The sequence below is a fragment of the Actinoplanes couchii genome, from assembly GCF_016862075.1.
Classification (GTDB): Bacteria; Actinomycetota; Actinomycetes; order Mycobacteriales; family Micromonosporaceae; genus Actinoplanes; species Actinoplanes couchii.
The window spans coordinates 115343-172217 of sequence record NZ_BOMG01000024.1; the positions used below are offsets into that span (position 1 = coordinate 115343).

The 56875-nt window shown below is 70.7% G+C and carries 52 protein-coding genes (2 of these 52 cut by a window edge); 24 read left to right on the top strand and 28 right to left on the bottom strand.

From position 1 onward, the window contains the following. The 3 genes from Aco03nite_RS06365 to Aco03nite_RS06370 all read right to left on the bottom strand — a co-directional run. Positions 1–799: the start of a DNA polymerase Y family protein gene (locus Aco03nite_RS06365; protein WP_373872581.1), read on the bottom strand. It extends 914 nt beyond the left edge of the window; the window shows 799 of its 1713 coding nt (coding positions 1–799); its start codon is at positions 797–799; its stop codon lies beyond the left edge, outside the window. Then, positions 796–1698: a DnaE2-dependent mutagenesis accessory factor ImuA' gene (gene imuA' / locus Aco03nite_RS52715; protein WP_444978833.1), complete on the bottom strand. Its 903-nt coding sequence runs from the start codon at positions 1696–1698 to the stop codon at positions 796–798. Before imuA' ends, Aco03nite_RS06365 begins: the two co-directional genes overlap by 4 nt. A gap of 1014 nt (positions 1699–2712) precedes the next feature. Then, positions 2713–3114, bottom strand: a complete 402-nt coding sequence (locus tag Aco03nite_RS06370; RefSeq protein ID WP_203793818.1) for an SAV_6107 family HEPN domain-containing protein — start codon at positions 3112–3114, stop codon at positions 2713–2715. Between the two features lie 1152 nt (positions 3115–4266). On the opposite strand from Aco03nite_RS06370, the gene Aco03nite_RS06375 reads away from it, so the two are divergent. Genes Aco03nite_RS06375 through Aco03nite_RS06405 form a run of 7 tightly spaced genes read left to right on the top strand, consistent with a single transcriptional unit; the run spans position 4267 to position 9944 of the window. After that, on the top strand, positions 4267–5052 hold the full coding sequence (locus Aco03nite_RS06375) for an SDR family NAD(P)-dependent oxidoreductase (protein ID WP_203793819.1): 786 nt from the start codon (positions 4267–4269) through the stop codon (positions 5050–5052). A 2-nt stretch (positions 5053–5054) separates the two neighbouring features. Further along, entirely contained in the window at positions 5055–5513 is a 459-nt protein-coding gene (locus Aco03nite_RS06380) for a YbaK/EbsC family protein (protein ID WP_203793820.1), read from the top strand. A 4-nt stretch (positions 5514–5517) separates the two neighbouring features. After that, on the top strand, positions 5518–6189 hold the full coding sequence (locus tag Aco03nite_RS06385; protein ID WP_203793821.1) for a monooxygenase: 672 nt from the start codon (positions 5518–5520) through the stop codon (positions 6187–6189). After that, the gene (locus Aco03nite_RS06390) at positions 6186–6737 is read left to right on the top strand and encodes a GNAT family N-acetyltransferase (RefSeq protein WP_203793822.1); all 552 of its coding nucleotides are present in this window, start codon (positions 6186–6188) and stop codon (positions 6735–6737) included. Before Aco03nite_RS06385 ends, Aco03nite_RS06390 begins: the two co-directional genes overlap by 4 nt. Further along, a complete protein-coding gene (locus tag Aco03nite_RS06395; protein ID WP_203793882.1) occupies positions 6737–7474 on the top strand; it encodes a carotenoid biosynthesis protein in 738 nt (245 codons plus the stop codon). The genes Aco03nite_RS06390 and Aco03nite_RS06395 overlap by 1 nt, the downstream gene beginning before the upstream one ends. Continuing rightward, positions 7471–8514 (top strand): glycosyltransferase family 2 protein, encoded by a 1044-nt coding sequence (locus tag Aco03nite_RS06400; protein WP_203793823.1) that lies wholly within the window; start codon positions 7471–7473, stop codon positions 8512–8514. Before Aco03nite_RS06395 ends, Aco03nite_RS06400 begins: the two co-directional genes overlap by 4 nt. Continuing rightward, the gene (locus tag Aco03nite_RS06405; protein WP_203793824.1) at positions 8511–9944 is read left to right on the top strand and encodes a phytoene desaturase family protein; all 1434 of its coding nucleotides are present in this window, start codon (positions 8511–8513) and stop codon (positions 9942–9944) included. The genes Aco03nite_RS06400 and Aco03nite_RS06405 overlap by 4 nt, the downstream gene beginning before the upstream one ends. 6 nt (positions 9945–9950) lie before the next feature. Here the strand turns inward: Aco03nite_RS06405 and Aco03nite_RS06410 are convergent, their stop codons facing one another. From Aco03nite_RS06410 to Aco03nite_RS06420, 3 genes are all read right to left on the bottom strand, one after another. Then, positions 9951–11654: a substrate-binding domain-containing protein gene (locus tag Aco03nite_RS06410; protein WP_203793825.1), complete on the bottom strand. Its 1704-nt coding sequence runs from the start codon at positions 11652–11654 to the stop codon at positions 9951–9953. Between the two features lie 117 nt (positions 11655–11771). After that, positions 11772–12524 (bottom strand): class I SAM-dependent methyltransferase, encoded by a 753-nt coding sequence (locus Aco03nite_RS06415; protein WP_203793826.1) that lies wholly within the window; start codon positions 12522–12524, stop codon positions 11772–11774. A 51-nt stretch (positions 12525–12575) separates the two neighbouring features. Continuing rightward, the gene (locus tag Aco03nite_RS06420) at positions 12576–13499 is read right to left on the bottom strand and encodes a LysR family transcriptional regulator (protein WP_203793883.1); all 924 of its coding nucleotides are present in this window, start codon (positions 13497–13499) and stop codon (positions 12576–12578) included. A gap of 71 nt (positions 13500–13570) precedes the next feature. On the opposite strand from Aco03nite_RS06420, the gene Aco03nite_RS06425 reads away from it, so the two are divergent. Genes Aco03nite_RS06425 through Aco03nite_RS06435 form a run of 3 tightly spaced genes read left to right on the top strand, consistent with a single transcriptional unit; the run spans position 13571 to position 17003 of the window. Further along, complete coding sequence (locus Aco03nite_RS06425; protein ID WP_275415829.1) at positions 13571–14311, top strand: succinate dehydrogenase cytochrome b subunit; 741 nt, start codon at positions 13571–13573, stop codon at positions 14309–14311. Positions 14312–14313: 2 nt separating this feature from the next. Next, entirely contained in the window at positions 14314–16260 is a 1947-nt protein-coding gene (locus tag Aco03nite_RS06430; protein WP_203793827.1) for a fumarate reductase/succinate dehydrogenase flavoprotein subunit, read from the top strand. After that, complete coding sequence (locus tag Aco03nite_RS06435) at positions 16260–17003, top strand: succinate dehydrogenase/fumarate reductase iron-sulfur subunit (protein WP_203793828.1); 744 nt, start codon at positions 16260–16262, stop codon at positions 17001–17003. Before Aco03nite_RS06430 ends, Aco03nite_RS06435 begins: the two co-directional genes overlap by 1 nt. 207 nt (positions 17004–17210) lie before the next feature. Here Aco03nite_RS06435 and Aco03nite_RS06440 read toward each other — a convergent pair whose 3' ends face one another. Next, positions 17211–17792: a TetR/AcrR family transcriptional regulator gene (locus Aco03nite_RS06440; protein WP_239144954.1), complete on the bottom strand. Its 582-nt coding sequence runs from the start codon at positions 17790–17792 to the stop codon at positions 17211–17213. Between the two features lie 41 nt (positions 17793–17833). Here Aco03nite_RS06440 and Aco03nite_RS06445 point away from each other — a divergent pair, with 41 nt between their 5' ends. Continuing rightward, positions 17834–19201: an FAD-dependent monooxygenase gene (locus Aco03nite_RS06445; RefSeq protein WP_203793830.1), complete on the top strand. Its 1368-nt coding sequence runs from the start codon at positions 17834–17836 to the stop codon at positions 19199–19201. A 76-nt stretch (positions 19202–19277) separates the two neighbouring features. On the opposite strand, the gene Aco03nite_RS52720 is transcribed toward Aco03nite_RS06445, so the two are convergent. The 3 genes from Aco03nite_RS52720 to Aco03nite_RS06460 form a co-directional block, all read right to left on the bottom strand. Continuing rightward, positions 19278–20822 (bottom strand): MFS transporter, encoded by a 1545-nt coding sequence (locus Aco03nite_RS52720; RefSeq protein WP_239144955.1) that lies wholly within the window; start codon positions 20820–20822, stop codon positions 19278–19280. A 260-nt stretch (positions 20823–21082) separates the two neighbouring features. Next, positions 21083–21568, bottom strand: coding sequence for a hypothetical protein (locus Aco03nite_RS06455; protein ID WP_203793831.1), 486 nt, complete (start codon positions 21566–21568; stop codon positions 21083–21085). 404 nt (positions 21569–21972) lie between these two features. Continuing rightward, positions 21973–22413, bottom strand: coding sequence for an HNH endonuclease (locus tag Aco03nite_RS06460; RefSeq protein ID WP_203793832.1), 441 nt, complete (start codon positions 22411–22413; stop codon positions 21973–21975). 268 nt (positions 22414–22681) lie between these two features. Between Aco03nite_RS06460 and Aco03nite_RS06465 the strand changes: the two genes are divergently transcribed. Continuing rightward, entirely contained in the window at positions 22682–23344 is a 663-nt protein-coding gene (locus Aco03nite_RS06465) for a hypothetical protein (RefSeq protein ID WP_203793833.1), read from the top strand. An 86-nt stretch (positions 23345–23430) separates the two neighbouring features. Here the strand turns inward: Aco03nite_RS06465 and Aco03nite_RS06470 are convergent, their stop codons facing one another. Further along, positions 23431–24099 (bottom strand): CDP-alcohol phosphatidyltransferase family protein, encoded by a 669-nt coding sequence (locus Aco03nite_RS06470; protein WP_203793834.1) that lies wholly within the window; start codon positions 24097–24099, stop codon positions 23431–23433. A 10-nt stretch (positions 24100–24109) separates the two neighbouring features. Next, entirely contained in the window at positions 24110–25051 is a 942-nt protein-coding gene (gene metF / locus Aco03nite_RS06475; RefSeq protein ID WP_203793835.1) for a methylenetetrahydrofolate reductase [NAD(P)H], read from the bottom strand. Between the two features lie 67 nt (positions 25052–25118). On the opposite strand from metF, the gene Aco03nite_RS06480 reads away from it, so the two are divergent. Further along, positions 25119–26195, top strand: a complete 1077-nt coding sequence (locus tag Aco03nite_RS06480; protein WP_203793836.1) for a polyprenyl synthetase family protein — start codon at positions 25119–25121, stop codon at positions 26193–26195. Between the two features lie 20 nt (positions 26196–26215). Here the strand turns inward: Aco03nite_RS06480 and Aco03nite_RS06485 are convergent, their stop codons facing one another. Continuing rightward, positions 26216–26566 (bottom strand): Rv2175c family DNA-binding protein, encoded by a 351-nt coding sequence (locus Aco03nite_RS06485; RefSeq protein WP_203793837.1) that lies wholly within the window; start codon positions 26564–26566, stop codon positions 26216–26218. Positions 26567–26602: 36 nt separating this feature from the next. On the opposite strand from Aco03nite_RS06485, the gene Aco03nite_RS06490 reads away from it, so the two are divergent. From Aco03nite_RS06490 to Aco03nite_RS06500, 3 genes are all read left to right on the top strand, one after another. Beyond that, complete coding sequence (locus Aco03nite_RS06490; RefSeq protein WP_203793838.1) at positions 26603–27292, top strand: hypothetical protein; 690 nt, start codon at positions 26603–26605, stop codon at positions 27290–27292. Between the two features lie 109 nt (positions 27293–27401). Next, complete coding sequence (gene pknB / locus Aco03nite_RS06495) at positions 27402–29402, top strand: Stk1 family PASTA domain-containing Ser/Thr kinase (RefSeq protein ID WP_203793839.1); 2001 nt, start codon at positions 27402–27404, stop codon at positions 29400–29402. Further along, positions 29399–30262 (top strand): deoxyribonuclease IV, encoded by an 864-nt coding sequence (locus Aco03nite_RS06500; RefSeq protein WP_239144956.1) that lies wholly within the window; start codon positions 29399–29401, stop codon positions 30260–30262. The genes pknB and Aco03nite_RS06500 overlap by 4 nt, the downstream gene beginning before the upstream one ends. Here the strand turns inward: Aco03nite_RS06500 and Aco03nite_RS06505 are convergent. Continuing rightward, positions 30237–31106: a LysR family transcriptional regulator gene (locus Aco03nite_RS06505; RefSeq protein WP_203793840.1), complete on the bottom strand. Its 870-nt coding sequence runs from the start codon at positions 31104–31106 to the stop codon at positions 30237–30239. The two genes, Aco03nite_RS06500 and Aco03nite_RS06505, sit on opposite strands and share 26 nt — an antisense overlap. Before the next feature lie 71 nt (positions 31107–31177). Between Aco03nite_RS06505 and Aco03nite_RS06510 the strand changes: the two genes are divergently transcribed. Then, complete coding sequence (locus tag Aco03nite_RS06510) at positions 31178–31936, top strand: CTP synthase C-terminal region-related (seleno)protein (RefSeq protein WP_203793841.1); 759 nt, start codon at positions 31178–31180, stop codon at positions 31934–31936. Positions 31937–33117: 1181 nt separating this feature from the next. Here the strand turns inward: Aco03nite_RS06510 and Aco03nite_RS06520 are convergent. From Aco03nite_RS06520 to Aco03nite_RS06530, 3 genes are all read right to left on the bottom strand, one after another. Further along, on the bottom strand, positions 33118–34140 hold the full coding sequence (locus tag Aco03nite_RS06520; RefSeq protein ID WP_203793843.1) for a threonine aldolase family protein: 1023 nt from the start codon (positions 34138–34140) through the stop codon (positions 33118–33120). Continuing rightward, positions 34133–35539 (bottom strand): class II 3-deoxy-7-phosphoheptulonate synthase, encoded by a 1407-nt coding sequence (locus Aco03nite_RS06525; RefSeq protein WP_203793844.1) that lies wholly within the window; start codon positions 35537–35539, stop codon positions 34133–34135. The genes Aco03nite_RS06520 and Aco03nite_RS06525 overlap by 8 nt, the downstream gene beginning before the upstream one ends. A 64-nt stretch (positions 35540–35603) precedes the next feature. Then, positions 35604–37046 (bottom strand): glycosyl hydrolase family 18 protein, encoded by a 1443-nt coding sequence (locus Aco03nite_RS06530; RefSeq protein WP_203793845.1) that lies wholly within the window; start codon positions 37044–37046, stop codon positions 35604–35606. Positions 37047–37221: 175 nt separating this feature from the next. Here Aco03nite_RS06530 and Aco03nite_RS06535 point away from each other — a divergent pair, with 175 nt between their 5' ends. Together Aco03nite_RS06535 and Aco03nite_RS06540 are read left to right on the top strand one after the other, a co-directional pair. Then, on the top strand, positions 37222–37695 hold the full coding sequence (locus tag Aco03nite_RS06535; RefSeq protein ID WP_203793846.1) for a glutathione peroxidase: 474 nt from the start codon (positions 37222–37224) through the stop codon (positions 37693–37695). A 73-nt stretch (positions 37696–37768) separates the two neighbouring features. Beyond that, positions 37769–38446, top strand: a complete 678-nt coding sequence (locus Aco03nite_RS06540) for a DUF429 domain-containing protein (RefSeq protein WP_203793847.1) — start codon at positions 37769–37771, stop codon at positions 38444–38446. Between the two features lie 152 nt (positions 38447–38598). On the opposite strand, the gene proC is transcribed toward Aco03nite_RS06540, so the two are convergent. The 4 genes from proC to Aco03nite_RS06560 all read right to left on the bottom strand — a co-directional run bounded on the left by proC (position 38599) and on the right by Aco03nite_RS06560 (position 44057). Continuing rightward, entirely contained in the window at positions 38599–39411 is an 813-nt protein-coding gene (gene proC / locus Aco03nite_RS06545; RefSeq protein WP_203793848.1) for a pyrroline-5-carboxylate reductase, read from the bottom strand. A 236-nt stretch (positions 39412–39647) separates the two neighbouring features. Then, entirely contained in the window at positions 39648–40676 is a 1029-nt protein-coding gene (locus Aco03nite_RS06550) for a 6-phosphofructokinase (RefSeq protein WP_203793849.1), read from the bottom strand. Between the two features lie 308 nt (positions 40677–40984). Then, positions 40985–41608, bottom strand: coding sequence for a pyridoxamine 5'-phosphate oxidase family protein (locus Aco03nite_RS06555; RefSeq protein ID WP_239144957.1), 624 nt, complete (start codon positions 41606–41608; stop codon positions 40985–40987). 10 nt (positions 41609–41618) lie between these two features. Beyond that, positions 41619–44057, bottom strand: a complete 2439-nt coding sequence (locus Aco03nite_RS06560; protein WP_203793850.1) for an ROK family transcriptional regulator — start codon at positions 44055–44057, stop codon at positions 41619–41621. 235 nt (positions 44058–44292) lie between these two features. Between Aco03nite_RS06560 and Aco03nite_RS06565 the strand changes: the two genes are divergently transcribed. After that, a complete protein-coding gene (locus Aco03nite_RS06565) occupies positions 44293–45561 on the top strand; it encodes an MFS transporter (RefSeq protein WP_203793851.1) in 1269 nt (422 codons plus the stop codon). 71 nt (positions 45562–45632) lie between these two features. Next, entirely contained in the window at positions 45633–47390 is a 1758-nt protein-coding gene (locus Aco03nite_RS06570) for a glycoside hydrolase family 3 protein (RefSeq protein WP_239144958.1), read from the top strand. 351 nt (positions 47391–47741) lie between these two features. Here Aco03nite_RS06570 and Aco03nite_RS06575 read toward each other — a convergent pair whose 3' ends face one another. The 3 genes from Aco03nite_RS06575 to Aco03nite_RS06585 all read right to left on the bottom strand — a co-directional run bounded on the left by Aco03nite_RS06575 (position 47742) and on the right by Aco03nite_RS06585 (position 50714). Continuing rightward, complete coding sequence (locus Aco03nite_RS06575; RefSeq protein ID WP_203793852.1) at positions 47742–49220, bottom strand: DHA2 family efflux MFS transporter permease subunit; 1479 nt, start codon at positions 49218–49220, stop codon at positions 47742–47744. Between the two features lie 76 nt (positions 49221–49296). Further along, on the bottom strand, positions 49297–49791 hold the full coding sequence (locus Aco03nite_RS06580; protein ID WP_203793853.1) for a polyadenylate-specific 3'-exoribonuclease AS: 495 nt from the start codon (positions 49789–49791) through the stop codon (positions 49297–49299). 71 nt (positions 49792–49862) lie between these two features. Continuing rightward, positions 49863–50714: a phosphotransferase enzyme family protein gene (locus tag Aco03nite_RS06585; RefSeq protein WP_203793854.1), complete on the bottom strand. Its 852-nt coding sequence runs from the start codon at positions 50712–50714 to the stop codon at positions 49863–49865. Between the two features lie 251 nt (positions 50715–50965). Here Aco03nite_RS06585 and Aco03nite_RS06590 point away from each other — a divergent pair, with 251 nt between their 5' ends. Then, the gene (locus Aco03nite_RS06590) at positions 50966–51643 is read left to right on the top strand and encodes a Crp/Fnr family transcriptional regulator (protein ID WP_373872582.1); all 678 of its coding nucleotides are present in this window, start codon (positions 50966–50968) and stop codon (positions 51641–51643) included. A gap of 11 nt (positions 51644–51654) precedes the next feature. Here the strand turns inward: Aco03nite_RS06590 and Aco03nite_RS06595 are convergent, their stop codons facing one another. Then, positions 51655–52320: a lysophospholipid acyltransferase family protein gene (locus Aco03nite_RS06595; protein ID WP_203793856.1), complete on the bottom strand. Its 666-nt coding sequence runs from the start codon at positions 52318–52320 to the stop codon at positions 51655–51657. A 143-nt stretch (positions 52321–52463) separates the two neighbouring features. Between Aco03nite_RS06595 and Aco03nite_RS06600 the strand changes: the two genes are divergently transcribed. After that, positions 52464–53255, top strand: a complete 792-nt coding sequence (locus tag Aco03nite_RS06600; protein ID WP_203793857.1) for a DUF308 domain-containing protein — start codon at positions 52464–52466, stop codon at positions 53253–53255. A gap of 34 nt (positions 53256–53289) precedes the next feature. Beyond that, the gene (locus Aco03nite_RS06605; RefSeq protein ID WP_203793858.1) at positions 53290–54699 is read left to right on the top strand and encodes an alpha,alpha-trehalose-phosphate synthase (UDP-forming); all 1410 of its coding nucleotides are present in this window, start codon (positions 53290–53292) and stop codon (positions 54697–54699) included. Between the two features lie 10 nt (positions 54700–54709). Here Aco03nite_RS06605 and Aco03nite_RS06610 read toward each other — a convergent pair whose 3' ends face one another. The 3 genes in view from Aco03nite_RS06610 to Aco03nite_RS06620 are tightly spaced (at most 25 nt apart) and all read right to left on the bottom strand, a layout consistent with a single transcriptional unit that may run on beyond the window. After that, on the bottom strand, positions 54710–55486 hold the full coding sequence (locus tag Aco03nite_RS06610; RefSeq protein ID WP_203793859.1) for an alpha/beta hydrolase: 777 nt from the start codon (positions 55484–55486) through the stop codon (positions 54710–54712). After that, positions 55483–56802 (bottom strand): flavin-containing monooxygenase, encoded by a 1320-nt coding sequence (locus Aco03nite_RS06615; protein WP_203793860.1) that lies wholly within the window; start codon positions 56800–56802, stop codon positions 55483–55485. Before Aco03nite_RS06615 ends, Aco03nite_RS06610 begins: the two co-directional genes overlap by 4 nt. A gap of 25 nt (positions 56803–56827) precedes the next feature. After that, a protein-coding gene (locus tag Aco03nite_RS06620) for an endonuclease/exonuclease/phosphatase family protein (RefSeq protein WP_203793861.1) crosses the window boundary here: on the bottom strand, positions 56828–56875 show its 3' end. The gene runs 624 nt beyond the window's last position; 48 of the gene's 672 nt are visible here — the last part of the coding sequence; the start codon falls outside the window, past its right edge; the stop codon is at positions 56828–56830.

Genomic DNA, 56875 nt, shown 5'->3' on the forward strand with positions numbered 1-56875 from the left:
GCCGCTCGTGCAACCGCTCGGCCAGCACCTTTCCCGCGAACGCCGCCACGTCGACCCGGTCCAGGGTCTCGTCGTAGGTCTCCTCCACCGCCAGATCCGGAGGCGGCCGGCGCACCGCCAGCGGCCGATGGTCGGCCCCCGACGCGAGCCGGTGCGCCAGCGCCCCCTCGAACCCGAACCGGGTCAGCACATCCCCCGGCGGCAGAGCCGCGAAATCCCCGAGGGTCTTGATCCCGAGACGCTTCAGGAGGTCGGTGAGTTGCGGTTCCTCGAGGCTTTCGACGGGTACGCCAGACAGGAAGTCCCGGCTGGCGCCCGCCTCCACGACACGCCCCGTCCGGGCGGCGATCCCGGCGGCGAACACCCCGTCCGCGATCCCGATCTGGCACTCCACCGAGGTGGCCAGCGCGACCTGCTCGACGATCCGCTCGGCGGCCGCCTCTTCCCCACCGAAGTACCGGCCCGGCCCACGGGCGGCGACCGCACACACTCCCGGCCGTAGCACCTCCACCCCCGCGGCGACCTCCTCGACGGCAGCCACCACCGGTTCGAAGGCCCGGGCATCCCGCCCCGGATCATGCTCGACGACCACGAGCTGCGGACACCGCCCCTGAGCCTCCCGCCGCCGAAGCCCCCGCCGCACCCCTTCCCGCCGGGCCCCTTCCGAACAGGCCAGAACCCGATTCCCGAACATGACGGCCAGAGCCCCCGACTCCACCACCCCACCGGCAACCGAAGCAGCCACCACAGGCCAATCAGGACACCAGACCAGCAGAGTACGAACCCCCGCCTCCACTATCCCACCTCCGTCACGGTTCTATCCCTGCCTCTGGTTCCGTCCCCGGCTCTGGCCTTTTCTCCGGCCCCACCAGCCACAACCCGCGCCCCGATCTCGGCTCCCACCTGACCTGAGGGGACGACGGCGAGCCCGGCCGCCGGGGTTTCCGCCGCGACCGGCCGCTCCTCGGCGGCAGGTGATCGGCGCCGGGGCGCGGGATCCTCGGGCCGCGGCGGCACCGGTTCCTGCCGAATCGCGACTCCCGGCATCCACGTGGTGATCTCCCGAGGCCGGGCGGCCGCACCCCGCCCACGAGCCAGAACGGTGACCTCCCGCCGCCGCAACCGACCCCGCCCGGCCCCGAGCCCCTCCCAACGTCCACCATCGACAGCAAGGGTGACGTCAGCCCCGGCCCAGTCCCCGAACGGCACCAGCACACTCCCCCGCTGCCGGGCCCGAGCAGCGAGCCGACTGACGATCCCCGTCGGAACCGGCCCGGGAACAGCCACCACCACCAGATCAACCCCATCGATGAGAGAGGCGACAACGGTGGCCCAGTCCGGCCCCGGTTCCGGTACCAGAGCGAGCCGTTCGAGCACGACCCCGCTCTCCGCAGCAGCCAGCACCCCCAACTGCGGAACCCCCACCACCGCACACCAGGCCCCACCACGAGAAGCCGCAGCAATGAGCCCCAACATCAGCGAGGTCCCCCCACCAGCAGAAAGCCCCCGCCCAGCGGCTTTCCCCCCAGCCCCATCCCACCCGGATGCCCGCCTCTCGGTCAGGCTTCCCCGCCCAGCGGCCAGCCCTCCACCAAGAACCTCCCACCCAGCCGGAGCCTTACGCCCACCCGAAACACCCCGCCCACCCGAAGCCCGATCACCCGAGATCCGATCACCCGAGATCCGATCGCCCGAGATCCGATCGCCCGGCTCCGTCCGCCCAGCCGCCGAGAATCGGCCACCCGAGACATCTCGCCCAGGAGGGGCCTGGCGGGCAGGAAAAACCTCGCGCCCAGGCGAAGCACCCTGTCCCGGCGAAACGCCCCGCCCCGGCGAGGTTCCCGGCGAAATGCCCTGCCCCGGCGAGGTTCGATCGGCCGAAGGCATCCGCTGGGAGGAGGTTCCCTGACCGGCCGGGACGACGCCGGTCAAGAGATCACGTCCGGGGGCAACGGAAACGGTGCTGCCCCGGCGTAGTCCACGCCACGGCAGCAGTCCGGCCAGTTCATCCGCGACCGGCAGCATCCGGTCCAGGTCCGGCTCGCCACCTCCGGTGGCCGTCCAGACTTTCCCCGCAAGCGCGGCCGTCCCACTGATCATGCGCCCCGCCACCGTCACGCCCCGCTCTGTTGCTTCCCCGTGAAGCGCCCCCGCACAAAACCACCAGGTAAGCCCAGGCTCAGGCCCATCCGCTCGACCTCGAGCCCATCCCCTCGACCTCGAGCCCATCCGCTCGACCCGATCCGGCCCGACGCAGACCCGAGGCAGCCCGAACACTGACCGACCAGGGCGGCACCGTCATCCAGCTGGCCGGACCGTTCCCCTCTGCCCCAGGACCGCAGCCACCGGCACCATCTGGCCACGAAAAGCCGGTCCGCCAAGACCCGTCTCCGCAGGAACCGCCACCGAGGAACCGGCTTTCCAGAAGAGCAGCGTCAAAGAACCAGCGCTTCACCAAGCAGGACGGGGATCGGAACCGCCCGATCGGAACCACCGAACCCGCCGGCACCACCGGAACCCCCGAAGCCGGGACCAGAAGGACCGCCAGGGCCGATGGAGCCGGGACCAGAAGGACCGCCGAAACCGTTGGAGCCGGGGCTAGGACCGCCGGGGCTAGGACCGCCGGGGCTAGGACCGCCGGGGCCTGGACGGGCGAAGGCTATGAGCGGGGCACGTGAAACGGAGCGGCGCATCGAGGGAACGAATCGGGGCTCAAGCGGCCAGTCGTGGCTGGTAGGACAAGCCCAAGGAGGACTCGGCGACCGCTACGAACTGTTCGGCCGCGCGCAGCAGGTCGTCTGCCTCGCGAGGGCTCACCACGTGGGGGATTCCGGCTTCGGCGGCGGCTCGTTTGCCCGCGCCCAGTGCGAAATAGCCGGCCCATTCGCTGAACTCGGGCGCGACCATGACCAACAGTGACCACACACTTGTCACCTTGGTCCGCCGGTCGCGAGGAGCCGGGCGTGCACGGGCGGCAAGCAGGGCAGCCGCCGCACGCAGCGCAGCCATGTGCGCCGCCGCATAACGGAGACCGTCGGGAGTGGTGTGTGCCGCCTCGTCCAACCCCTCCCGCGCCATGACCAGCAACTGTGCGGGGGTGCGATGAGGCAGCATGTGCGCCGGAACCGTAGGCGCCTCCGCCCGACCAGCAACCCCAGCCGGCACCGGACCGGCCTGCGGAGCAGAAAAAGCGCCGGCCGGCACCGGGCCGGGCTGAGGCTCACCGGCCTGCGCCGAAAGAGGCCGCGGGGTATCCGGCCGCGGATCACCGGCCTGCACCGAAACGGGATACCGGGCACCGTTCCGCGAGATGGTGGGCCGCACCGGAACGGGCTGTCCGGTGCGGGACTCGGCAGGCTGCGGGACGGGGACCTCAACGGAATCGGGCGGCGTCGCACCTGGTCGAACGGCGGGAGTTACGCCTAGTGGTGCGGCGGGCGGTGCGCCAGGGCTCAAGGCGGGAGTTACACCACGTCGTGGAGTGGGAGCGGTGGGGTGGGGCGGGGCGGCGAGGTGGGGCGGGGCGGCCGCTGGAGTCGGTGGGGGCGGGCTGGGCCGTGCTGTCAGGCCCGAAGCCGGGTTGCTCGCCATCGTCGTTTCTCCTCGCCTGTTCCGCATCCGACTTGGTGGGTCGAACCGATTCGCTGCGGAGGAAGACGCAGCCTGCCTGTCCGGCATGAGCCGAAACGGGTCCGGCACAAACCGGAACCAGAGCCAGCACAAACCGAACCCGGGACCGGCCCAAGCCGGAACCAGGGCCGGCGTCAGCCGAAACCCGGGCCGCCCTAAGGCCGAAACCCGGGCCGGCCCGAGCCGGAACCAAGGACCGGCGTGAACCAGAACCGGGGCTCCGGCGGGCGGCCGTAACCCCGGCAAAGGCGACCGTGACCGGCCGCCCGAGCGGTTCGCCGGCCGGGCGTGAAGCTTCCCCACACCACACCCGGCCGGCACCGCCGGCGGGTCCGTCGCCCGCCACCGGGGGTCGGGGGCAGCGAGCGACGGCCTGCCTTCACCGCGGCCCGGACCCGCGAATGCCCGGACCACCGGTGCAGCGCCCGCGAAGCGCCACACCCCGGGAGGCGAGCCGCGAAACACGCTCCCGGAGCAGAACGAACACTCTTTCGAACATCCGTTCTAACTCCCCAGAGACTAACACCCCCCTAGGACCCGAACGCAAGCTTCCACACGCCACTTCGCCAGCTTTTTCGAACAGATGATCGACGACCCGCCGCGGGGCCTGGAGGAGAGGACCGTACTCTTCGGTGAATGGCGACGATCGTGGTGACGGGTGGCAGTTCCGGGGTGGGCCGGGCGGCGGCGAAGCAGTTCACGGCCCGCGGCGACGAGGTGATCCTGGTGGGCCGTGATCCGGAGCGTCTGAAGGCGGCAGTGGCCGAGACCGGGGCGCAGTCCCATTTCCGCGCGGACTTCGAGAATCTGTCCGAGGTCCGGGCCCTGGCCGAGTTCCTGGCGGAGCGCCGGATCGACGTGCTGGCGAACAACGCCGGCGGCATGGTCGAGGGCTACCGCCGGACGCCCGACGGCTTCGAGGCGACGATCCAGGGCAACCACCTGGCCCCGTTCCTGTTGACGAACCTGCTGCGGGAGCAGTTGAGGGACGCCCGGGTGGTGAACACCGCGTCCCAGGCGCACCGGCGCGGCACCCCGGATCCGGCGGATCTGACCGGCGATCCGGGACGCTACAACTCCTGGAGCGCGTACAGCGCGGCGAAGGCGGCCAACGTCCTGTTCGCCGCCGAGGCGGCCCGCCGCTGGCCGGACATCACGAGCGTGTCGTTCCACCCGGGTGTGGTGCGCACCAACTTCGGCGCCGGCGCGGTGACCCGGTTCTTCTGGCGGCACGCCCCGTTCCTGGTGACTCCGGAGAAGGCCGGTGAGCTGCTGGTGTGGCTGGCGACCGCCCCGGAGACGGATCTGGTGAACGGTGGGTACTACGTGGGCCGCAAGCAGACGACCCCGGCGGCCCCCACCAGGAGCACCGACCTGGCGGAGCGGCTGTGGGAGGCCAGCACCGCGGCGGTGAAGGAGTGAGGATGCACGATCACCCGAATGTGACAGCGGTCCGCGAGGCCCTGGGCGGTGCCGAGATCGTCATCCTGGACGAGGCGGTGCACACCGCCGCGCTGGCGGCCGCCGCCCTGGGCGTGACGGTCGGCCAGATCGCCAATTCGCTGGTCTTCGACGCGGACGGGGAGCCGCTGCTGGTGATGACGTCGGGCGCGCACCGGGTCGACACGGGGAAGGTCGAGGCCCTGTTGGGCGTCGGCAGGCTGCGCCGGGCCACGCCGGAGTTCGTCCGGGAGCACACCGGCCAGGCGATCGGCGGTGTCGCCCCGCTGGGTCATCCGAAACCACTGCGCACCCTGGTGGACATCGATCTGGAGCAGTACCCGGTGATCTGGGCGGCTGCCGGCGTACCGCAATCGGTCTTTCCGATCTCCTTCGCCGAGTTGGTCCGCGTCACGTCGGGCACTCCGGCGGAGGTAGCGTGACGCGGTGACCGACGACCAGGTCAGCCTGCACGTCTGGCGGGTTCCGCGGCGTGCCGTCGGCTCCGCGATGCTGCGGATGGCCCTGGCCGGAAAAGATCTGAGAGAAGTCAAATTCGGCAAATTTCTGGGTACGGGAACCGGCACCACCTTCGGAGTGCGTGACACCGATCTGACCCGCTGGGCCGCGGTGACCGTCAGCGACGCCCCGGTCCGGTTCCCCCGGTGGGACGCGATCGCCGAACGGCAGGCCCGGGTGGATCTGGAGCCGCTGGTGAGCCGGGGTGAGTGGTCCGGCCGGAGCCCGTTCCAGGCCCGGAACCGGAGGACCGACGGCATGGTGCTGGCTCTGACCAGGGCCCGGTTGCGGCCGTCACGGGCGCTGCGGTTCTGGCGCGCGGTCCCGGACGTGGCGCGGGAGCTGGCGGCGGCGCCGGGTCTGCTGGCCGGGTTCGGGGTGGGTGAGGCGCCGATCGGCTGGCAGGGGACGGTCAGCGTGTGGCGCAACACGACGGATCTGACCGCTTTCGCGTACCGTCAGCCGCGGCACCGTTCGGCGATCGCGCGCACCCCCACCGATCGCTGGTACGCCGAGGAGCTTTTCGCCCGTTTCGCCGTGCGCGAGATCAGTGGCGACCGCACCGTACTCGGGTGGAGAGAAGGGCAGGTAGACCGATGAGGCTCGTTGCTTGGCAGCCGGATGACCTGCTGCGCCGGCTCGATGACGTGGTGGCCGTCTACGGCGAGGCGATGGGGTACCGCAAGGAGCTGTTGCAGACCCGGCGGGGTTACATCGGTTCGCACGTGCGCCGGCCGGGGTTCCGGGCGGTGGCGACGCTGACCGCGGAGGGCAATCTGGCCGGTTTCGGCTACGGCTACACGTCGGCTCCCGGCCAGTGGTGGCACGACCAGGTGCGCTCCGCGGTGGACGAGACGGCCCGGCGCTTCTGGCTGGCGGACTGTTTCGAGGTGGTCGAGTTGCACGTGCGCCCGGCCGCGCAGGGGCACGGCATCGGGGCCAAGCAGTTGCGGGCCCTGCTGGCGATGGCGGACGGCAAGACGGTGCTGCTGTCCACGCCGGAGGCCGACGAGCAGGCGTCCCGGGCCTGGCGGCTGTATAGGCGGTTCGGTTTCAGCGACGTGCTGCGCAGTTTCCTGTTCCCGGGTGACGAGCGCGCGTTCGCGATCCTGGGGCGGGAGATCCCGCTTCCGGCCGAGGGCGGCTGATCCCGGCGTTGCGTACGATCCCCTGGGTTCTGCTGGGTTCCCTGATCCTGGCGCAGATCTGCTATCCGCTGCTGACCGACCGGGCCGCGATCACCATGGCGACGGTGGTGATCGGGGTGCTGCTGTCGGTGTCGCACGCCCTGATCACTCGCGGCCGGTGGGCGGTGGTCGCGCTGGTCGGCACGGCGGGTGTGGGTGGTTTCCTGGTCGAGGCGGTCGGGGTGGCGACCGGTTTCCCGTTCGGCACCTACGACTATTCCGGCGAGCTGGGCCCGAAGGTGCTGGGTGTTCCGCTGATCATTCCGCTGGCCTGGACGTGGATGGCCTGGCCGGCGTGGCTGGCGGCGGTGCGGGTCACCGGGAGCCGGCTGAAACGGATCGCGCTGGCCGCGTTCGGGCTGGCCTGCTGGGATCTGTTCCTCGATCCACAGATGGTCGCCGAGGGCTATTGGAGCTGGCACGACCCGGTGCCGGCGCTGCCCGGGCTGGACGGTATCCCGATCAGCAACTACCTGGGCTGGCTGGGGTTCGCCGTACTGATAATGACCGTCTTGTCTCTTAAAAAAGATCAAGAACCACGAACCGACGATCAGCCGATGTACGCGTTGTGGATCTGGACGTACGCATCGTCGGTCCTCGCGCACCTGGTCTTCCTGGACCTGCCCGCCTCGGCGGCGTGGGGCGGCATCACGATGAGCGCGGCAGTGCTCCCCCTAGTGCTCAAGCTCCGCAAATGATCATCGCCCTGTTGCTGTTGACCGCCCATACCGTGGTGAACGCGCTGCTGCTGAGACGCCCGAAACGGAACGCCACGACGCAGGAACGCGTGGCCGTCCTGCTCCCGCTACGCAACGAGGCCACCCGGGTGACCCCCTGCCTGCAGTCGCTGCTGGCGCAGCGGGGAACCCCGAACCTGACGATCCACGTCCTGGACGACAACTCCACCGACGGAACGGCCCGGGTGGTCGAGGAGATCGCCGGGGACCGGGTGACCCTGCTCCGGGGCGCCCCGCCCCTCGACGGCTGGCTGGGCAAACCGAACGCCTGCCGCCAGCTGGCCGACGACGCGACCGGCGCGGACGTGCTGGTCTTCGTCGACGCCGACGTGGTTCTGGAACCGGACGCGATCGCGGGCGCGGTCGACCTCCTCCGGGCGCAACGGTTCACTCTGCTGTCCCCGTACCCGAAGATCGTCGGTTCCGGCCGTCTGGTCCAGCCGCTCCTGCAGTGGTCCTGGCTGACGTTTCTGCCGTTGCGCGGCATGGAGCGTTCCCCGCGCCCGTCCCTGGCCGCGGCCGGTGGCCAGTGGCTGGTGCTGGACCGGGCCGGTTATCAGCGGGCGGGTGGGCACGCCGCGGTCCGCGACGACGTCCTGGAGGACATCGGCCTGGCCCGCGCGGTGAAGCGGTCGGGTGGCCGGATCGCGCTGGCCGACGGTTCCCACCTGGCGACCTGCCGGATGTACGACTCGTGGCGCGATCTGGCCGACGGCTACGGAAAATCGCTGTGGGCGTCCTTCGGGTCGGCGTTCGGCGCGGCGTCCGTCGTGGGTCTTCTCCTGCTGTTGTACGTCGCCCCACTGCTGTTCCCCACCATCGCCCTCTCGGCCTATCTGCTGGGTGTGGCCGGCCGGGCGGTCAGCGCGGCGGCCACCGGCGGGCGCATCCTGGACTCACTGGCCCATCCCCTGTCGGTGGTGCTGTTCGCCTGGCTGGTGGCCCGGTCGTTCCATCGCCGCCGCCGCAACCTGCTGACCTGGAGAGGACGCCCGGTATGAGCGACGTGGTGGTGATCGGCGCCGGTGTCGGCGGCTTGGCGGCGGCTCTGCGGCTGGCCCGGGCCGGGCATCGGGTGACGGTGCACGAGCGGTCGGCGGAGGTCGGCGGCAAGCTGGCGGTCCACGAGCGGGACGGCTTCCGGTTCGACACCGGCCCGAGCCTGCTGACGTTGCCGGGGGTCTTCGAGGAGCTGGGCCTGGATCTGCGGCCGACCCCGCTGGACCCGGTGGTGCGGCACGTCTTCCCGGACGGCACGGTGCTCGACTCGTCGTCGGATCACGCGGTGTTCCTGGACCGGATCACCGCCGCGCTGGGCCCGGAGGCGGCCGCCGACTGGGACCGGTTCTGGCGGCGGGCGGCCCGGATCTGGCGGGCGTCCTGGGAGTCGGTGCTGCAACGGCCGGTGTCGGCGGCGTCGCTGGCCCGGCTGTCGTGGCGGATCCCCGACCTGATGGCGATCGCGCCGGGCCGGTCGCTGCGGTCGCTGGGCCGCCGGTACCTGCGCGATCCCCGGCTGCGGATGCTGCTGGACCGCTACGCGACGTACACCGGGACGGATCCGCGGCGGGCGCCGGCCGCGCTGGCCGCGATCCCCTACGCGGAGCTGGCTCACGGCGGCTGGTACCTGCCGGGTGGGCTGGGCACCCTGTCCGGCGCGCTGCGCGCGAAGTGCGACGAGGCGGGCGTACGTGTGGAGCTGGGCTCCGAGGTGACCGCGATCGAGGCCGACCACCGGGTCCGCGGGGTGCGCCTGTCCGGTGGCGCGTTCGTGCCCGCCGACATAGTGGTCTCCAACGTGGACGCTCTCACCCTCTACCGGGATCTGCTGCCCAGCCCGCGGCGGCTGACCGGGCTGGCCGACCGGAGCCTGGCCGGGTTCGTGCTGCTCCTGGGCGTGCGCGGGCACACCCCCGAGCTGGCCCATCACACGGTGTTCTTCCCGCGCGACTACGACGCCGAGTTCGACGCGATCTTCCCCGGCCCGGGGCGGCGGGCCCGGCCGGTGAGCGATCCGGCGGTGTTCGTGACCCGGGCCGACGATCCGGCGGTCCACCCGGGCGGCAGCGAGGCGTGGTTCGTGCTGGTCAACACGCCACGGCACGGGACCGGCTGGTCCGCTGTGGACTGGCGGCGGGAGGGCCTTGCCCCGGCGTACACCAATCGGATCTTGAAGGTTCTGCGGGATCGTGGTCTGGATCTGCGGGATCGGCTGGAGTTCGTCGAGACGCGGACCCCGGCCGACCTGGCCGACACGACCGCGGCTCCGGGCGGGGCGATCTACGGCACCGCCGGTGGCCTGCTGCGGCCCGCCAACCGGGGCCCGATCGCCGGACTGCACCTGGTCGGCGGTTCGGTGCACCCGGGCGGCGGGCTACCGATGGTGGCCCTGTCCGCCCGGATCGTCGCCGACAGCGTCGGCCCCGCTTAGCGCGCCTCAGGGAGTGGCCCGCGCGGCCAGGAAAGCCTTGGCCATGGCGGACGCCAGGTCGGCCGGGTTGCGGGCGGCGATGGCCTGCCCGCCGGTCGCCTTGGCCATGCTCTGCAGCGCGGCCATGTTGGCGCCCGGCCCGTAACCGACCGCGATCACCGGGATCGGCCGTTTCGGATCCCGGCCGTCCGCGATCTTCTTCAGGAACTCCTGATTGGACATGGTGAACCTGGTCCCGCCGTCGGCGCCGTCGGTGAGCACCACGACCACCGACGGCAACGTCGGCGACGCGTCCTTGCGCATGGTCTCGATGCCGTCCAGCACGCTCTGGAAGAGCGGGGTGCCGGCGCTGGTGACCGGCCGGTACGAGCCGATCTTCTCGGCCAGCAGGTCACGCCGTGGTTTGCCGTCAACGGACGAGGTGATCGGGCCGAACGAGACCTCCTCGGTGTGCGCCGGCGCGTTCGCCGAGGCGGCGCCGAAGTACCACATGCCGATGGTGGTGTCCTGATTGAACAGGTCGGCGGCGGTGGCCCCGGACTCGCGCAGCAGGGACGCCTTGGTGGCCGTGCCGCCGCCGATCCGCTCGTTCATCGAACCGGACGCGTCGATCAGCAGCAGCACCTGGAAGGCCAGTTTCTGGTACTGCGCCCACTGCTTGGCCGGGGTGAGCAGCCCGGCCGCGGTGTCCGGCAGCCGGGCGCTGCCGGCCGTCGGCTCGGTACGGAACCCGGCCTGTTCCAGGGCCTCCCGGCTGATCGCCGACCGCAGCTGCTCGACCAGTTCGGTCTTCACACCCTTGCGCACGGCGTACGGATAATCGGCCTGGACCAGGCCGTCGACCGGCGGCGCACCGCTTAGCGCGACCTCGTGCCCCTGCTTCTGATAGGCGAGGAGCTGCTGCTCGACCATCGGGTAGACGCCGACCGCGTAGCTCGCGTCGGTGGGGCTGGTCTGGGCGCCGAGCTTCTTGAGCGTCGAGACCGGGTCGGCGTCGGCGTCCTCCAGGCGGCTGCGCAGGGTGAGCGCCCGCAGCTGGGCGATCCCCGGGTCCTTCGTGGTCAGTGCGGCGGCCGCGTGCACCCCGTGCACGCTGAGCAGCCCGGTGGTGGTCAGCAGCGGGTCGGGCATGGTGACGACCGGGATGCGGCCCTCGGTGACGGCCCGCAGCAGGGCGGTCCACGCGGGTTTGCCGTCCGGGGAGTAGAGGCCGACCAACGACTCGGGCGCGGTCAGCACGATCGGCGACCAGGCCAGCGTCGCCCCGGACGGCTTGAAGTTGATCTTCTGTTGGGCGGCGATGGTCAGCCAGGACGTGGACGAGGGGATCCAGACGTCCGGCCGCTGCTTCGACGCCAGCGTGACACCCGGCTCCTCGGCCCGCACGGTGATCGGCGCGCAGCGCTGGTTGGCCGGTTTCAGACCGTCGGCGGCGGCCCGGATCACCGGCTCGATCTCCGGCGCCACGGCGACCGTCAGCTCCGGGTCCGGACAGGGCGCGACGGTGGGCCGGCCGGCGGACTGCGACGGCGCCACGGTGGACTGCGCGATCGGCTGGGCCGACCCGTTCCGCATCAGCTGCCAGGTGACTCCACCGGCCACCAGCAGGACCACGACCACCAGCGCCGCGGACAGCAGCACACGGCTGCGCGTCCGCGGTGGATCGCTCCACTCGCCGGAGCCCGGAGGGGGCCACTCGTTGTCGGACATACCACCTAGCCCGTCGTCATGGGTCGGTACCGATGCCTGCCGGATGCTAGTCCGGGATTCATGGCCTGCAATGGTTCAGTAAGAAAGCGGCAGATCCTGGCACGTTCGGCGAGATTCTCACCGGACCATACGAGGCTCCGCCACAGCGATCACGATCAATTCCCCGTCGTGGCCGAGCCCGGGTGGTTCCCGGCCCCATCCGCCGTACACCTGATCCACCCGGAAACCGGCCGCCCGCAACGCGTCGCGCAGCTCGTCCTCGTCCCGGAACCGCAGCGCGGCGGTGCTGGTCAGCTCCACCCCGTCCTCGAAGAGGTAGTGGTGGACGACCGGGACGACGTCACCCTCCGGCTTCGCCCGCTCGGTCCAGGCGAGCACCAGCGAGCCGTCGTCGAGGACGATGCCCCGCTCGGTGGCCTCCCGGCCCCAGCCCTCCCACGGACGGTGCGCCGGATCCTGCCCGTCGAAGATCAGCCGGCCGTCGGTGACCAGAGCCTCCCGCAGCGCGTGCAGGGCGCCGGTCCACTCCTGGTCACTGAGGTGCTGGACCACGTGGCCGGTCAGGAACGCGGCGTCGAACGCCTGCGACGGCAGCGTCTCGAACGAGCCCTGGATCCAGCGGACCCGGGCGGCGCCGGGCTTGCGGCGGGCGGCGTCCAGGGCGGGACCGGCCGGATCGACAGCCGTCACGTCGTGCCCGTCGCCGGCCATCCGGATCGCCAGTTGACCGGTGCCGCAGCCCAGGTCCAGCACGCGGGGCGCCATGCGGTCGGCGAGGACCCGCATGAAGAAGTCGTGCTCCCAGCCCCAGACGCGTTCGGCGTCGTAGACCTCGACCAGCCGGGGATCCCGGTACTCGCCATGCCACACATCGACGAGACTAGACGTACAGTTGCGGTCTGACCACCCTAAGTGGACGCTTCACAACGCTCTGACCCCGGCGGGCAACTCGCCGGCCGCTATGTGCTCGATGATCACCTCGCGCAGCGCGGCGGCGGCGTGCGGCAGGACCGACCCCTTGCGCTGAGCCAGGGCTATGGTGCGGCGCATCCCGGGCGGGGCGAGCGGGGTGGCCCGCAGCAGCGGCCGGTTGGCCAGCACCATGCTCGGCACCAGCGCGACCCCCAGCCCGGCCTCGACGAAGGCCAGCACCGCGTCCATCTCGCCACCCTCGACCGCGAACTTCGGACTGAACCCGGCCCGCTCGCAGGCCTGGATGGTGACGTCGCGGATGTCGTAGCCGGTCCGGAACATCACCATCGGGGTGTGCCGCAGCTCGATCAGGTCGAGCTGGCGGGCCACCGTCGGCGGCGGCCCGTCCAGGACCGAGGCCACCACCAGGCTCTCCCGCAGCAGCTCGATCGCGTCCAGCCCCGGGTCGACGCCGTGCTCCGGCTGGACGATCAGGGCCAGGTCGAGGCCGTGCGCGAGCAGACTGTCGATCAGGTCCTGCGAGCTGCCCTCGCTGACGTGCAGCTGGATGCCGGGGTGGTCCGAGGTGTAGGTGCGCAGCACCGCCGGGACCAGCGAGGAGCAGAGGCTGGGGGTGGCGCCGAGCCGCACCTCGCCCTTGCGCACCCCGACGATGTCGGCGACCGCGTCCCGGGCCGCGTCGGCGTCCGCGATCATCCGCTGCGCCAGCGGGAGCAGGGTCTGACCGGCGACGGTCAGGGTCACGTCACCACGGATGCGCTCGAAGAGCGGCGCGCCGAGAGATGCTTCCAGAGTGTGAATCTGCTTACTCAACGTAGGTTGCGAGACGCCCATTTCGTCCGCCGCTTGGGTGAAATGTCGCAGCTCAGCCACCATGACGAAGTACCGGAGTTGTTGCAGCTGCATCCTAATAGCCTATCGCTATGAACATCTTACCTTTCATGCATTAGACGAATCGCCAGAGCCTTTCTACCTTTCAGGTTGTGGCGGTAGACACGACTTCATCCAAGGCTTCGAAGCCGGCGGGCGCGGCAACGCCCGTCCCGGCTCGTAAGAAGCAGCGACCCTCGTCGGTCGTCCTCAAATTGATCATGGCGGCCAGCGGCACGCTGCTGGTTCTCTTCCTCTTCGCACACGCGGCCGGCAACCTCAAGATCTTCGTGGGGCTGCCGGACTTCGACCACTACGCCGAGTGGCTCCGCGAGCTGGGCACGCCCCTGCTCCCGCACGCCTGGTTCCTGTGGATCCAGCGCTTCGGCCTGCTGGCCGCGATCGGCCTGCACATCTGGGCGGCCACCGTGCTGACCATCCGGGCCAAGAAGGCCCGCCCGGTCAAGTACGCCCACCGCCCCAAGGTCCAGGGCAGCTACGCCGCGCGCACCATGCGCTGGGGTGGCGTGATCATCGTGCTCTTCGTGATCTGGCACATCCTCGACCTGACCCTCGGTGTGGTGAACCCGGCCACCGGAGACTCGGACGCCTCCCAGCGGGTGGTCCAGGGCTTCGACCCCGAGCGGTGGTACGTGACGCTCTTCTACGTGCTCGCCGTGGTGGCCGTCGGCTTCCACCTGCGGCACGGCATCTGGAGCGCGGTCCGCACGATGGGCCAGCAGACGACGAAGGGCGAGCGCCGGGCCAAGGCGATCGCGCTGGTGCTCTCGGTGGTCCTGGTCGCGATGTACCTCTCGGTGCCGATCGCGGTCACGTTCGGATTGGTGAAGTGATCATGGCTGCTACGGAATTCTGGTCCGAGGGCGAACCCGTCGTCGACAAGGCCGCCCCCGACGGCCCGGTGGAGACCCGCTGGGACCGCCGCAAGTTCAGTGCCAAGCTGGTCAACCCGGCGAACCGCCGGAAGCTGACGGTCATCATCGTGGGCACCGGCCTGGCCGGCGGCTCGGCGGCGGCGACCCTGGCCGAGGCCGGGTACCACGTCAAGTCGTACTGCTATCAGGACAGCCCGCGCCGCGCACACTCGATCGCCGCGCAGGGTGGCATCAACGCCGCGAAGAACTACCGCAACGACGGCGACTCCGTCTACCGGCTGTTCTACGACACGGTCAAGGGCGGCGACTTCCGCGCCCGTGAGTCGAACGTGTACCGCCTGGCCCAGGTGTCGGTGAACATCATCGACCAGTGTGTGGCCCAGGGTGTCCCGTTCGCCCGTGAGTACGGCGGCCTGCTCGACAACCGCTCGTTCGGCGGCACCCAGGTGTCCCGCACGTTCTACGCCCGGGGCCAGACGGGGCAGCAGCTGCTGCTCGGCGCGTACCAGGCCCTGGAGCGGCAGATCGGCCTCGGCAACGTCGAGATGAACGCCCGGCACGAGATGCTCGAGCTGATCATCGTGGACGGCAAGGCCCGCGGCATCGTGGTCCGCGACATGGTGACCGGCGAGATCAGCACCGAGTTCGCCGACGCGGTCGTGCTGGCCTCCGGCGGCTACGGCAACGTCTTCTTCCTGTCGACGAACGCCAAGGGCTGCAACGTCACCGCGTCGTGGCGGGCGCACCGCAAGGGCGCGCTGTTCGCGAACCCCTGCTACACGCAGATCCACCCGACCTGCATCCCGGAGTCCGGCTCGCACCAGTCGAAGCTGACCCTGATGTCCGAGTCGCTGCGCAACGACGGCCGGGTGTGGGTGCCGAAGGCGCAGAAGGACACCCGCAAGGCGTCCGACATCCCCGAGGACGAGCGCGACTACTACCTGGAGCGCATCTACCCGTCGTTCGGCAACCTGGTGCCCCGGGACATCGCGTCGCGGGCCGCCAAGAACGTCTGCGACGAGGGCCGCGGTGTCGGCCCCGGTGGTCTCGGCGTCTACCTGGACTTCGCCGACGCGATCAGCCGGCTGGGCCGCAAGGCCGTCGAGGCGAAGTACGGCAACCTCTTCGAGATGTACGAGCGCATCACCGGCGAGGACCCGTACGAGCAGCCGATGCGCATCTACCCCGCCGTGCACTACACGATGGGCGGCCTCTGGGTCGACTACGACCTGCAGTCGACGGTCCCCGGCCTGTTCGTGGTCGGCGAGGCCAACTTCTCCGACCACGGCGCCAACCGGCTCGGCGCGTCCGCGCTGATGCAGGGCCTGGCCGACGGCTACTTCGTGCTGCCGAACACGATCAGCAACTACCTCGCCTCCGGGCCGTTCCCCAAGGTCACTGAGACGGACGCGCCGGTCGTCGAGGCCCGCAAGCAGGTCGAGGACCGGATCGAGAAGTTCCTGTCCATCGACGGCGACCGCACCGTCGACTCGTTCCACCGCGAACTCGGCCACATCATGTGGGAGTACTGCGGCATGGAGCGCACCGAGGAGGGCCTGACCAAGGCGATCGGCCTGATCCGGGCGCTGAAGGAGGAGTTCTGGACCCGGGTGAAGGTGCCCGGCAAGGGTGAGGAACTCAACCAGAACCTGGAGAAGGCCGGCCGGGTCGCCGACTTCATCGAGCTGGGCGAGCTGATGTGCATCGACGCGCTGCACCGCCGCGAGTCCTGCGGCGGCCACTTCCGGGGCGAGTCGCAGACCCCCGACGGTGAGGCGCTGCGCCACGACGACGAGTTCAGCTACGCCGCGGCGTGGGAGTACTTCGGCGCCGACGGCAAGCCCACGCTGCACAAGGAAGACCTCAACTTCGAGTACGTCCACCCGAGCACGCGGAGCTACAAGTAATGGACATCAAGGTCAGGGTGTGGCGTCAATCCGGCCCCTCGGCCGGCGGGAAGATGGTCGCCTACGACGTGAAGGGGATCTCCCCCGACGCGTCGTTCCTCGAGATGATCGACGTGCTCAACGAGACGCTGATCCTCGACGGCGACGACCCGATCGCGTTCGACCACGACTGCCGTGAGGGCATCTGTGGCGCGTGCAGCATGGTCATCAACGGTGTGGCGCACGGCCCGGAGAAGGCCACCACCACCTGCCAGCTGCACATGCGCAAATTCAAGGACGGCGACGTGATCGACGTCGAGCCGTGGCGCGCCGCCGCCTTCCCGGTCATCAAGGACCTGATCGTCGACAGGTCCGCGTTCGACCAGATCATCCAGGCCGGTGGCTACATCTCCGCGCCGACCGGCACCGCGCCGGACGCCCACGCCACGCCGGTGCCGAAGAAGGACGCCGACCTGGCGTTCGAGGCGGCCACCTGCATCGGCTGCGGCGCCTGCGTGGCGGCCTGCCCGAACGGCTCGTCGATGCTGTTCACCGCGGCCAAGATCTCGCACCTGGGTCTGATGCCGCAGGGCCAGCCGGAGCGCGACAGCCGGGTCATCGACATGCTGCAGGCGCAGGACGACGCCGGGTTCGGCGGTTGCACCAACGCCGGCGAGTGCACCATGGTCTGCCCGAAGGGCATTCCGCTGAGCCTGATCGGCCGCCTGAACAGCGACTACCGCAAGGCGATCACGAAGCGCTGATCCCTTCCAGACACCAGGCGCCCGGCACAACGACGTGCCGGGCGCCTGGTTTTTCTTTTCTAGTACGATTTATCCAAAGTCCCGTCAGGTCAGCGCGAGGTAGGCGGCCCCGCACGGCCGACATCGCGGCCGCCGGGCCGAATGCGACCGTTGCGGCATTTTCAGTCGCCCATACCCCGGCTTGCCAGTCACCCATACCCCGGCTTGTCAGCCGCCCATGCCCCGGTGCAGGAACGTCGTCAGCGCCTCGATCCGCGCGGTCTCGTCATCCCGGCCGGCTTCGCTCTCCTCGAACCAGCCGGCCACCGCGCCGGACAGCGTCGTGGTGAACAGTGACGCCGCGGTCATCGGATCCCCCGGCAGCTCCAGCCCCGCCAGATGCCCGGCGATGTGCTGCAGATCGGGTTCGAGCATCTCCCGGCTACGGCGGGCGAACTCCTCGTCGACGATCGCGGCCTGCTGCAGCGCGGACATCACCGCCCGGTTCTCCCGGTAGAAGCCCCAGTACAGCTCGACGTGCCAGCGCACCGCCGCCCGGTCCCGGAAGTCGGTCGGATGCTCCGGCAGCTCCGCGCGCGCGTCCCCCTCGGCCAGCATGTCGGCAAGCAGCGCCTCCAGCAGCTTCTCCTTGCCGGTGAAGTGCTTGTAGAACGACCCGGTCGCCCGGCCCGCCTCGGCGGTGATGTCGGTGATCTTCGTGTTCAGGTATCCCACCCGCGCGAACACCCGGACAGCGGCCGCCTTCAGCTCCGCCTCGGTCCGTTCCGCCTGCTGCTTTCGTGTGCCCACCACCACTTGACGGAGATTATCAGCAGCCCTATGGTGAATCCATGTTCACTGAATCAAGATTCACCATAATCGCCGGCGCCGGCGCGACCGGCCTGACCCTGGCCCGCCAGCTGTCCCGGCACGGCGTCCCGTTCCGTCTGGTCGAGAGGTCCACCGAGCCGTTCACCGGCTCCCGCGGCAAAGGCCTGCAGCCCCGCACCCTGGAGGTCCTCGACGACCTCGGCCTGCTGGCCGGCTTCCAGGCCGTCGGCGGCGACTACCCGCCGATGCTGGCCCACCTCCCCGACGGCGGCGTCCACGAGTTCCGCCTCGACGAGCCGAAGACCCCCACCACCGCGGTCCCGTGGCCGAACATGCTGATGCTTCCGCAATGGCGTACCGCCGAACTGCTCGCCGAAGGTCTCCCGATCGAATACGGCGTCTCGGTCACCGGCTTCACCCAGACCGCCGACGGCGTCCAGGTCACCCTGAGCACCGGCGAGATCGCGACCGCCCGCTATCTGGTCGCCGCCGACGGTGGCCGCAGCACGATCCGCAAGCTCCTGGACATCCCGTTCGACGGCAACACCCAGGAGGAGGAGCGCCTGACCATCGCCGACGTGCGCCTCACCGGCCTGTCCCGCGACCACTGGCACGTCTGGCCGTCGGCACACCTGACCCTGTGCCCCCTGCCCGGCACCGACGACTTCCAGCTCACCGCCCCGCCGTCGGCCCTGCCACTTCAGGAACTGGTGACGGCCGCCGACCCGTCGATCACGCTGACCGAGGTCCGCTGGCAGTCCGAGTACCGCGCCAACATGCGGATGGCCGCCCGCTTCCGCTCCCGCCACGTCTTCCTCACCGGCGACGCCGCCCACGTGCACTCCCCCGCCGGCGGCCAGGGCCTGAACACCGGCGTGCAGGACGCCTACAACCTGGGCTGGAAGATCGCCACCGGCGACCCCACGATCCTGGACACCTACGAGGAGGAGCGCCTGCCGGTGGCCGCCGGCGTCCTCGGCATCACCACCCACCTGCACCGGAAACATGTGGACGGCGACGAGGACGCGCTACGCCGCGACGACCCCGCACTGCGCCAGCTGACGTTGCACTACCGCACTTCGTCCCTGACCGCCGAACACCGCCCCGCCCCCGGCGCGATCCGGGCCGGCGACCGGGCCCCCGACGCCCGCACCGACTCGGGCCGCATCTTCGACCTGCTGCGCGGCCCGCACGCCACCCTGCTCGCCTTCCACTGGCCCACACCACTCCCCGACCTGGGGATCCCGGCCCACGACGCCACCGCGGCCGCGGAGAGCTACGACATCACCGCCCCCACCTTGCTCCTGATCCGCCCCGACAACTACATCGGCTGCGCCACCCACGAGCCCTCCGACATCACCGCCTACCTGAAGCGGATGCCCCTCTGACCCCCGCCCCCGACACGCCCCCTGGGGAACGACACCTCACGCGGTGTGCCCGGCGCACCCTCCGGGGAGCGACACCTCACACGGTGACCCGGGGCGCCATCGACCGTCGCACCAGCAGAACGGTGACCAGGATCAGGACCGCGCCCACTCCCAAGGTGACCTGGTCCCCGAGAGCGATCATGGCCGCCCCGAGCGGAATCGTCAGAGCCTGCGGCCCGAACATGGCCGTGTTCCCGGTGGCCGCGACCCGCCCGAGCAGATGCTCCGGGGTACCGGTCTGGATCGCGGTGACCGCCGCGATCAGCGCCCAGACCAGCCCGATCCCGGTGAGCACACTCCCCAGGATCATCGACGGCCACCAGGGCACGATCCGAGCCACACAGGCCACCGCGAAGATCACCGCCCCGACCGCAGCCACCCGCGCCGCCGACATCCGGCCCAGCAGCCGCCCCACCAGAAGCCCCGCCACGATCGACCCGCCCCCTTGGGCACTGGAGAGCACCCCGAGGTAGGTAGCGGGCAGGTGCAGCCCATCCACCAGCCGCGACAACACAGCCGCATTGGTGAGCCCGGCAACCGCAATAGCCACCGTCGCCACCAGAACCGGCGTCCGCAACGGCTCCCGCCCCAAGACCACCAGCCCTTCCCGGACACTCGCCCACCCCAACCCGACCCGCCGTTCCCGCCCCTCCTCACCGGCCTCAGCCCTCACCCCCACAACCGGCACGACCCCCGCCGGCCTCGCCATCCCTGTTGCCGCTACGCCCGGCCCGGCTCCCGCATCCCCCGCTGCCGCTACGGCCGGCTCGGCTTCCGCATTCCCCAAGCCCCTCCCATCACCCTCAACCCCCGACGTCCCCGCAGCCAGCACGGTCTCCGCACCCCACGCGGCCTTCCCATCACCCGCATCACCCGCGGCCCTCGCCGTCCCCGCAGCCGGCACGGCCTCCGCACTCCACACGGCCTTCCCATCACCCGCATCTCCCTCAACCTCCGTTGCCTTCGTGGCCGGCCCGACCGCCGCACTCCCGACGGACGGGGCGGTTGCGACGGTGGCGGGCTCCGAGGCGGGGATGTGACGGCGGAGAAGGGCGTAACAGAGGGCGCTGAGCAGTGGGAGCGCCGCGCAGAGCAGAACCACCGGGTGGGGGCCGGCCCAGGCGTAGAGGCCCGCCCCGGCGAGTGGGGCCAGCAACTTCATCCCCTCCTGACCGCTCGATCGCCAGCCGTTGACGTCACCGAGCATCCGGGCCGGCAACACCGACGGGAGCATGGCCGTCTCACCCGCATCGAGCAGGACGTAGCCGAAGCCCCGCGCCAGCATCACCAGGTAGATCAACCACACCTGTCCGGCCGAATCCACCGGAAGAAGGGCGAGCAGCAGAGCCGCGACCACGAACTCGACGGTGATCAGCAGACCCCGCCGGGGAAACCGGTCCACCAGAGCACCCAGCCAGGGCGCGGCCAGACTGGGCAGGTACACCCCGAGCGCGGCGAGAGCCGCCAGCCCCGGATTCCCGGTCAGATCGAAGATCCAGACACCCGCCGCCAGGACCAGAGCGGTCCCGCCGAACCCGGACAGGACCGAGATGAGTACCAACAGAGCAGCGTTCCGTCGCATGCCACACCCCTGATCGCCCACGCCGCAAACCCACGACCGGGCACAGTGAAGGAGCCCTCGGCCGACACATCCAGAGCCAAGGACTTGAGTCTTGAGGACTCACATCCTGGCCACCCCACCATCCCGAAGTCAACAGAGGACAACAACCCAGCCCGCCCTCCCAGCACGAGACAGCAGCCGGGAGACGGGCTTGGGGAGAGCGCCCGGTTCCGACCGGGCGAGAAGGACCGCGAGTGGTCAGGTGACCGAATACGGGGGCATCAGCCGACGACGGCGGCTGCGCGGAGGCGGGCGATCGCGGACCGCAGGGGGCCCGGGAAGACCGGGACGTCGGGTCCGGACAGGTCGGCCAAGGCCACGACCACCAGGTCGTACAAGGCGCCGGCGGGCGCGTCGGGGGTGGCGGCCAGGGTTTCGCGCACCAGGGCGGCGCGGGTGAAACGGCGGTCCCAACGGCGGTCGGCACCGATCCGGCGATGCAGCTCCACGGCGCGTTCTCGCAGGTTGGAGACGTTCGGACCGTAATCACGGTCGAGCTTTCGACGCTGCGGCCGGGAGGCCCGCTCGGCAGCCTCGGCCAGACGCTGCCGGCGCTGCTCTGCCGCCTGGCGACTGGCCAGGCCGAGAGCCGACGCGATCTGCGCCCAGGACGCACCGGAACGCCGCGCACGGTCGATCGACTCCAACTCCACAGCGTCGATCGCCGCCCGCCGGGCCGGAACCTCCCGCAGCTCCGACAACCCCACGGGCTCCACCAACCGCGTGGGCTCCGAAGACCCCGTAGGCTCCGACAACCGCGCGGACCCCGAAGACCCCGCGGGCTCCGCAAACCCCGCGGCCTCCGACGAAGCCACGGGCACCTCCGGGTCCAGTGACGGGTTCGCTGACTTCTCCGCCTTCACCATGGCCCAACCCTAAGTTGTCAACGAATCATTGACAACTTAGGTTCGAAGCTAACGAGGGGAACGACTGCAATCGCCGGATGACCGCGCCCCACACCGAAACGAGGGGCGGCGGCCGACGGATCCCCGTGTAAATCCGCCGGCCGCCCTGGGAATAAAGCCATGGAATCACAGCCCTGGGCGTGAAGCCTTGGGCCTGAAGCCCTGAGCGTGAAGGCCCGAGCGTGAAGGCCCGGGTGGGGGCTGCGTCAGGCGAAGGACGCAGACCAGATCGGGGCGAACGGGGTCGTCCGCAGTGGCATGCGTGCCTCGGCGGGAGTGCGGTCGCCCTTTCGGTTGTTGCAGCGCCCGCATGCGGCCACCGTGTTCAGCCATTCGTTGCGGCCGCCGCGGGAACGCGGCAGGACGTGGTCGATGGTGGACGCGGCGGCACCGCAGTAGGCGCATTTCCGCCCGTCCCGCACCAGCACACCGGCCCGCGACCAGCCCGGGCCCCGGCCACGCCGCCAGCGGGTGACCACGTAGGAGACCAGCCGCACGACAGTCGGCACCGGGTAGACCCCGATCCGGTCGTCCGGCTCGGCCTCGTGCACCACGGCCACCTGCCGGAAAAGCATCCGGATCGCGTGCCGGAGACTGACCCGGTGCAACGGCCCGCAGTCAGCATTGAGCACCAGCACCGCACTCATTTCGTCACCCCCCCCCGGAAAATCGTTTGCAAAAAGAGAATCCACAGCTCAGAGGCGTTCCACCCCGCCCGGATCCGCTGAAGAAAAAATAGACAGTCCATCGACCCCGAACAACCGATTTAATGCCGCCGCACCCCGGCCGGAGCCGCAAATACACCCCTCCCGAGAAGCCAGGCTGAGGGCGGGACAGGAGGCCGGCGCCAGCGGAGGACGCGGGCCAGGCGCGGAGAACCCGGGGACGGAGGTGGGTGGTCATACGATGCCGGGCGTGACCGTCTATGACATTGCCGCTCTGTTGCCCACTGTTGATGTTCTGCGGCAGCGGTGTAAAGCGCTCGCGGTGCTGGACCTGATCGTTGGCGGTGACTACTACACCTACGACACCGCCTGGGGTGATGATGAGGCCGGGGCGATGCGTAATGGCAGCGGTGAGGAGTTCGACGTCGTCTTCACTCCCGCCGGTGTCTTCATTCGGGGCGTTTATCACGAGTCGTCGATGTTCGAGCATTCCGGTGGGAAGTTGTGGCCGGGGCTTCTCGATGGTCTTCCGCCCGAATTTGGGGACCAGGTGACCGAACCCGCTTTCACCCGGGCCGACGGCATACTGGACGCCACCTTTGTTCTGTGGCGATCAGCCGGCGACGATGCATGGCGGGCCGGAAAGGACATCGACTTCTCGCCGGCCGATGAGGACGAAGTCAATCCGGACGGGTCCTGGCTGCTGGATGTTCTCGGGGACGACATCGCGGAGAAGTACCAGGAGTATGCCGAGGAGGTTCTCGAGGTCGAACTCCCTTTGGCCGCGATCCGGCACGTCACCACGTTCCAGCCGCTGACGGGCGCGGTGATCAGGGCTCTCGGCCCGGACTCCGATCCGGCCCGGGTCCGGGACCTAGCCGAGAAGCTCGGCTTCCCAGCCCCCGCGGAATAACGGCGGCTACCCCGGCCCCGGCGGAATGGGGGAACAGGTGGAATGGGGAACAGGTGGAACCGGTGGAACAGGGGAACAGGCGGCGGTCAGGGCCTTAGCGCGCTCCGGACCGCCACACCCAACTGCGCCAAGCCGACCGATTGCAGGGCCAGCCACACCCCGGCCCCGGCGGTCAGGACCAGGGGCGGCCATCCGGTGTCGACCAGGGCTGACAGTGCCGCCACCAGCAGCGCGGTGATGGCGACCGAGACCCGGGTGGGGCGTTCGCCGACGGTGACGGCGCCGATGTCGGGCATGCCGGCGGTGGTGGCGCGGGCCCGCACGTATTCGTGCAGCCACCCCGCGGCCCCGGCGGTCACCGCCAGCCATCCGGGGACGCCGGCCAGCCAGAAAGCGGTCAGCCAGGCCGCTTCTCCGAGACGGTCGGCTACCGAGTCGTACACAAAACCGGCCTTGGTGATCTTGCCGGTGATGACGGCGACGGCACCGTCCAGGCCGTCGGCGACCGCGGCGAGCAGGACCAGGACGGCGCCCAGGGCCAGGCCGGGCGGCCCGAGGAGCGCCGCGAGCGGGACGGCCAGGCAGAGCAGCAGCCCGGCGACCGTCACCGCGAACGGTGTGACCCGCCGACGACCCAGAAAACTGCCGATGATGTACGCCAACCGGATCCAGCCCCGGACCACCGCCGGCGCCTCGCGCGGGTCGAAGCCGCCGTGCAACCGGGACCAGGCGGTGGCGTACTCCTCCCAGGTCATGGTGGGAAAGCTAGACCGTGGCCGGGGCCAGCTGCTGCCAGACCTCGCGGGTGGCCGTGGACCGGTTGAGGGTGATGAAGTGGATGCCGGGCACCCCTTCGGCGAGCAACCGCGCACACATCTCGGCGCACAGCTCGATGCCGAGGGCCCGGACGGCATCCTCGGAGACGGAGGAGACGGAGGAGGAGGCGGAGCCGCCTGCCAGCGATGAGAAGCGACGCAGCAGCGCGGGTGGGAACGGGGCGCCGGACAACTGCACCGCCCGGTCGATGGTCGCCAGCCGGGTGACCGGCATGACCCCGGGCAGGATCGGCGTGTCGCAGCCGGCCGCGGCGACCCGGTCCCGCAGGCGCAGGTAGTCGTCGGCGTCGAAGAACATCTGGGTGATCGCGAAGTCGGCGCCGGCCCGGCATTTGCGGACGAAGTTACGGGTGTCGCTCTCCACGTCACAGGAGCGGGGATGTTTGTACGGGAACGCCGCCACGCCGACACTGAAGTCGCCGGATTCACGGATCAGCCGGACCAGGTCCTCGGCGTACAGCACCCCGTCGGGGTGCCGCACCCACTCGGCGCCCGGATCGCCGGGGGGATCCCCGCGTACCGCAAGAATGTTGGAGATGCCCGCGCCGGCCAGGCGCCCGATGACGTTGCGCAACTCGGCGACGGAGTGGTCGACCGCGGTGAGGTGCGCCATCGGGAGCAGGGTGGTCTCGGTGGCGACCCGCTCGGTGACCGCGACGGTGGTGTCCCGGGTGGTGCCGCCGGCCCCGTAGGTGATCGACACGAAATCGGGCCGCAGCGACTCCAGCTCTCGGATCGCCTGCCACAGCGCCTGCTCACCGGCGGGCGTCTTGGGTGGGAAGAACTCGAACGAGAACGTCGGGCCGGGCCTGCGGATCAGCTCGCCGATCGAGGGGGCGCCGGGGAGCCGGGAGGGGAGACCGAGGGACACGCTGCCACTGTACCGAGCGGGTGATCTGGCCGAACAGGCTCGTGAGTGACCAGATAGCGTGATCGGGGTGACGATTTCCCCGCTCGAGCGTGCCGGTCTGCGGCCGCGTGTCGACAAGGCCCTCTCCGGTTTCCTCGCCACTCAGCGGACGGTTCTGCTGGAGATCGATCCGGCGCTGGCCGAGGTGGCCGACGTGGTGTCGGCGTTCGTGCTGGGTGGCGGCAAGCGGCTGCGGCCGGCGTTCGCCTACTGGGGTTTCCGGGGTGCCGGCGGGCTCGACTCGGACGAGGTGGTGGCCGCGGTCTCGGCGCTGGAGCTGGTGCAGGCGAGCGCGCTGATCCACGACGACCTGATGGACCGGTCGGACACCCGGCGCGGGGAGCCGTCGGTGCACCGCCGGTTCGAGCTGCTGCACCGCACCGAGGGCTGGCGTGGGGGTGGCGGCGCGACCGGGTTCGGGGATTCGGCGGCGGTGCTGCTCGGTGACCTGTCGCTGGTCTGGTCGGACGAGATGCTGCACACGTCCGGGATGGGCCTGGCCGAGCTGGGGCGGGCGCGGGCGGTCTTCGACCGGATGCGGACCGAGGTGACCGTCGGGCAGTACCTGGACGTGCACACCCAGGCGACCGGCAACACGTCGCTGGAGCGGGCCGGGAAGGTGGCCCGGTTCAAGTCGGCGAAGTACACGATCGAGCGCCCGTTGCTGCTGGGCGCGGCTCTGGCCGGCGCCGGGCCGGAGATCTTCGCGTCGTACGCCGCGTTCGGTCTGCCGTTGGGTGAGGCGTTCCAGACCCGCGACGACGTGCTCGGCGTGTTCGGGGATCCGGAGCGGACCGGCAAGCCGGCCGGTGACGACCTGCGCGAGGGCAAGCGCACCTATCTGGTGGCGTCGGCGTTCGAGCGTCTGGACGAGGCGGGCCGGGCCGAGCTGGACGCGGCGCTGGGCTCGCCGGAGCTGGACGACGCCGGGGTGGAGCGGTTGCGGGCGGTGATCCGGGAGTCGGGCGCGCTGGACGCGACGGAGAGCCGGATCGAGACGCTGACCGGGGAGGCGCTGACCGCGCTGGCCGGGGCCGCGATCGAGGACGAGGCCCGGTCGGTGCTGCGGGAGCTGGCGGACGCGGCCACCCGTCGGTCGGTCTGACGGGTGACCGCGTTCTCCGGCTAGAAGCCGAGGGCCTGGGCCCGTCGTTTGACCTCGCGCGCCCGGTCGCCGCCGAGGGCGATCGCGGCGTTGCCGCCGAGGGTCTCGTCGGGTTCGTAGAGCCACCCGACGGCCTCTTCGTCGTTGTACCCGGCGTCATGGAGCACGGTGAGGACGCCGGGCAGGTGCTTGAGCACGATGGAGTTGGCCACTAGTTCGGCGGGCACCACACGGATGCCGTCTCGGCGGACCGCGAGCAGCGCGCGCTCGCGGATCAACTGGTGCACCTTGGTGATCGGCACACCGAGTTTTTCGGAGACGTCCGGCAGGGTGATCCAGCCTGCCGGGCCGGGGATTACGGGATCGGTCACCCGTACAGCCTGCCAGACCAGATCGGAGATCCGTTGATGAGCCTGTGGGACAGCGTCCGGGGCGAGGTGGCGGGGGCCTGGCGTTCGCTGCGCTACGACCTGGGGCGGCCGCCCGCCGGGCCGTCGGATCCGCGGCCGGACGTCACCTTCACGGGGATGAACACCTTTCCGGGTTCGCTGGTCTCCCTCCCGGTCGCCGAGCCGCACGACGACGACCCCGCACCACCGCGGCGATTCGTCGCGGTTGCCGCCTTCTGCGCACTCGGCCTGGGCGGGGCGGCCGGCTCCTATCTGGTCGCCACGACGACGTTCGCCGGGCGGATGACCGATCCGGTGCCGATCGCGGCGCCCGTTTCCGATCATCCGGTGGAGGTCGCCGAGGAGGACGCCGGGATGGGTTCGGCACCGCCCCGGCAGCGGCGGCACCGCACGGTCCGCCCGGCACCCGAGGTCCCCGTCACCACCCGGCCGACACCCACCCCCACCAGCGAAAAAACCACGATCAGCGATTTCCGTACGCCGGAGAAGGCGCGCCCCGCACCGGACGAATCGGACTGCGACTGTGAAACCCCGCCGGTGCCGACACCGACCGCTCCGTCGCCCTCGGACAGTGCCGGGCCGTCCCCGGAACCGGACGATCCGGAACCGAGCGCGAGCGAGCCGTCACCCTCCACGAACAGTGACCGCCGTCACCGCTGGGCAAAGCCGGAAATTTCCTTTATGTGAATAGCTTCCACGTCAATCAGTGCAGGTCACAAGCGTTTGGGTACCCGTTTGGACTCAGCTGTGACATCCTGGGTCACCCTCACTGGAAAGACACATACACTTCACGCCGATGGACACCACAGTCGCCGATACGTTGATCGGCACAACGATTGACGGGCGCTACCGGATCACCGGTCGCGTCGCCCGTGGTGGCATGGCGACCGTCTACCGGGCCACCGACGAGCGGCTTGAGCGCACCGTCGCGCTGAAGATAATCCACCCGGCGCAGGCAACGAACGTCCACTTCGTCGACCGTTTCACCGACGAGGCCAAGACGATCGCCCGCCTGGCTCACCCGAACGTCGTAGCCGTCTACGACCAGGGTCGCCATCAGGGGCTCCCCTATCTGGTGATGGAGTTCGTGCAGGGCAAGACCCTGCGTGAGCTGCTCAGCCAGCGCAACCGGCTGACCCCGGTGGAAGCCCTGGCGATCATGGAGCAGATGCTGGCCGCGATCGCCGCCGCACACCGGGCCGGCCTGGTGCACCGCGACGTCAAACCGGAGAACGTGCTGGTCGCCGAGGCGCCCAGCGGCGGCTCCGCGGACCTGGTCGACGCGGTGGTCAAGGTCGCCGACTTCGGTCTGGCCCGGGCCATCGAGGCGAGCACCGTCGACGACTCCGGTCAGCTCATGGCGACCGTGGCGTACGTGGCTCCGGAGCTGGTGCAGACCGGTCAGGCGGACGCCCGCACCGACGTCTACTCGGCCGGTGTCGTGCTCTTCGAGATGCTGACCGGCAAGGTGCCGTACGACGGGAACGAGCCGATCGAAGTGGCGTGGCAGCACGTCGACAACGACGTACCGCCGCCGTCCCGGTTCGTCCCCGGCACTCCGCAGGTGATGGACAACCTGGTCACGCGCGCCACCCGCCGCGACCCGTCGGCCCGGCCGACCGACGCCGGCGGCCTGCTGTCCGAGGTGCAGAGCGCCCGGGACGGCATCGGCGTCAGCCACGTGGAGACGGCCCTGCTCCGGCAGGTCCCGCCCGGCCCCCGCAGCGCCGACGCGACCCGGCTCGTCCCGGCCGTACCGGCGAACGACGCCACCGCCCTGGTGCCGCCGGTCCCGGCCGGCACCGCCTACCAGGCCTCCCACCGGCCCAACTGGGCCCGCCTCCCGGAGCAGGGCGGCCGTGCCCCGAGCCAGCCGCACCGCCGCTCCGCCGCACCGCCGCCCGGGGCCGCCGGCTTCTTCGGCGACCGCCGCCGGGTCATGCTGACCGCACTGGTCGCCGTGATGGCCCTGGTCATCCTGGGCAGCACCTGGTGGGTGACGCTCGGGCGGTACACCGAGGCGCCCCGGCTGCTCACCATGAGCCAGGACGCCGCGAAGACCGCGGCCGAGGCACAGGGCTTCACGTTGTACGTCGCCGACGGGGTCTACAGCGACCAGGTGGCGAAGGGTTCCGTGGTGACACAGAACCCCGGCCCGGCCGAGAAGATCATCAAGGGCGACCCGATCACGGTGAACCTGTCGCTCGGCCCCGAGGTGCACCCGGTGCCGCAGCTGGAGGGCCAGGAGCTGGCCTTCTCGAAAGCCACCCTGGAAGGCCTGAAACTCAAGGTCAAGCAGGGCAAGGCGGTCTACAGCGACACCGCGCCCGCGGGCGTCGTGGTCTCCACCGACCCGAAGGCCGGCACCGAGCTGAAACCCGGCGAGACCGTCACGCTGGTGCTGAGCAAGGGCAAGCCGCCGATCACCGTGCCCGACGTGGTCGGGAAGAACATCAACGAGGCCCGGCAGCTCCTCGGGCAGGCCGGCCTCAGCGCCGCCGAGGAGTACGAGGAGAGCACCAAGCCGGCCGACGAGGTTCTCAGCCAGACACCGAAGGCGGGCACCGGGGCGGAGAAGAGCACCCAGGTCACCCTCAAGGTCAGCAAGGGTCCGCAACAGATCACCCTGCCCGACGTGACGAACCAGCGGTGCCAGGACGCAGCCGCGCAACTCCAGCAACAGGGACTCCAGGTGCAGCTGAACGGTGATCAGAACCAGACCGCGCGGCAGATGAACCCGCCGCCGGGCTCGCAGGTCCCGCCGGGCAGCACCGTCCAGCTGGTCTGCTTCCTGTGACGGTGCACCGGATCGGCTCACACACCAAGACGTCGGGAGGGCTGGCCAAGGCGGCCCTCCCCTACGTCGACGCCGCGGGTTCGGAGACCCTTCAGGTGTACGTCTCCAACTCCCGTGGCTGGGCCCTGCCCGCCGGCGACCCGAAGCAGGACACCCTGTTCCGGGACGGCATCGGCGAACGGGATCTGCCCGCGTACATCCACGCCTCCCTGCTCGTGAACCTCGGCTCACCGACCGCGCTGACGGTCGAGCGCTCGCTCGCCACCCTGGAACACGCCCTGCTGCGCGGGAAGGCGATCGGCGCGACCGCGGTCGTCTACCACGCGGGCAGTTCGGTCGACGAGGAGCACGCCGAGAAGGCCATGCACCAGCTGCACGAACAGCTGCTGCCGCTGCTCGACCGGGCGGCCGCCGATGGGCTGCCGAAACTGCTGGTGGAGCCGAGCGCCGGTGGTGGGCGCAGCCTGGCATCCAAGGTGCAGGACCTGACCGCCTACCTGGCCGCCGTCGACCAGCACCCGTGGCTGGGCGTCTGCTTCGACACCTGTCACGCCTGGGCGGCCGGGCACGACCTGGCCACTCCCGGCGGGATGACGGCCACCCTGGACGAGCTGGTCGCCGCCACCGGGCCGGGGCGGCTCCAGCTGATCCACGCCAACGACTCGAAGGACGAGTGCGGATCCACCCGGGACCGGCACGAGACGATCGGCAAGGGGAAGATCGGTTCGGCGCCGTTCGCGGAACTGTTCCGCCATCCGGCGGCTGCCGGGGTGCCGATCATCGTGGAGACCCCGTCCGTGGAGCACGAGGGGCACGCGGCGGACATCGCCCTGCTCAAGGGGCTTCGAGAAGATCGCTGAGCCGGGCGGCCGGGCCTTCTGAGCCGGCTGCCCGCAGCAGTTCCACCCGGTGCACCAGTCTCGGGACCGGGATGCCGCGTACCGGCAGATCGGATTTTTGGGCTTTCGTGTTTTCCGGGATTCTGGTGGGCAGCAGCGCCAGGCCGTGACCGGAACCGATCAGGCCGGTCAGCACCGTCACGTCGGTGCCGTCGTAGCGCAGACCGGCCCGCGGGCCGTCGATCGGCAGCCGGGACAGCGGGGTCACCGCGGGGGCGTCGATCCAGTACGCGTCGGCCAGATCGGCCAGGTCCACACTCGGGCGCCCGGTGAGCGGATGCCCGGCCGGGACCGCCACCACCGCGCCGTCCTCGGCCACCCCGATCGCGCCCGCCTCCGGGAGCGGCAGCGGGTCGCTGGGCGCCACGAAACCGTCCACCAGGCCCACGTCGATCTCGCCGGTGGCGACCGCGCCGGCGATCCGGTCCCGGTCGGCGACCAGCACCCGGCTGCTCAGCCGGGCCGACTCGGCACGGATCCGGGCCAGGGCCGCCGAGATCCGCGGCGACCAGGCCAGCGGGGTGAGCCCGACGGTCAGCCGGCCGGGCGGGACGGTCGCCCGGGCCACGTCGGCACGGGCCGCGGCCAGCCGGGCCAGCAGCTGCGTGGCGTGCCGGTGCAGGCGCTCGCCGGCCGGGGTGAGGGCGACCGGGCGGCGGGTCAGCAGCGGCGTGCCCAGGTCGGTCTCCAGCGCGGCGATCTGCTGGGAGACCGCCGACTGGGTGAAGCTGAGGCGCTGGGCGGCCGCCGAGAACGAGCCGGTCTCGGCGACGGCCACGAAGGTGCGCAGCAGATACGAATCCACATCAGCGATGCTAATCCGGCCAGTAGCAATCATCGTTGGACCTGATCTCACTCCGGCGGGAGAGTGGATCCATGAAGAGAATCGCCCTGGTCGGAGACCGGTCACCGTCGGTCCGGGCCCATCTCCGCATTCCCGCCGTGCTCGACGTCCTCCGGGAGGAGGCAGACCTCGACGTCTACTGGATCCCGACGCCGGCCGCCCGTGATCCCGACTCGCTGCGCGGGTTCGACGGGATCTGGCTGGTGCCCGGCAGTCCCTACCGCGACGCCGAGGGCGGGATCACCGCGGCCCGGGTGGCCCGCACCGAGGGCATTCCGTTCCTGGGCACGTGCGGCGGTTTCCAGCACGCCATGCTGGAGTTCGCCCGCGACGTGTGCGGTTTCGGCAACGCCCAGCACGCGGAGTATGCCGCTGACGATCCGCACGAGGAGGAGAGCGAGGAGAACGACCTGATCGTCGAGCTGTCCTGTTCGCTCGCCGGGCACGAGGCGGCTGTCGACCTGACGTTCGGGTCGCTGATCGAGCGGCTGCTGGGGGCCTCCCGGACGGTGGAGCGCTACCGCTGTTCCTATGGCCTGTCGGAGTCGCATCTGGACCTGCTCACCGAGCACGGCATGCGGTTCACCGGCCGGGACCAGAGCGGCGCGGTCCGGGCCGCCGAGCTGCCGGACCACCCGTTCTACTTGGCCACGCTCTTCCAGCCGGAGCTGTCCGGCGACGGCACCGACCCACACCCGATCATCCGGGGCTTCGTCCGAGCCGTCACCGACCGCCCAGCCCTCAAGCCCCACCCCCACGACGGCGGCGAAGGCGGATCGGTCGCCGCATAGAAGAGTCCTGTCACGCGCAATCTGGCCTCAGCGCCGGGCGATATCCGACGTCGGCCCATCGCCTTCGGCCGGGCCCAACGCGCCGGCCCATCGCGCCTTCGGCCGGGCCCAACGCAAGAAGCAGCAGAAACGAGTCACCGAGACGTTCCCGCCGACGCGCTCGAGCGGGCCGCGCAGCCGTCGGCCAGAGGCTGGTCGGGGTAGGCCGGGACGAGGCCGGTAGAGATCCTTGCCGAAGGCGGGTGGTCGTCCGCCTCCGAAGCCTCTGGCCCTGCGGTGGGAGTCCTCGCCGGCCTTGCTCGGGATGCATTCCTGATCCCGCGTGAGCGGCGGTCACGATCAGCGTCGGTACCTTCTGGCTCTACTTGTTCCGACCACGGACGTTGGTGACACGGCGGCGTTCCAGGAATAGGTGAGGACCTCCAGGCGAGATGGAGCTTGTCGAGAGTTCCGTTTCGCCCTGAAGGTCCTCCATGCCCCACGTCAAGCCTCGCTGGCTGAACGCGGCCGTTGCGGTCAGCCCGACCACCGCAAAACGCTGGGCCGACCGCTACCGGGCGCTATCGACAGCTACCGGGCGCAAGGCGTGAGGGGCGTGGCCGACCGGTCCAGCCGGCCACACACCGGCACGAAACGCACACCCCGCACGATCGAACGCAAGGTCCTGCACCTGCGCCGCGCTGGCGCCGCCCGTCTGTCCCACCTCGACAGAACCACTGCCGAGCCGATCCGCCGCTACGAACATCCGACACCCGGCGACCTGATCCACGTCGCCATCAAAGAAACTCGGCACCATCCCCGACGGTGGCGGCCACCGCACCCAAGGCCGCCACCAGGGAAAACTCCACCGCAACGCCGCACCTGGGCACGCCTCCGACCTGGGCGTCCGCGCGACGAAAACCTGCCCTACCGACCACAGACCAATTGCGAGGCTGGGTGGGTGCTCTTCCGGGTCGGTCTGACTCCTGAACCAACCGGTGCCGTCGTGTTGCCGGCGCTGGAACAGGCCTTGGGCGGTCTGCCGAGGCCTGTACACGGCCGGGACATCACGCCGTTACCCGCGCCCACCCGCGGCCATCGCCGCCGCCGCTGAAACACGCCTCAGAGGCCCGTGGGCGGTCGTCGGCCGCGGGCGCGGGCGCGGTTTCGGCTCAGTGTTCAGGTGTTCGGCGATCAGGTGTTCAGGTGTTCAGCAGGTCGCTGAGTACCTCGATGGCCTGGTCCATGGCCTCGTCGTCCAGGTCCAGGTGGGTTACCAGGCGGGCGGTCTGCGGGAGCATCGCGGCTATCAGGACGCCGCGTTCCGCGGCCCGGGCTGCCAGGGTCGGCGCGTCCAGGTCGTGTTTTGACAAGTCCAGGGGGACCAGGTTGGTGCGGACCCGCTCCGGGTCGATCACGCCGAACGGGGCCAGGGCCTCGGCGATGATGCGGGCCCGCTCGTGGTCCTCGGTCAGACGCTGGAGCTGGTGGTCCAGGGCGTAACGGCCGGCCGCGGCCAGGATGCCCACCTGGCGCATGCCGCCGCCCAGCCGCTTGCGGATCACCCGGGCCCTGGCGATCTTCTCCCGGCTGCCGACGATCAGGGAACCGACCGGAGCGCCGAGTCCTTTGGAGAGGCAGACGGAGAGGGTGTCGAAAAGAGCGCCGTACTCGGCGAGGGTCACCCCGTCGGCGATGTGTGCGTGCCAGATCCGGGCGCCGTCGCAGTGCAGGGCGATCGCGTGTTTGTCGGCGACGGCCCGCAGGTGCTTGATGGTGGCGAGCGGGACGACCCCGCCGCCACCCAGGTTGTGGGTCTGCTCGACGGCGATCGCCGCGGTCGGCACCGAGGGGTAACCGGCCGGGCGGATCATCCCGGCGATCACCTCGACGTCGATGGCGGCGCCGTCCGGCTGCCAGGTGCGGGTGGAGATGCCACCCAGCATCGCGGCGGCGCCCACCTCGTAGGTGACGACGTGGGCGTCGGCGCCGGCCAGCAGCTCGCCGCCGGGCGGGACGACGAGCTGCAGCGCGATCTGGTTGGCCATCGTGCCGGACGGGGCGAAGAGCGCCGCCTCGTGCCCGAAGAGACCCGCCACGTGGGCCTCGAGCGCGTTGACCGTCGGGTCGTCACCGAAGACGTCGTCGCCGACGGCTGCTTTGGCCATCGCCTCACGCATCCCGGCGGTCGGCCGGGTGACGGTGTCCGACCGCAGGTCAGCCACGGAGCATCTCCGCCACCAGGAACGCGAGTTCCAGGCTCTGCTGGGTGTTCAGCCGCGGGTCGCAGGCGGTCTCGTAGCGGCCCGGCAGGTCGAGGTCCTCGATGCCCTGGGCGCCGCCGAGGCACTCGGTGACGTCCTCACCGGTCAGCTCGACGTGGATGCCGCCGGGGTGGGTGCCCAGGCCGCGGTGCACCTCGAAGTAGCCGAGCACCTCGTCGACAACCCGGTCGAAGTGGCGGGTCTTGTACCCGTTCGACGACTCGTGGGTGTTGCCGTGCATCGGGTCGCACTGCCAGACGACCTTGGCGCCGGTGGCGTGCACCTTCTCCACGATCGACGGCAGCACGTCGCGGACCTTGCCGTTGCCCATCCGGCTGATCAGGGTGAGCCGGCCCGGGATGTTCTCCGGGTTCAGCTTCTCGCACAGCTCGATGGCGGTCTCCGGCGACGTGCCGGGGCCGATCTTGACGCCGATCGGGTTGGCGATGCGGCTGATGAAGTCGATGTGCGCGTGGTCGAGCTGGCGGGTGCGCTCGCCGATCCACAGGAAGTGGCCGCTCAGTCCGTAGGCACGGCCGTCCGAGACGCGGGTGAGTGCCCGGTCGTACTCCAGGGCCAGGGCCTCGTGGGAGCAGTAGAGGCTGACCGTGCGCAGGGCCTCGCTGTCGGTCATGCCGCAGGCGCGGATGAAGTCGAGCGCGCGGTCGATCTCGCGGGCGATGGCTTCGTAACGCTCGCCGGCCGGGGAGGCGCGGACGAAGTCCTTGTTCCAGTCGTGCAGGCCGTGCAGATCGGCGAGACCACCCGAAAGATACGCCCGGAGCATGTTCATCGCGGCGGCCGAGTTGGCGTAGGCCCGGATCATCCGCTGCGGGTCGGCGACGCGGGCGGTCGCGTCGGCGTCCAGCGAGTTGATCAGGTCGCCCCGGTACGCGGGGAGGCCGAGCGAGTCGGTCGGCGACGAGCGGGGCTTCGTGTACTGCCCGGCGACGCGGGCCACCTTCACCACCGGCATCGACGCGCCGTAGGTGAGCACGACCGCCATCTGCAGCAGGGTGCGCGCGTTGGCGAGCAGGTGGCTCTCGGTGTTGTCGGCGAACGTCTCGGCGCAGTCACCGCCCTGGAGCAGGAAGGCGCGGCCCTCGCAGACCTCGGCGAGCCGGTGCCGGAGCTGGTCGACCTCGTAGGGCGCGACGATCGACGGCACGTTGTCGAGGACCTTGCAGACTTCGGCGACCTCGGCCATGTCCGGCCACGGTGGCATCTGCAGGCGCGGCAGGCCGCGCCAGTGGTCGAGACCCAGTGCCTCGTCCTCGGCGGAGTCCGTCGACGGGCGGGAGGTCTGCAGAGCCGGGTTGTTCACCCCGGGATGACTGAGCTGATGCCACTCTCGGCGCATACCGGAAAGCCTACGGAAGAGGGGCACCCGCCTCGCGGCCGGTGCCCCTCTTCTCAATCAGTGATTACAGGTTGCCCTTGATGGCGGTGATCAGCTCGCCGTTGGTGGTGTCACCGGACAGTTCCCAGAAGAACGCTCCGCCGAGACCCTGGTTCTTGGCGTAGGTCATCTTGCCGGCGATCGTCGACGGGGTGTCGTAGCTCCACCAGTTGTTGCCGCAGTACGCGTAGGCGGTTCCGCCGACCGTACCGGTGGCCGGGCACTTGGTCTTGAGGACCTTGTAGTCCTCGATGCCGGGCTCGTAGGTGCCGGTGGCCGCGCCGCTCGCGCTGCCACCCGGGGCGGCCTGGGAGACACCGGTCCAGCCGCGGCCGTAGAAGCCGATGCCGAGCAGGATCTTGCTGGCCGGGACGCCCTTGCTCTTCAGCTTCTGGATCGCCGCGTCGGAGTTGAAGCCGGCCTGCGGGATGCCGGTGTAGGAGTTCAGCGGCGAGTGCGGGGCGGTCGGGCCCTGCGCGGCGAAGGCGCCGAAGTAGTCGTACGTCATCGGGAAGACCTTGTCGAGCTTCGCGATGCCGGTGGCGTAGTCGGCCACGTCGAGCTTGCCGCCGTTGCTGCCGTCGGCGGTGATCGCCGAGGTGATCAGGTTGTTGCTGCCGAACCTGGTGCGCAGCGCCGAGATGACGTTGGCGTACGCGGCCGGGCCGCTGGCGTCACAGCTGAGGCCACAGGCGTTCGGGTACTCCCAGTCGATGTCGATGCCGTCGAAGACGTCGGCCCAGCGGGGGTCCTCGACCAGGTTGTAGCAGCTCTCGGCGAAGGCGGTGGGGTTCGCCGCGGCCTGGGTGAAGCCGCCGGACCAGGTCCAGCCACCGACCGAGTAGATCACCTTGAGGTGCGGGTACTTCTTCTTCAGCTTGCGGAGCTGGTTGAACGAGCCACGCAGCGGCTGGTCCCAGGTGTCCGCGACGCCGTCGACGCTCTCCGCGGCGGTGTACGCCTTCTCGTAGTCGGCGTAGGAGTCACCGATGCTGCAGCGGCCGCCGGTGGTGTTGGCGAACGCGTACAGGATGTGGGTGAGCTTGGACGCCGAGCCGGAGGTGTCGATGTTCTTCGCGTGGTAGTTGCGCTGGTAGACGCCCCACTCGGCGAAGTAGCCGACGACCCACTTGTCACCCGTGGTGGGCGGCGTGGTCGGCGGTGTCGTGGGCGGGGTGGTGGGGGGCGTGGTCGGCGGAGTGGTCGGGTCGCTGCCACCGCAGGCGCCACTGTCCTTCCACACGGCCCATTCGGTGCTGTTGGCGGCCGGGGACTCGTTCTGGGTCCACCACTTGGCGGTGTAGTTCTTGCCGTTCTGGGAGGCGACGTTGTCCTTGACGTAGACGGCGGTCGCGCTCCATGCGGGGGCACAGGCGGCGGCTGCCGACGCGGACATGGCCGGGACGGCGAGGCCGCCCGCGATCATGGCGGTGCCGACGACGATCGCCCGGCGGGCGGTTCTTTGCACTGGGGGTCTCCTCAACCGTTAGGAAACTTTCCAAAGAGAGGGATGACAGAGACGGTAGTCACATCGATTAACAACAGTCAAGCGAGGTGAACACAGTTAAAAATTGACCGGCGGCGACACCACTGGACCGCTCGACAGGGTGCAATCGAGCGGATACACCCAGTAGTCTTCCGTCATGACCATCTTCGACGTCAACATTGGCGCCCTCACCGGCGGCGCGACCGAATTGGACCGTTACCGCGGATCGGTCGTCCTGGTGGTCAATGTGGCCTCACGCTGCGGCCTGACCCCGCAGTACGCCGAGTTGCAGAACCTCTGGGAACGACACCGTGATCGCGGGTTCGTCGTGCTCGGGGTGCCGTGCAACCAGTTCGGCGACCAGGAGCCCGGCACCGCCGCCGAGATCCAGGACTTCTGCCGGACCAGCTACGGGGTCACCTTCCCGGTGACCGAGAAGGTCGACGTCAACGGGCCCGGCCGGCACCCCCTCTACCGGGAGCTGGTCGGCGACGGCGACGACATCCAGTGGAACTTCGAGAAGTTCGTGGTCGCCCCGGACGGCACGGTCGCCGCGCGGTTCGGCCCCGGCACCACGCCGGACGACACCGACCTGCTGGCCACGATCGAGAAGCTGCTGCCGCGCCAATGAGCGAGCTTGCGAGCGAATCATCAGGTGCAGTGAGGTACTCATCGGGCCGCCGCAGCACAGCGGAGGTGGACCGATGAGCATCCACGTCATCGGCGTCGACGCGTACGCGCTCGGCTGGGTCGGCGTCGAACTCCGCGACGGCGTCTTCGGCCGGGCCGTCCTCGCCGCCACCCTCTACGAGATCGTCGCCGGCAGCTCGGGCGCCGCCGTCATCGGCGTCGACATCCCGCTCGGCATGCTCCCCGACCGCTGGCGTGCCGCCGACACCCTCGCCGCCGACCAGCTCGGCCCGCGCCGCGCCAGCGTCTTCCGGGTGCCGCCCCGTGCCGTCTGGCAGGAGACCGACTTCGCGTCCGCCAACCGGCTCTGCCGCGAACTCACCGGTGCCGGGCTCAGCCGCCAGTCGTGGGCGCTGCGCCCCAAGCTGCTGGAGGCCAACGCCATCTGGGAGCGGCACCCCGGCCTGCTGTTCGAGGCGCATCCGGAGGTGTCGTTCCGGACCATGGCCGGCGAGCCGCTGCCGCACGCGAAGAAGACGTGGAGCGGCCAGGCCCGCCGCCGCGAACTCCTGGCCCGCAACGGCATCGTCCTGCCGGACAGACTGGGCCCGGCGGGCCAGGCCCCGCCCGACGACATCCTGGACGCGGCGGCGGTGGCGTGGACCGCCCACCGGGTCGCCACCGGCACCGCCCTGAGCCATCCGAGCCCTCCCGAGGAGGACGAGGGCAGCCGGATAGCCATCTGGTACTGAACCACCCGGGCGCGCGGCGCAGGCCGGAGCCACCACCCCGCGTCGCGGGCCGGGCCCACCACCCCGCGACGCGGCCCGAGGCCACCACCCCGCGACTCGGGCCGGGGCCACCGCCCTGAAGCGCGGGCCGGGCCACCGCCCTGAAGCGCGGGCTACTTCGCCTGGGCGGCGATCTGCTGGGCTCGGGAGTGGGCTGCGGAGAGGGCGTCCGAGAACGCGGTACGGAGGCCGTTCCTCTCCAGCTCGCGCAGGGCGGCGGCGGTGGTGCCGGCCGGGGAGGTCACCGCCTCACGGAGTTCGGCCGGATGGCCGCCGGAGTCGCGGAGCATCAGAGCGGAACCCACAGCGGTCTGGACCGCCAGCTCGCGGGCGGTCTGGCGCGGAAGACCGAGCAGCACGCCGGCCTCGATCATCGCCTCCACCACCAGGTAGAAGTAGGCCGGGCCGGAGCCGGACACCGCGGTGACGGCGTCCTGCTGGTACTCCGGCACCCGGACCGTCGCGCCCAACGGCTTGAAGAGATCGTCGGCGATCGCCACGTGCTCGTCGGTGGCGTGGTCACCCGGGGAGATGGCGCTCATCGCGTGGCCGACCATCGCCGGGGTATTGGTCATCACCCGGATCACCGGGGTGCCCTCGGGCAGACGGTTTGCGAAGAACGAGGTGGGCAGGCCGGCGCAGAGCGACACGATCAGTTTGCCGGGTGTGACGCTGGAGCTGATCTCGTCGAGAACCTTCCCGGCGTCCAGCGGTTTGACGCCGATCGCCAGGACGTCGGCACGGGTCGCGGCCTCGATGTTGGTCACCACTGTCACGCCGTGCCGCTCGGTCAGTTCGGCGGCCCGGTCGGGGCGGCGCGCGGTGGCCAGCACCCGATCGGCGGGATGTCCGGAACGGATCAGGCCCGCGAGGACCAGTTCGCCCATCTTGCCGGCCCCGATGATCGCGACGGTCTGCTCGGACAAAACAAACTCCTTACCGAAAAAGGGCTAAAAGCGGCAAGAATGCAAACGCGGAGGAAAGCGGAACGGCGAGGAGGGTGGTGGCAGCGAGGAGGGCAGGGACGGCAAGGAAAGCAGGGGCGGGCAGGAGGGACGGGCAGGGGCGGGCAGGAGGGACGGGCAAGGGCGGGCAGGAGGGACGGGAACGACGGAAGGCGCCGACCCCGCGGACGGGGGCGACGCCTTCGACGTTAGAACTGTCAGCTGCCGAAGAAGACTTCAGCCTCTTCGTACCGCTCGATCGGAACGGTCTTCAGCTCGCCGGTGCCCTCGATCAGCGGGATCCGGACCACGTCGGTGCCCTTCAGGGCCACCATCTTGCCGAAGTCGCCCTCGTGGACGGCGTCGATGGCCTGCAGGCCGAAGCGGGTGGAGAGGACCCGGTCGAACGCGGTGGGGGTGCCACCACGCTGGATGTGACCGAGGACGACCGTGCGGGCCTCCTTGCCGGTCTTCTCCTCGAGCTGCTCGGCGAGCCACTGGCCGATGCCACCGAGGCGGACGTGGCCGAAGCTGTCCTTCTCCTGGTTGTGCAGCACCATCTGGCCGTCGAGCGGCTGGGCGCCCTCGGCGACGACGACGATCGGGGCGTACTCGACCTGGAAACGCTTGGTCACGTACGTCGCGACCTGCTCGACGTCGAACTGGCGCTCGGGCAGCAGGATGACGTTGGCGCCACCGGCGAGGCCGGCGTGCAGCGCGATCCAGCCGGCGTGGCGGCCCATGACCTCGACGACGAGGGTGCGGTGGTGCGACTCGGCGGTGGTGTGCAGCCGGTCGATGGCCTCCATCGCGATGTTGACCGCGGTGTCGAAGCCGAAGGTGTAGTCGGTGCCGTTGAGGTCGTTGTCGATCGTCTTCGGCACGCCGACGACGTTGACGCCCAGCTCGGCCAGCTTGGTGGCGACACCGAGGGTGTCCTCGCCGCCGATCGCGACGAGCGCGTCGACGCCCTGCTCGGCCAGGTTCGCCTTGATCTTCTCGACGCCACCCTCGATCTTGAACGGGTTGGTGCGCGAGGAGCCGAGGATGGTGCCGCCGCGCGGCAGGATGCCGCGGACCTCAGCGATGCCGAGCGGCTTGGTCAGACCCTCGAGCGGGCCCTTCCAGCCGTCCCGGAAGCCGACGAACTCGTGACCGTAAGCGGACACGCCCTTACGGACGACGGCACGGATGACCGCGTTGAGACCGGGGCAGTCGCCGCCACCGGTGAGCACGCCGATACGCATTTTTGTTCCCCCTGGATCGGGTAGCGAGATGCGGATAGCCCGTCAGGCCCCAGGTTGACGATCTTCGTCGGCTGCGTTGCCGGGGCCCGGGGCGGGCCGCACCCGAACTGTAGCCGCCGCCCCGAACCAGCCCGAACTCGGCCTACTAGCGGCTGTTTCGGCAGGGGGCAGGAGCGAGGCGAGGTCCAGGTGTCGTCTGGGTGTGCGGCGCGGGCGCCCGGATACCGGTGTTGTATCCGGGTGTTCGTGCCGTGCGGCCAGACGGCGGCTGGGCCACGCCGCAGCCCAGCCCCCTGCCGAAACAGCCGCTAGAGCCTGACGGTTTCGTTCTCGCCAGCGTCTGGCGTCTTTCCGGTAACGGCGGCCTTGGCGTAGCCCAGCAGGGTGACGACCTTGGAGCTGTGCGCGGCCTCCCAGTACTCGGCGGTCTCCGCGTCCACCTTGACCAGGGTGAGGTTCGGGGTCTCCAGGCCGTCCGGGAACCACGCCTTGAGGAACGGATTCCACAGCTCCTTCGCCTTCGCCGGGTCGTCGACCCGGGCCGCCACGCCGGAGACCGAGATCCAGTTGTGGTGCTTCGTGTCGCTGAACGCCACGTTGACCTGGGGATGCACGGTGATCTGCTGGACCAGGTCGGAGTCGGCGTAGGTGAAGAACCACAGGTCTCCGTCGAACTCCACGTCCTGTACCGCCATCGGCCGGCTGACGTGCTTGCCGTCCTCGGTCATCGTGGTCAGCATCGCGATCCTCGCGTCCGACACCATCGCCTTGACCTTGTCGCGCTGTTCCTGCTCAGAAGTGGCCATGTCTCCGGACTGCCCCGGGCACACCGGCACAAACACCGGCCCGGCCACCAGCCCAAACACCGGCGCGAACACCGGCCCGAGCACCAGCCCGAACACCGGCGCGAACGCCAGACCGAGCAACGGCACAAACGCCGGCTCAGAGCAGCGACTCGATGGCTCCGAGCACCTCGGCGTCGCGGCCCAGAGCGGCCGGGACCACGGTGAGCGCCGACGACGCGGCCGGGGAGCAGTGCCGCAGCAGAGATTCGCGGATGCCGTCGACCACGAACGGGCCGGGTTCGGTGAACCGGCCGCCGACCACCACCACCGCCGGGTTGAAGACGGTGACCAGCGGGGTGACGGTCCGCCCGATCAGCCGCCCGGCGTCGCGCAGGGCCCGCTGGACCGGCCGGTCACCGGCCCCGGCCAGGGCGAGCAGGCGCTCCTCGGTGGGCGGGCCCTCGCCCGGACGGTGGTCGTGCAGGGCGGTGAAGTAGGCCGGTGAGAGGAACGGGGTGAGGCAGCCCCGGCGGCCGCAGGCGCAGAACGGGCCGACCTCCCGGACGGTGAGGTGGCCGATCTCGCCGGCGTACCCGATGGCGCCGGGATACATCCGGCCGCCGGCCACCAGTCCGGCCCCGGCGTACTGGTCGGCGCTCAGGTAGACCACGTCCCGGGCACCTCGGGCGGCACCCCGCCGGGACTCGGCCAGAGCCGCCAGATGACCGTTGTTGATCACCTGGACCGGGCGGCCGAGGACCGCCGCCATGTCGTCGCCCGGGACGTATCCGGAGAACATCGGGAGAACACTGCGCTCACCGAACCCGCCGGTGACCGGGTGCACCGGGGCGGGCACGCTCGCCGCGAACCGGGTGTCCGGGCCGATCCGGTCGCCGTTCTCGCGCAGCACGTCCCGGGCGTACTCGGCGGCGGTCCGCAGCAGCGGCCGGGAGTCGCCTGGCAGCGCCGACGGCAGGAATCCGGTGTAGCGGACCTGACCGGCGCCGTCCGCGGCGGCCACCCGGATCCCGAACGCCCCGATCTCGATGCCGACCAGCAGCGCCGACGGCGTGACCAGGCGGAAGTAGGGCGACGGGCGGCCGGGCCGGACCTCGGCCGGGGCGCACCGCTCGGCGATCCCGTCATGGACCAGCCCGGCGAGCAGTTCGGCGACGGCCGGCCGCGGCAGCTGGGTCACCTTCACCAGGTCGCTGCGGGCGATCGGGCCGCGCTCGTGCAACGCCTCGACGAGGGCCTCCCGGCGCGCGGCCCGCTCCCGGGCCCCCGGCGAGACCGGCGAGCCGACGCCCGAAACGGCCCCCGGCAAGAAAGACGAGCCAGGAAAAGAAAGCAAGGAAGACGAGGCAGGCGAGGCAGGCGAAGGAGACGAGGCAGGCGAGGCAGGTGAAAGAGGCGAGGAGGGCGAGGAGGGCGAGGAGGGCGAGGAGGGCGAAACAAACGAGGAAGACGAGGAAGGCGATATGAGCGAGGGCGGTCCGGAGGAGACGACGGACCGGCTTGGCGTACGCCCACCGCGCCCGCCCGGAGTGGCCCGCAACCCGGCGAACAGCGCCCCCAGCAGCCCGGCCCGGGCCCCGAGCGTCCCGGTGACGATGCCGGTGGCCGCGGCGACTTCGGGCTGGGCGTACCAGGCAACCGTCTCCCGCACCGCGGCGACGATCGGCCCGTCCGCTTCGACGAGGGGCCCGTCGAGCACCACGAGTCCGGGATTGATCGTGTTGGCGAGGTCCGCGACGACCCGCCCGATCATGTGCCCGGCGTCGGCGAGGACCCGTTCGGCGGCGGCGTCGTGCCGGGCGAGTTCGAGGGCCCGGGCGGCGGTGATCCGGGGTTGCCCGGCGGTGACGACGCCGCCGTAGGGGGTGCCGACGGCGGCGAGGATGGCCGGGGTGGAGGCGATGGTCTCCAGGCAGCCGCGGTGGCCGCAGCGGCAGAACGGCCCGATCTCGTCCATCTGCACGTGCCCGATCTGCCCGGCGGCGCCGCTGGCCCCGTGGTGCAGGACGCCGCCGAGGAGCAGGCCGCAGTCGATGCCGGTGCCGATGCGCAGGTAGCAGACGTCGGGCCGGCCGGCGGCGGCCCCGTATCCGACCTCGCCGAGAAGGCTCAGCTCGGCGACCGTCCGCACGATGATCCGGCGGCCGAGGTGCTGTCGCGGGTCGCCGTCCGGCGGGGTGGCGAAGCCGGCGACGGTCGCCCAGGTCCGGCCGCCCGTCTCGGCCTCGCACTCGGCGATCAGGGCGGCGAGCGTGTCGAGGCCGGTGTCCGGGTCGTAGCGTTCGGTGCGGATCGTGCCGGTGAGGTCGGCCGCCGCCACCCGTACGCCGTCGGTGGTGACCAGCGCGCCCACCACCCCACCCGCCGCCGGGCCGAGGGTCAGTGACCGGGCCGGCCGTCCGGCCCGGGCGCCGTCGGCGACCGCGTGTTCCTCGGCGAGCAGGCCGGCGTCGAACAGTTCGGTGACGACCCGGTTGACGGTCATCCGGGCCATGCCGGTGCGCCGGGTGAGGTCGGCGCGGCTGATCCGGCCGGCCTCGCGGACGGCGGCGAGGACCAGGTCGCGTCGGGTGGACATCCGTCAAGTTTTGCCAGAACTAGACGTAATTACCGGAGAACTGCGACCGCCGTCACACGCAGCTCAGGGCAAATCGGGCCGCCAATACGCGAGACACAGGCGAATCAAAGCCGTGAGCAGGCCTTTTAGGCTCTGGCTCGACGCTAATCAACTCGATACCTTCGGAAACAAGGCGTTAACAAACCACCGGTGCCGGCCCGGTGGACTCCCGTTACTTCTTTTCTCGAGGTGTGCGATGACGACTGTCGAACCCCGTCCGCCGGCCACCGTCCCGGTAGCACCGAACGCACCCACCAGACTGATCGTCGCGATGGCGCTCGCCATGTTCGGTGCCTACCTGGCGATCCTCACCCCGGTCATCGTCACCATGTCGATCCGGGTCGCGCAGATCGCCCCGGACGACAAGGCCGCCGCCCTCGGCACGGTCCTGTCGGTCGGCGCCGTCCTCGCGCTGATCGGCAACCCGTTCTTCGGGGCCATGTCCGACCGCACCACCTCCCGGTTCGGGCGACGGCGGCCGTGGCTGATCGGCGGCATGCTGCTCGGGTTCGCCGGCCTGCTGATCGTCGCGACCGGCGGCACCATCGCGGTGCTGACAGTCGGCTGGGCGATCGCCCAGCTCGGCATCAACGCCACCCTGGCCACGCTGTTCGCGCTGATGCCCGACCAGATCCCGGCCCAGCAGCGCGGCAGGGTCAGCGGCATCCTCGGCCTGATGACGTCGGCGGCGATCCTCGGCGGCACCGCCCTGGCCGCCGTGCTGGCCGGCAACACCCTGCTGATGTTCGTGGTCCCGGCCCTGATCGGCATCGCCACGGTGGGCCTGCTGGTCGCGATCCTCAAGGACCGCCCGGCCGAGAAGGGCCACTTCGCGCCCTACCGGGTCAAGGAGTTCCTGCACACCTTCTACGTCAACCCGCGGCAGCACCCGGACTTCGTCTGGAACATCGTCAGCCGGTTCCTGATCTGGATGGGCCTGGCCTCGGTCACCACCTACCAGGCGTACCTGCTGATCGATCGGTTCGGCTACACCACCGACACCGTCGCCGGCGGCATCCTGGTCGCCACCCTGGTCAGCACCGCCGGTCTGGTCATCGGCTCGTCGGTCGGCGGCACGCTCTCCGACAAGCTCGGGCGGCGCAAGCCGTTCGTGCTCGGCGCCGGCATCGTGCTCGCGATCTCCCTCGCGCTGATCGCGTTCGCCGGCAGTTTCCCGGTCTTCCTCGCCGCGTCCGCGATCTACGGCCTCGGCCAGGGCGTCTACCTCGCCGTCGACCTGGCGCTCGCCACCGACGTGCTGCCCGACCCGGACGACGCCGCCAAGGACATGGGCGTGCTCAACATCGCCAACGCGCTGCCGCAGTCGCTGGTCCCGATCCTGGCCGCCCCGATCCTCGCCATCGGCAGCAGCACCAACTCCAACTACAGCCTGCTGTTCCTGTGCGGCGCGGCCGTCGCCCTGGTCGGCGCGGTCCTGGTCCGGATGGTCCGCGGCGCCCGCTGAGAAGGCGTTGCCTGCTGAGAAGGCGGTGCCTGCTGAGCGACGCGGCGCCCGCTGAAGGAGCTGAGAAGAACGTGGAGAACCCGATGAACCCGTACCAGAACCCTGCTCTTCCGATCGAGGAAAGGGTCACCGACCTGCTCTCCCGCCTCACCCTGGCGGAGAAGGCGGGACTGATGTTCCACACCATGGTCGGGGTCGACCCGGACGGCACCTTCGCCGACGGCACCGAGATGATGCTGTCGGCGCGGGACCTGATCGCCGGGAAGCTGATCAACCACGTCAACATCCTGACGTCCGCGCCGGTCCCGCCGCAGCGGCTGGCCGAGTGGCACAACCGGATCCAGGAGCTGGCCGCCGGCGTCGGCAACGGCATCCCGGTCACCGTCTCCACCGACCCCCGGCACGGTGTGATCGACAACCCCGCGGCGTCCGCGTCGGCCGGCGGTTTCTCCGCGTGGCCCGAGCCGATCGGGCTGGGGGCGACCAAGGACCCCGCGGCGGTACGCCGATTCGCCGACGTGGTCCGCCAGGAGTACCTGGCCACCGGCATCCGGGTGGCCCTGCACCCGATGGCCGACCTGGCCACCGAACCGCGCTGGGCCCGCGGCAACGGCACTCTGGGGTCGGACGCCGACATGGTGTCCGCGATGATCCGCGAGTACGTCCTGGGGCTGCAGGGCGACACCCTCGGCCCGGACAGCGTCGCCGCGATGGTGAAGCACTTCCCCGGCGCAGGCCCGCAGATGAACGGGGAGGACGCGCACTTCCACTACGGACGGGAGCAGGTCTACCCGGGTGGCATGTGGGAGTACCACCTCAAGCCGTTCGAGGCGGCGTTCGAGGCCGGGGTCGCGCAGGTGATGCCGTACTACGGGATGCCGGTCGGCACCGAGCACGAGGAGGTCGGCTTCAGCTTCAGCCACGGCATCATCGAGGGCCTGTTGCGGCAGCGGTACGGCTTCGACGGCGTGGTCTGCACCGACTGGGGCCTGGTCACCGACGCCGTCATCATGGGCTCCGACATGCCGGCCCGGGCCTGGGGTGTCGAGCACCTGGACCGGCACGCCCGGGTGCTGAGGATCCTGGAGGCGGGCGCCGACCAGCTCGGCGGCGAGAACTGCCCGGAGCTGATCGTCGACCTGGTGACCGACGGCCGGATCAGCGAGGCCCGGATCGACGTGTCGGTGCGCCGGATCCTGCGGGACAAGTTCCGGCTCGGCCTGTTCGACGAGCGCCGTCTCGTCGACGTCGCCGCGGCCGGCCGGATCGCCGGGCAGCCCGCCTTCCGGTCGGCCGGCCTGGACGCCCAGCGCCGCTCGATCGTCGTCCTGGACGCGGCGGGCACGCTGCCGCTGACCGAGGGCTGCTCCGTCTACCTGGACGGGGTCGACCCGGCGGTGGCGGCCGGCTACGCGAAGGTGGTCGACGATCCGGCACAGGCCGACGTGGCGATCGTCCGCAAGGCCGCCCCGTTCGATCCGCGCGGCGGCGGGTTCGAGGCGTTCTTCCACGCCGGGCGGCTGGAGTGGACGCCCGATGAGCTGGCACCGGTGCTGGAACTGTCGGCCGGCCTGCCGACCGTGGTCGACGTCTGGCTGGACCGGCCGGCCGTCCTCACCCCGCTGCTCGGGCGCACGGCGCTGACCGGCAGTTTCGGGTCCGGTGACGAGGCGCTGCTGGACGTGTTGTTCGGCCGCTCCCCCGCCACCGGGACGCTGCCGTTCGAGCTGCCGTCGTCGATGGCCGAGGTGGCGGCGTCCCGCGAGGACGTGCCCAACGACACCGCCAACCCGCTTTTCCGGTACGGCCACGGAGTCCCGCTCCCCTGAGCCGCCCCGGATTTCCCGGCGGCGGACGGCGGCCGCCCCGCGGTGTGAACCGCAGCCGCCCGGCGGTGCGGAGCGCATCCACACGGCAGCCGCCCGGCGGTGCGGAGCGCATCCACACGGCGGCCGCTCGCCGGTGCGGATCGCATCCGCCCGGCGGTCGCGGGGTGACCGGAAGGGGTCGCCTGCCGCGCGGGGTGGCCACGGGCGGTGTAACCACGGGAGCGATGGTTCGGCCGGTGAGGTGCTATTCGTAGCGAAGCCGCGAAGTTGATCTTCTGCCCTTGACCCGTTCTATTCAAATGACGCAGCCCCGGCCGGAAATGATCGGCCGGGGCTGCGTCAGGTCTCGGGTCAGTGGGCCATCGCCCGGGGAGCGTCCGGGTCCACCGTGAGGGGGCCGGTGCGGAAGAGCAGCGCGCCGACCACGGCGGCCAGGACGAAGAAGCCGGCCGACCAGAAGAAGACCGTGTGGTAGCTCTCCAGCGCGGCCTGGGCCTGGGTGAGCTGCGAGGCGGTCCTGCCCACCAGGTAGTCCTCGGCGGCCGTGGCGGCGAAGGAGCTGAGCAGCGCGGTGCCGATCGAGCCACCGATCTGCTGCACCGTGTTGATCATCGCGGAGGCCACGCCGGCGTCGCTGTGTGCCACGCCCGAGGTGGCGGCGTTCTGGGTCGGCGCGAAGACCAGGCCCAGGCCAAGACCGATGATGATCAGGCCGGGCAGGACTCCGGTGACGTAGGTGGAGTCCAGTTCCAGGCGGGTCAGGAACAGCATGCCGCCGGCCGCCATCAAGGCGCCGACCGGGACCAGCGGGCGCGGGCCGATCTTCGGGGCCAGCATCGAGCCGGCGGTGGTGGCGGTCAGCATGACCGAGCCGAGCATCGGCAGGAACGCCAGACCGGTCTGGATCGGGGTGAACTGCAGGATGCCGGCCAGGTAGTAGGTGAGGAAGAGGAAGATGCCGAACATGCCGGCGCCGGCGATCGCGATCGAGGCGTACGAGCCGCCGCGGTTGCGGTCCAGGACGACGCGCAGCGGGAGCAGCGGGTGGGCGGCGCGGCGCTCGATGAAGACGAAGGCGATCAGCAGGATCACACCGGCCGCGATCGGGCCGAGGGTCATCGCGTCGGTCCAGCCGTCGGTCTCGGCGTTGCCCAGGCCGTAGACCAGGGCGACCAGGCCGGACACGGCGGTGATGGTGCCGGGCACGTCGATCCGGCCGTGGGCGCGGACCGGCTCGTCGGTGAGCTTGGCGAAGGCGCCGGCCACCGCGATCGCGGCGATCACCAGGTTGACGTAGAGGCACCAGCGCCACGAGACGTACTCGGTGAGGACGCCGCCGAGCAGCAGGCCGATGCCGCCGCCGGCACCGGAGATGGCGCCGAAGATGCCGAACGCCTTGCCGCGCTCGGCCGGCTCGGTGAACGTGGTGGACAGCAGCGACAGGGCGGCCGGGGCCAGCGCCGCGCCGAACGCGCCCTGCAGCGCGCGGGCGAAGATCAGCAGTTCCAGGTTCTGGGCGGCGCCGCCGAGCGCCGAGGCGAGGGCGAACCCGACCAGGCCGATGACGAACATCCGCTTGCGGCCGAAAAAGTCGGAGAGCCGGCCGCCGAGCAGCAGCAGGCTGCCGAAGGCGAGGGCGTAACCGGTCACCACCCACTGCCGGCCGAAGTCGTCGAAGCCGAGGTCGGCCTGGGCGGTGGGCAGCGCGATGTTCACGATGGTGGCGTCCAGCACCACCATGAGCTGGGCCAGCGCCAGGACCACCAGGGCCCACCAGCGGCCGGTGTCCCGTCCGGCGGATGTCGGCCGTTCGACGACGGTGCTGCTCATTGTTGTTCCGGGCCTTCCGTGGCTGGGGCGTGGTTCCACTCCAGTCGGCAGGCCGGTCATCCGGCTGAGGGATGCGTCAGTCTTTTTGTGTCATCCGGTTCCACCGGGCCAGGTTGTGTTTCGCGTCGACCAGGGCGTCGTGCCGGCCGGCCATCTCCGGCAGGTGCGGGCGGCCCAGGTCGTCCCACTTCTGGCGCAGATCCTTGGTGAAGCGGGGGATCTCCCGGGGCAGCGCCGGCATGGCGCCCCACAGCTGGGCCAGGGCGACGTGGTCGTACGCCGCGTACCAGGCCCAGAGCTCCATCTGCTCGCCGCGGCCGCGGATCGGCTCGATCAGGAACTCGTACAGGTCCTCGCGGATCCGCTCCCGGCTGCGCCAGGACTTGTCGGACGGCGAGGGCAGCTTGTCGAGCACGTTGCGCCGCACCCAGGGCACGGCGCGAGAGTCGTCGAACTCGGTGCTGACCGCGTAGAACTCGCGGCCGAACTCGTCGACGACACCGATCGAGACCAGGTCGACGATCCGACCGTCCTCGATGAATTCACAGTCATAGAAATAGCGATAAACCACCGCCGACCTCCCCACCCTCCACCCGTAAAGAGGATGAAGAACTCCTTATGGATCAGTTTCCCCTACGCCGATCAGGAGGTCTCCGTCAGGGCCGCCCGTGCCAGCATCAGACCCTCCGGGCAGTCGTGGCGGGCGGACCGGTCGGCCAGCACCGCCCAGCGCAGCCGCAGCAGCACCGGCAGCGCGGCCTCCACCTCGTCGGCGCTGACCGGCCCGGCGCCCAGGTAACCGGCCACCAGCTCGGCGGCGTGCTCCGGCCCGCCGGCGTAGGCGACCGCGGCGGCCAGGTCGTAGACCAGCGGCCCGGTGCCGCTGGCCCCGCAGTGCAGCGGCCCGGAGCGTCCGGTCGCCGGATCGATCGCGAAGACGTCCGGGGCCGGGTCGCCGTGCAGCACGCCGTAGGTGAGCTGATCGGTCACGGTCAGCCGGGTGACGGCCCCGACCGCGCCGGCCACCGCGTCCCGCACCCACGGCTCGGCGTCCAGGTGCCCGGCGTCCGGATCGGGCATCTGGACCGGGCGCAGGCCGGAGTGCCGGAAACCGCGCAGTGCCCGGTGCACGGCGCCCAGCCGCTCGCCCCACCACTGCTGGTCCACCGGATCCCGCCCGTCCAGGCAGCGCCCGGGCAGCCGGCGCAGGACCGCGAGCACCCCCTGCGGTACGACCACGGTCAGCGCCCCGCCGAGGGTGCGGACCGGGGCTCCCGCGTCGATCCGCGCGCCGAGCAGGTGCTGGGCCGCGGCGAGCCCGGCCTCGACCGACTGCCGGGCGGCACTCTCGGCGAGGCGGGCCACGTACCGGGCGCCGCCCGCGGTGAAGTCCCATCCACACGACATCAGGACCAACGGAAGTCCGGTCAATTCGGACGGAACGAGGTGCCACTGGTCGCGCAGCACCGATCGAAGGAATTCGTCATCCGGCACCGCGGGATTATCTCGACACAAGCCACCAAAGCGACGGACAACCGGGGCGACAGTCACTCAGCGAGATAGACGGTTTACAGAACGCTACCGAAGGGACATGATCGTACGGAGCGTGTTTCGATGTCCGTTTTCTAAATGGCGCCGCGAGCGCGCTTCATGCTAAGAGTGATCGTTCGCGTCCTGGGGCCGACGCAGACCGGAGTCCGATCGCGGTCCCCACCGGGGGAGGGATCAACGCCGTGGACCATCGCATGCCGGATCCCGGCGACGCGCTGACTGGCGTGGACATGTTCGCCGGGCTGGAGCCGGAGGTGCGCCAGCGGGTCATCGCCGCGGCCGTTCCGCGCCACTACCGCAAGGGGCAGATCCTCTTCGTCGAGCACGACCCCGGCGATTCCCTGATCATCATGAAACGGGGCGCCGTCGCCGTCTTCCGCACCGCGCCGACCGGGGAGCGCGCCGTGCTGACCGTGGTCCGACCACCGGACGTCCTCGGTGAGGTGTCCCTGCTGGACGCGTCGACCCGCAGCGCGTCCGCCGAGGCCATCGAGGACTCCCAGGCGCTGTCGCTGTCCCGGGTCGCCTTCATGGAGCTGGTGCACTCCAACCCGCGCATCCTGGACGCGGTGATGCGCTCGGTCGGCGGCCTGATCCGCCGGCTCACCGAGCAGAACGCCGATCACGTCTTCCTCGACCTGCCCGGCCGGGTGGCCAAGACCCTGGTCCGGCTCTCCGGGGAGAGCCAGGCGCCGATGATCACCATCGAGCTGAACCAGAGTCAGCTGGCCGAGATGGCCGGCGGCTCCCGGCAGAGCGTCAACCAGGCGATCGGCTCGTTCGCGAGCCGTGGCTGGCTGCGCACCGAGGGCCGGCGCATCGTGGTCACCGATGTGCAGGCCCTGCGGCGGCGCGCCGGGATGCAGGGCTGAGGGTCAGGCCGTCATTTCCGGGTCGAGGCGTAGACGTCGACGTACTCGCGGCCGGACAGCGCCATGAGCTCGTACATGATCTCGTCGGTGATCGCTCTCTCGACGAAGCGGTCACCGCGCTGGTCGGCGTAGCGGGAGAAGTCCAGCGGCGCGCCGACCCGGATCCGGACCCGCTTGACCGACCACATCATCGCGCCGGTCGGCTGGATCTCGTCGGTGTTGAGCAGCGCCACCGGCACCACCGGGGCGCCGCTCTCCAGGGCCAGCCGGGCGACGCCGGTCTTGCCGCGGTAGAGCCGCCCGTCCGGCGAGCGGGTGCCCTCCGGATAGATGCCGGCGACGTTGCCCTCGCGCAGCACCCGCAGCAGCGTGTCCAGAGCCGCCTGGGCCGCCTCGCCGCCCGAACGGTCCACCGGGATCGTCCCGGCGCCGGTGAAGAACATCCGGGAGAACCACCCCTTGATCCCCTTGCCGGTGAAGTATTCGGCTTTGGCGACGAAGGTCACCTTTCGCTTCATGATCAGCGGGGTGAAGATCGAGTCGGAGAACGAGAGATGGTTGCAGGCCAGAATCACCGGCCCGGACCGGGGCACGTTCCTCAGGCCCTCCACCTTGGGACGGAAGAGCAGTCTCAGGAGCGGTCCGAGGAGCACCAACTTCAGCATCCAGTAGAACACTGACGTCCTTTCGACTTCGGGCCTCCGCGGGTCCGGGGCGACAGGAAGCGTACGAAGCGGGGGCGGCGCGCCACAACGCACTCCCGCAACAGGTGCCTGCCGTGTCACCATTCAAGGCACGGTCGGCAAGGGGGTGTGCATCGGTGACAGCGGGTGGCGCCCGTCGCGGGCGGCGCGACAACGGGCTCGACGCCGCCGACTACGCGGCGGCAGGCGACGTGGATCCACGCATCGGTGAGCATCTGCTCGACGTGCTGGCGGCCGGGGGCATAGCGGCCTACCTGCAGCCCACGGCCGATCTCAATCCGATCCTGCGGGCGACCACGCTGCCCGCACGGCCGATCGATCGGCTGTTCGTGGACCGGACCCATCTGGAGACCGCCAAGGAGCACCTGCAGAAGGTGACCGGCGGCGTTCCGCCGACCCCACCGGCTCCCGCGGCGCCCGCGCCTCGGCCACAGGCCGAGGTGGACGAGGAGTGGGCCCGGATCATCGCGGGTTTCCACACCACGGTCGAGACGGAGAAGCCACCGTGGCCGGCGGCCGAGGACAGCCCCCGCCACGAGGAGCCCCGTCCGGTCGCCGAGGAGAACCCGCCGCACAACCGGCGGCGCACCGATCCGAAGGAGGAGCCGTCGCTCCTCTACGGACTCGACACGTTCGGCACCGATCTGCCCGACGAGAAGGACGAGGACGAGCGATACGTCCCGCCCCCACCCCCACCCCTGCCCCACATCTCGAAGTACGCCGTGCTGGGCATCCTGGGCGTCGTGGTCGGTTTCCTGTTGCTGGTCTTCCCCGGCCTGGTGCCGATCGACTCGTTCACGGTCTCGGTGCTGGGTTTCGCCGCGATCGTCGGCGGGGCGGTCACACTGGTCTGGCGGCTGCGCTCCGGTGACGACGACGACGAATTCGACGACGGCGCCGTCGTATAGACAATCTTGGGTGTCCGACCGATAACCTACGGTGATGCGTCAGAGTTCGCTCGTCGTCATCGCCAACCGCCTGCCGCTGGATGACAGCGCCGCCCCCGACGGAGCCTGCGAGTGGCGCCGCAGCCCCGGCGGCCTGGCCAGCGCCCTGCACGCGATCCTGGAACAGACCCCGGCGACCTGGGTCGGCTGGGGTGGCGGCGTCGGCCCGGCGCCCGCCCTGCCGGACATCGGCAGCCTGCGCCTGCGGCCGGTCCCGCTGACCGAGGACGAGCTGCGCGGCTACTACGAGGGGTTCGCCAACTCGACCCTGTGGCCGCTCTACCACGACGCGGTGCAGCAGCCCACGTTCGACCGGGGCTGGTGGGAGACGTACCGGACGGTCAACCAGCGGTTCGCCGAGGCGGCCGCCGAGGTCGCCGAGCCCGGAGCCGCCGTCTGGGTGCAGGACTACCACCTGCAGCTGGTCCCCGGGATGCTCCGGGAGTTGCGGCCGGACGTGATGATCGGCTTCTTCATGCACGTGCCGTTCCCGCCGCCGGAGCTCTACATGCAGCTCCCCCGCCGGGTCGAGCTGCTGCGCGGCATGCTCGGCGCGGACCTGGTCGGGTTCCAGCGCGAACAGGCCGCCCACAACGTCGCCCAGCTGGCCGTCAAACTGCTCGGCGCGGAGGTCGCCGGCGACACCATCACGGTCGACGGGCGGACCGTGCACACCGGCGCCTTCCCGGTCTCCATCGACGTCACCGAGATGCGCGCGCTGGCCGCCCGGCCGGACGTGGTCACCCAGGCCGAACAGCTGCGGGACAGCCTCGGCCGGCCGAAACGGGTGCTGCTCAGCGTCGACCGGCTGGACTACACCAAGGGCATCGAGCACCGGCTCACCGCGTACCGCGAACTGCTCCGCGACGGCCACGTCAAGGTCCGCGACACGGTGCTGGTGCAGGTGGCGGTGCCCAGCCGGGAACGGGTGGAGAGCTACCGGGAGCTGAAGGACCGGATCGAGGCCGAGGTCGGCCGGATCAACGGCGAGTTCGGCCGGGTCGGCGAGCCGGCCATCCACTACCTGAACCAGCCGTTCAGCCGGTCCCAGCTGGCCGCCCTCTACCGGACCGCCGACGTGATGGTGGTGACCCCGCTGCGGGACGGGATGAACCTGGTCGCCAAGGAGTTCGTGGCGGCCCGCGAGGACGGCGCCGGCGCGCTGGTGCTCAGCGAGTTCACCGGCGCCGCCGCCGAGTTGGCACAGGCCTTCCTGGTGAACCCGCACGACGTCGACGGCCTCAAGGACACCCTGCTGCAGGCCATGGAGACGGACCCCGCCGACCTGCGCGCCCGGATGTCGGCGATGCGGCAGCACCTGGCCGACCACGACATCCTGGCGTGGGCCCGCGCCTACCTGTCCGCGCTGGACCACACCGGACGGCTGGCCGAGTCCCTGCCCTGAGCCCCGATCGTCAGCGGGCCGGCGTCTGCTTGCCCAGCCAGTCCAGGATCGCGTCGATCGGCTCCTGCCAGCTCGTCTCCAGCATCAGGTAATGGCCCATGCCGGGGAACAGCAGCGGCGCGCCGCCGTACCGGGCCGCCGCCTTGTCCAGCTCGGGCCGCCGCACCACCCGGTCGTCCGGGCTGCCCACCACCAGGGTGGGCGGTCCGCCGACCGGTTCCGGCAGGGCGTCCCGGCCGAACAGCTCGGCCCGCGGCCGGGCCCCGATCCGCTCCAGGTGGGCCTGCGCCTGTTCGGCCGGCAGCCCCGGGCCGAACAGCTGCTTCGCGGAGAACCGCAGCGGCCCGCCGAACAGCGCCGGAATCGTCCCGGCCGGGTTGCCGCGCAGCGCCGCACCGAGCGCCGCCCAGCCGTCCAGCACCGGCGACACCAGCACCGCGGCCCGGGCCGGATAGCGGCCCAGCGCGCGAGCCACCACCCGGGCGCCGGTCCCGTGCCCGATCAGCACCGTCTGGCGGGGCAGCGCGGCCGCGGTCTGCACCACGTCGTGCGCCTGGGCCCGCAGGTCACCGCCGGGGCGCGGGGTCACCGCATGCGACGGCCAGCCCCGCGACGCGGCATGCGCCAGCCAGTGCTCGGTGAAGGCCCAACCCCCATGACCCATTCCCGGTACGAACAACAGCGGTGGCCGCTCGCCGTCGTCCTCCTCCGGCAGGCGTGACACGACCTCACGATCACCTGCCGGTACGGGGTCCGACCAGTCCTGGAAGCGAAGGATCTCGCTCACTTGACGCTCTCCATACGATTCAGCAGGCTCTCGACGGCCCGCAGGTAGTCGACGTGGCCGACCTCGAACCAGTAGCGGCGGGTCGGCACCACCTTGCGCCGGGACCACGACTCCAGCGGCCGCTCGGACTCCTCACGCTGGACCGCGGTGGCCTTCTCCGGGTCGCGGGCGCGCAGTTTCAGCCAGCGGGCCACCGCGACGCTCTGCCAGTGGGCGATCGGGAACAGACCGCTGTCCGGCTGGACCAGACCGACCACGGCCAGCGTCGGATGCCGCCGGGCGAACGTGTGCAGGTGCAGGTCCGGGCGGCCGTGCTCGTCGGCGTCGAGCAGTTCCGGGGCGGCGAAGTCGAACCGTGGCCGGTACCCGGTCGCGGTGATCACCAGCTGCGGCTCGATGATCCGGCCGTCGGCCAGCGTCACCTCGGTGCCGTCCCAGCCGGTCACGTCCGGCACCGGCATGATCCGGCCGTGCCCCAGATAGTGCGGCAGCAGGCCGTTGACCACCGGGTTGCTCTCGAACGGGGTGTGCTCCGGCGCCGGCATCCCCCATCGGGTCAGGTCGGCGGCGACCCGGCGGTTGCGGCGGCGGCGCAGCCAGGACGGCGCCCGCTCGTTGGCCAGCTGGTCGGCGGGACGGCTGCCCACGTACTTCGGGGCGAACCAGTAACCGCGCCGGGTCGAATGCCACACCTGATCGGCGTGCTGGGCGGCCTCCACCGCCAGGTCACAGCCGGTGTTGCCGCCACCGATCACCAGGACCCGCTTGCCGCGCAGCCGGGCCGGATCCTTGTACGCGCTGGAGTGGATCACCTGGCCGAGGAAGTCCCCGGGGATCTCCGGTTGCACCGGCGCCCAGTTGTGCCCGTTGGCGATCACCACGGCGGCGTACCGCTGCACCCGGGAGGAGCCGCCGCCGGTGGACCGGATGGTCACGTCCCAGCGGCCGTCCGCGACCGGGACGATGCTCACGACCTCCATGCCGTACCAGATGTGCTCGCCCAGCCCGAAATGCCTCGCGTACCGCTCCAGGTACTCCAGCACCTGCTGGTGGTGCGGGTAGTCGGGCCAGGTGTCCGGCATCGGGAAGTCCGGGAACTCGGTCAGCGGGCGGGACGAGACGAGATAGGTGCCGGCGTAGACCGGGCTGCGGTCGTGGCGCCAGTTCCAGGCGCCGCCGACCGAGGTCTCACGCTCGTAGCAGTCCACCGCGAAGCCCTGCTCGCGGAGGTTCTTGATGGCGGTCAGGCCGCTGGCGCCGGCACCGACGACGCAGACGGCGTCACCACGGTCACCGAGGTCCGGGGAGTCTTGCACCCGGCGATCCTTGCAGACGGCGCGCCTAGGAGGAAGGGAGCAAAAGGTCCACCACGAGCGGTAAATGATCACT

What these genes read in the sequence shown, in the direction of transcription:
- Aco03nite_RS06380 (WP_203793820.1), top strand. Translation starts at nt 5,055, where the DNA reads ATGCACGATCACCCGAATGTGACAGCGGTCCGCGAGGCCCTGGGCGGT.
- Aco03nite_RS06525 (WP_203793844.1), bottom strand. Translation starts at nt 35,539, where the DNA reads ATGCGCCGAGAGTGGCATCAGCTCAGTCATCCCGGGGTGAACAACCCG.
- Aco03nite_RS06400 (WP_203793823.1), top strand. Translation starts at nt 7,471, where the DNA reads ATGATCATCGCCCTGTTGCTGTTGACCGCCCATACCGTGGTGAACGCG.
- Aco03nite_RS06410 (WP_203793825.1), bottom strand. Translation starts at nt 11,654, where the DNA reads ATGTCCGACAACGAGTGGCCCCCTCCGGGCTCCGGCGAGTGGAGCGAT.
- Aco03nite_RS06550 (WP_203793849.1), bottom strand. Translation starts at nt 40,676, where the DNA reads ATGCGTATCGGCGTGCTCACCGGTGGCGGCGACTGCCCCGGTCTCAAC.
- Aco03nite_RS06560 (WP_203793850.1), bottom strand. Translation starts at nt 44,057, where the DNA reads ATGTCCACCCGACGCGACCTGGTCCTCGCCGCCGTCCGCGAGGCCGGC.
- Aco03nite_RS52720 (WP_239144955.1), bottom strand. Translation starts at nt 20,822, where the DNA reads ATGCGACGGAACGCTGCTCTGTTGGTACTCATCTCGGTCCTGTCCGGG.
- Aco03nite_RS06405 (WP_203793824.1), top strand. Translation starts at nt 8,511, where the DNA reads ATGAGCGACGTGGTGGTGATCGGCGCCGGTGTCGGCGGCTTGGCGGCG.
- Aco03nite_RS06445 (WP_203793830.1), top strand. Translation starts at nt 17,834, where the DNA reads ATGTTCACTGAATCAAGATTCACCATAATCGCCGGCGCCGGCGCGACC.
- Aco03nite_RS06535 (WP_203793846.1), top strand. Translation starts at nt 37,222, where the DNA reads ATGACCATCTTCGACGTCAACATTGGCGCCCTCACCGGCGGCGCGACC.
- Aco03nite_RS06575 (WP_203793852.1), bottom strand. Translation starts at nt 49,220, where the DNA reads ATGAGCAGCACCGTCGTCGAACGGCCGACATCCGCCGGACGGGACACC.
- Aco03nite_RS06565 (WP_203793851.1), top strand. Translation starts at nt 44,293, where the DNA reads ATGACGACTGTCGAACCCCGTCCGCCGGCCACCGTCCCGGTAGCACCG.
- Aco03nite_RS06435 (WP_203793828.1), top strand. Translation starts at nt 16,260, where the DNA reads ATGGACATCAAGGTCAGGGTGTGGCGTCAATCCGGCCCCTCGGCCGGC.
- Aco03nite_RS06460 (WP_203793832.1), bottom strand. Translation starts at nt 22,413, where the DNA reads ATGAGTGCGGTGCTGGTGCTCAATGCTGACTGCGGGCCGTTGCACCGG.
- Aco03nite_RS06370 (WP_203793818.1), bottom strand. Translation starts at nt 3,114, where the DNA reads ATGCTGCCTCATCGCACCCCCGCACAGTTGCTGGTCATGGCGCGGGAG.
- pknB (WP_203793839.1), top strand. Translation starts at nt 27,402, where the DNA reads ATGGACACCACAGTCGCCGATACGTTGATCGGCACAACGATTGACGGG.
- Aco03nite_RS06510 (WP_203793841.1), top strand. Translation starts at nt 31,178, where the DNA reads ATGAAGAGAATCGCCCTGGTCGGAGACCGGTCACCGTCGGTCCGGGCC.
- Aco03nite_RS06470 (WP_203793834.1), bottom strand. Translation starts at nt 24,099, where the DNA reads ATGACCTGGGAGGAGTACGCCACCGCCTGGTCCCGGTTGCACGGCGGC.
- Aco03nite_RS06605 (WP_203793858.1), top strand. Translation starts at nt 53,290, where the DNA reads ATGCGTCAGAGTTCGCTCGTCGTCATCGCCAACCGCCTGCCGCTGGAT.
- Aco03nite_RS06375 (WP_203793819.1), top strand. Translation starts at nt 4,267, where the DNA reads ATGGCGACGATCGTGGTGACGGGTGGCAGTTCCGGGGTGGGCCGGGCG.
- Aco03nite_RS06390 (WP_203793822.1), top strand. Translation starts at nt 6,186, where the DNA reads ATGAGGCTCGTTGCTTGGCAGCCGGATGACCTGCTGCGCCGGCTCGAT.
- Aco03nite_RS06490 (WP_203793838.1), top strand. Translation starts at nt 26,603, where the DNA reads ATGAGCCTGTGGGACAGCGTCCGGGGCGAGGTGGCGGGGGCCTGGCGT.
- Aco03nite_RS06590 (WP_373872582.1), top strand. Translation starts at nt 50,966, where the DNA reads ATGCCGGATCCCGGCGACGCGCTGACTGGCGTGGACATGTTCGCCGGG.
- Aco03nite_RS06540 (WP_203793847.1), top strand. Translation starts at nt 37,769, where the DNA reads ATGAGCATCCACGTCATCGGCGTCGACGCGTACGCGCTCGGCTGGGTC.
- Aco03nite_RS06430 (WP_203793827.1), top strand. Translation starts at nt 14,314, where the DNA reads ATGGCTGCTACGGAATTCTGGTCCGAGGGCGAACCCGTCGTCGACAAG.